The following is a 48,215-nucleotide window of genomic DNA, read 5'->3' on the forward strand; positions in this document are numbered from 1 at the left end:
AGCGAGGAGCGCTCTTTTAATAATTCCAAAACAACCTTGGTCTTGAACTTCGATGTGAATTTTCTTCTTGTTGTCATAACAGTAAATTTAAGGATTATTTTTTAACTTAACTTACTGTCCCATTTTTTGGGGTATCCTCACTACCTCATCTCTGAAGTGATCCAGATTTTCTTCCAATTTAATCGCATACTCTAAGGTAGTCTTCATTAATTCTTGTTGGGCGGAAATCTGCTCTTTTAATCGGTCTAATTCTTTATTCATGTCTGCCAGCTTACCCTCATACTCTTTTCTTAGCCTTTCCTTTTCCAGTCGGGCCTTTTTTAATTCTTCCTTGAAAATCAAAAATGATTCCGGTGGAGTCTTCATAATCTCGTACTTTAAACTTGGGAGCATTCCCTTTCTCTCTACACTTTGTCTAACCCAATTGTTTTCTGAATTTTACATGCCTTTAATTGCAGACATACCGCCGTCTGGATGTAGGATTTGACCTGTCATCCAAGCGGAACCATCGCTAAGCAGGAAGTAAGCTGCTGAGGCTACATCTTCTGCCGTACCGTATCTGCCCATGGGGTGACGCTTATTTGAGGCTTCTTTTTTATCCTCTGATCCTAGTAGCTGTGCGGCCAGGGGTGTGTCCGTCAGCGAGGGAGCTACTGCATTTACGCGAATCTGGTTGGGTGCCCATTCTGCTGCTAAAGAGCGGGTAAGTCCCTCCACAGCTCCTTTCGCGGCCGCAATGCTCGCATGAAAGCCTAGTCCTACTTGCACCGCCACGGTGCTAAACAGCACGACAGAAGCCCCTTTGGCTGCTTTCAGTGGCTTCATACAGGCTTGCAGTACCTTTACAGCGCCGAGTGTATTGATTTCGAAATCTTTTTGAAAGTCTTCTACTTTAAATCTGTGGAAAGGCTTTAAATTAATGCTTCCGGGGCAGTACACGAGTCCATGCACCACATCTGGAAGGCCTTCTATGCTGGTGAACGCTTCGGTTACATCTAATTTACTGGTGCCATCACCACTGCGAGAGTAACTGAACACTTTTGCGCCAGCTGCTTCTAACTGTTTTTTAAGGGCTTCTCCTATGCCCGTATTTCCGCCAATTATGACGATATTCCTGTCTTTCATATACGTATTTCCTTTACTATAGTTAATCTTTTGCTGCGCAAAATGTTTTGGTATTATCGGGTTAATGTGTGGTAATATGCGCTGTGTATACTTGTTTAATGAGGTGATTCTCTGTTGTGAATAAAAAAATAATCCCGCTCACATGCGCAAGCGGGATTAAAACCTACCGGGAAAGGTAGTGGTAGATAAATAGTTGGTTCATTTATTTTCCTAGCGTGATATACTTCATAAATTCTGCACGCTTTTCTTCCTGCTCGAACTGTCCACTATAGAAGGACGTGACAGTCGCACTATTCACATCTTTAATGCCTCTAGAGCTTACGCACATGTGGTGTGCATCGATGACCACGGCGATATCCTCTGTTCCTAACATTTCTTTCAGCTCATTACCGATTTGCATCGTGAGACGCTCTTGGACTTGAGGACGCTTCGCAAAGTACTGTACGATTCGATTGATTTTAGAGAGGCCGATCACTTTACCATTGGAGATGTAGGCGACATGTGCTTTTCCGTAGATGGGCACAAAATGATGTTCACAGTTCGAAAAAAACGTGATATCCTTCTCCACTAGCATTTCGCTGTAGCGATACTTGTTCTCGAAAAGTTTAATGTCCGGTTTATTTTTCGGATCAAGGCCCGAAAATACTTCTTGGATATACATCTTAGCTACCCGCTGCGGAGTGCCTCTGAGGCTATCATCACTTAAGTCGAGTCCTAATATGTGCATGATTTCTTTAAAATGTTTGGCGATGAGTTCCATTTTCAACTCATCATCCATTTCAAAGGCATCTGCTCTAAGAGGTGTCTCTGTCGACGTGCCGATGTGCTCATCGCCAATCTCATCGATGTCTTGCATCGGCTTACTTCCCGTCGTATTCAACATAGTTTCTCTCTGTTTCATATAATCGAATCATTAAGTCGTACTTAGAATCTAATTTCTCTTTTAGAATATTCCATATAACCACAGCCATGTTCTCGGCCGTAGGGTTAAGGTTTTTAAATTCATCGGTATCTAAATTTAAATTTTTATGGTCGAATTTGTCGATAACGTGCTCTTTTATCAGGTCGCTGAGGACCTTCATGTCACATACATAACCGGTTTCTGGATCGATTTCTCCTGTCACTTTTACATGTAGATCATAGTTATGACCGTGGTAATATTCGTTATTGCATTTGCCAAAAGTGGCCTCATTTTTTTCCTTGCTCCAATTTGGATTGTTCAGCTTGTGTGCAGCATTAAAATGCTCTTTTCTAAAAACGGATACTTTCATAGGTTACTTAACAGCGGGAGAGTATGTTTGTTTAATTATGGAGATGTATTGTTAAACAAAATAACACATAGGGTTGGTTCACTGGATACTTACCTTACGAGAATTTTTTAAGCGGACAAGATAATCTTCGTTCTCTCGGGGGACATGCTCGCAGGGTTCTTATCGACATACGCGATGCATTTGCTTCTTTTTTAAATTATTCAGGAGAGAAACGTATTTTCTTTGAACATAAGTTCATGTTTTCTTGTAATTTTGGAAAATTGAACATCAACTTGCTTTTGCTTGCTTCCAATGCCGCTACGTAATCATCTATTTGGGTTGTTTTTGTTTCCGCTTGTTTTGTTGAACTATTCGCCAAAAACGCTATACGACCAGGCGGACGTGGCCAGCGTTTTGCCTACTTCTACAGATGAAAGTGAGGTGTTTTGGGAAGCTTTCTTAGAGACAAATCCAGGAGAGGAGCTTCCGAGACAAGAGGTGCTGACCCTCGCTTTAAATGGGGGAATGCGGATAGCAGCGGAAAGGGAGGAAGTGTTCGAAACCTTAACCGTAGTCGATTTTTCGAAGCCGTCCGATGAAAAGCGGCTGTGGGTATTCGACATGCAGACTAAAGCGCTTATTTTTCATTCCTTCGTTGCGCATGGGCGTCATACGGGCGAGCGATATGCGCGTCATTTTTCGAATCAACTAAATTCCTATAAGAGTAGTCTTGGTTTTTATAAGACGGCAGAGACCTATCAGGGAAAGCATGGTTATTCTCTTCGCCTGGACGGATTAGAGCCAGGGATAAATGATGCGGCGCGGGAGCGGGCAGTGGTGATGCACGGGGCAGCTTATGCGGAAGAGGATTTTATTCGAGCACATGGTCGTTTAGGCCGCAGCCTGGGCTGTCCGGCGATTCCACGCGCGCTGGCCACTCCACTTTTGAGTTATATTCGAGAGAATGGCCTACTTTTCATCTATGCGGAGGAACCTACCTACTTCGCACAGTCCGAATTGTTCTCGGCTTCTTAGGCACAGTTAATCCTCTTTGCGTAAACGCTCAGCGCCAGAGACAATATGTAAATCGCGCTGAGGGAATGGGATTTCGACCCCTTCTTCTTGAAACCGTTTGAAAATTTTATAGTAAAGTTCAGACTTTAATACTTTCGGTTTATTCGTAAAGTCCGTCGTCCAAACGCGCATGTTAAAGTTGAGGCTACTGTCATCAAATTCATCAAATAAAATGTCGGGAGCGGGATCTTCTATCACGCCGGGATGTTCACGAGCGATTTCCATGAGGATTTTCCGGATATGCTCGGGGTCTTCCTTGTAAGAGACGCCTACAGGGAAATTAAAGCGTACCATGCGATCGTTATGGGACCAATTGATAACTTCAGAATCGATAAAATAGCTATTGGGAACGATGACGGAAATATTATCATTCGTGGTGATGGTGGTGGAGCGTGCTGAAATTTTGACGACATCACCGGTGACATTGGCAACTTCGATTCTATCCCCCACTTTTATGGGGCGCTCAAAAAGGATGATAAGGCCCGAGATAAAATTATTGGTAATGTTTTGTAAACCAAAACCGATACCGACACCGAGGGCACCTGCTAAAATGCCAAAGGCGCTGAGGTCGATGCCATTTGTCTGCATGATCGAGAAAAAGCCGGCTGTGAGGATAATGTATTTTAGGATGGTGCCGATAGACTGACGTGTTCCCGGCTCGATTTGATAGCGAGGAAGAATGCGCCGAACAACTGTTTTCTTTATCCATTCGGCCACAAGAAGTAAGACGAAGACAGAAAAGACTAGGGTGAGTAAAAGTCCTACCGTCAAATAGGAATCTTCTGTCATGTAAAAGAGTTTAAACTCCATGAGTTGGCGCAGCCAATCGAAAACAACCATAGCGAAAGATTTTAAGTATACAGGTAAGAGGTAAACGAAATTTTGCTTGTTATTTGTTTACTTCTTTTGCGAATTGAACCGAATATAAGCCCATTTTTGCTTTTGGCAGCCATTTTGTACCGAAATAAATGATTAATTTTGTTTTATGAGTAAGCAGAAAGAAGAGTTAGAGCATCGCTTAAAGCTCCGTAATATTAAATTAGCTGATTACGATGACATCCGCGACATCATGGTGTCTATCTACAAGGAGCCGGGCGGTGCCTGGACCCGTGAGGAGCTGAAAAATCAGCTCAAGGCTTTCCCTGAGGGTCAAATCTGTATAGAGGACAATGGGAAGGTGGTCGCGGCGGCGCTGAGTTTAATCGTGGACTATGCGCGTTTCGGGGACAACCATACTTACGACCAGATCACTGGCTATGGTAAGTTCGATACCCATGATGATGAGGGAGATACGCTTTATGGCACGGATGTGTTTGTACATAAAGACTACCGCGGCATGCGGTTAGGACGTCGTCTGTATGACGCACGAAAGGAGCTCTGCGAAAACCTAAATCTTCGTTCCATAATCGCGGGTGGTAGGATTCCTGGCTACTCGAATTATGCAGATCAGATGTCTCCTCGGAAGTACATCGATCAGGTAAAGAGTAAAGAGATTTTCGACCCCGTACTTTCTTTCCAGCTGGCTAATGAATTTCACGTGCGTAAGGTTATTACGCGCTACATGCCGGAGGATAAAGATTCTCGAGCTTATGCCACGCTGTTAGAGTGGATTAATATCTACTACGAGAAGGAAGAAAAGCTTATCGGAAATAAAAAAACCATCGTTCGCCTCGGGTTGGTGCAGTGGAAAATGCGGCGCTTTAATACCGTCGATGACCTGATGCAGCAGGTGGAGTTTTTTGTGGATACGGTATCGGGTTACAAGTCAGACTTCTGCCTCCTCCCTGAGTTTTTTAATGCGCCCCTTTTAGCGGAGTTTAACGATATGGATGCCTCGGAGGCTATCCGTAATTTGGCAGATTACACAGATGAGATCGTCACCCGTATGCGGGATCTGGCACTTTCCTATAATGTCAATATCGTGGCGGGAAGTATGCCAGAGTACGATGGTAAGAAGTTGCGAAATGTGAGCTATCTGTGCCGGAGAGATGGGACGGTGGACAAGCAGTACAAGTTGCATATCACTCCGGATGAACAGGCCTACTGGGGACTTCAGGGAGGTTCTGGTATCCGTGTTTTCGATACAGATGCCGGCAGAATCGGGATATTGATTTGTTACGATGTAGAGTTTCCTGAGCTGGGACGTATTTTAGCCGAGCAGGAGATGGATATTTTGTTTGTGCCCTTCTGGACGGACACGAAAAACGCCTTTTTACGTGTCAGCATTTGCGCGAAAGCGCGCGCCATCGAAAACGAATGTTATGTAGCCATTACAGGCTCGGTGGGCAATCTGCCCAAGGTGGAGAATATGGACATTCAGCATTCGCAGTCGGCCATTTTCTCGCCATCTGATTTTTCTTTTCCGCACGATGCGGTGGTGGCACAAGCGTCTGAAAATGCGGAGACGACGATCGTGGCCGATGTGGACCTGGACCTACTTACGAAGCAGCGGAAAGCGGGCTCCGTGCGAAATTTAGAACAAAGAAGATTAGATTTATATTCCGTTCAGTGGAAGAAAAGAAAATAATATGCGCGATTACTTCGATGGCCTGACGGCCGAAATCCATGCGAAAGCCGCTGGAATTAAATTGCTGGTGACGGATGTGGATGGCGTGCTGACCGATGGGGGCATCATTTACGATAATGCGGGCATGGAGTATAAGCGCTTCCATGTACGGGATGGGCTCATCGTGTCGCATCTGCGTAAAAATGACATCATGGTAGGGGCTATTACGGGCCGAAACTCCAAGGTGGTGCGCGATCGCTGCGATGTGCTGCACTTTGATTTTCACTATCATGGGGTGCGGGATAAAGCGAAAAAGCTCATGGAGATTCTTGAGACCTTAGAGATTCGCCTAGATGAGGTGGCTTTTATCGGGGATGATATCATAGACCTTCCTATTCTTACCCGTGTAGGGCTGAGTGCTTGTCCTCAGGACGCGCCTCCTTACATCCAGGATGCCGTAGATTATGTGTCCCCTTTGGCCGGGGGCCAAGGAGCATTCCGCCAGTTTGCCGATTGTATTCTGAAAGCACAGGGGCTCCTGCAGGATATCGTAGAAAATTTTAAGCCGCAAGAAGGGCCTGATTTAGAGGATGAGGATTAAAGGCAAGTCCTGGCAAAGCGTCATTATGCTCAGTCGCCATGAGTTAGGTCTCATTTAGAGAATCCGAAAAAAAAGACCTGTAGCCCTTATGTTGCAGGTCTTTTTTTAGGAGAGCCCCTCTAAGAGGAGCCCCCTGCCGCTGTTCTCTTACTGCGCAAAGCAGCGGCCAGCTCTGCATCTCGCGTGTAAATGTCTTCCCGCCACTGCAAGCGCCCCCCTTCATCTGTCCATGCGGTTAAATAGAGTAAGACCACTGGGATAGGACGTTTTAGGCGGACATTTTCTTCTGTTTTTCGCTTCATAGATGCCGCGATGCGTTCTGGCGTCCAGCCCTGTTCTTCTAAGAGGATGGCGGCCAGACGTTCCGGTTCTCGGATGCGGATGCATCCACTACTCAGCGCGCGGTTATCGCGGCCAAACTGCTCTCGCGAGGGCGTGTCATGGATATAGACATTGTAGCGGTTTGGAAACATGAACTTCACGGCCCCCAAGCTATTTTGAGGCCCAGGATCCTGGCGAATCATGTAGGGGAAGCCCCGTGCGGTGATGGACTGCCAGTTGATGGTCGTCGGGTTCACTTCTTTGCCGTCGAAGGTGAGGACCCGCATCTGCTTACTTTTTAGATAGTTGATGTCCTTTTTTACCGCGGGGAGCACATCGTTAGCGAGGATGGTAGGGGGCACGGTCCAGGTTGGGCTAAAGACGAGGTAGCTCATTTCAGCGTTAAAAACGGGCGTTTTACGGTAATTTTTTCCCACGATGGCCTCTGTAGAAAAAAGGGTGTCGCGGTTCTGGATCAAGTCCATCCGGAAATTCGCGATATTCACTACGACGACGGTTTCTTCTTTTAGGGTATCGGGTAGCCAGCGCAGTCTTTCCATATTGACAGCCAATTTCTGCATCTGCTGTTCGGGTGCTTCATTTATTCCGGCCAGGGTGCCATTTCCTAAAATACCGTCTTGGTTCAGGCCCAGTCGCTGCTGCAGGCGTCGTACCCCGAGTAGCAGTGTGCTATCGTAGGTGGTGCCAGCTTCCCGACTGATTAGAAATTCTTCTTTCGTTAAATCTCCAAAGAGCAGCATGCGCTGACGCACATCGGGGAGGAGAGCGTGGGTTTCATTTGGGCGAATGCCCCTGCTTACTTGCAGGCGTGACCATCGAAGCGTATCTGCCCCATAGCGAAGCTGGTCGAGCTGTTTCATCTGCCGCCGCATGCGGGGATAGCTGCTAAAACCTGGGCTGAGCGCCGCTAAGTTGCTGCGGATTTTTTTCGTTTCCACTATTTGCAGCACTTTTTCTAAGACTTCGATTTGTCTTGACTTTCTGCGGATATCGTAATCTGCACGTAGACTTTCAGGGTCCACCTTACCGTAGTACAGGTGCGTCATGGCTCCCATTAGCGCATCGGTAAGGAGTAGTTCCACATAGGCGATCGCGGTCATGGAGGGGCTGTCATGGCGGTAGCGGCGCTGCCAGTCGCGAATCAAGTCCCCGTGGTAGTCTTCGGGCATCAAGCCATCGTAACGCAGCTGCCGGAGCTCATAGGCCAGCTCATAGCCTAGGCAGTTCATCCCGGTGCTATCCGTCCAGAGGGGCTGAAACTGCCGATCCGCATAGAGCTGTTTGACCTGGCCGATGCTATAGAGGCGGGCCCTATCCGGGCCAAAGAAATTACCGTCGCTCCCCAAGTCGAGTAATTGGGTCAGCTCGAAGGCTAGGGTTTCTTCTGTAGCTTGCGCCTGCAGCTGTGCTGTGCCTGCCAGTCCGAGACTGAGGAGCAGTGCGCAGAGAATGGCGCGTATCGGGTGACGAAGCAGATGGGGTTTCATGGGCGTCAATCGGATGATAAAGTTCTAAGATACATAAAATTTGGCGCATGTAATAAAGTGTAGGTACTTTTGGCTTCGGCCAACTTATTCTCATGAAGGGGCTGAGTTCTTTCGATTTTTTCTATTTTTGCAAGCGTTATTCAAGCAGAATCATAAAAACAGCATGGCGGAATATAATTTTCAGGAAATCGAGAAAAAGTGGCAAGCATACTGGGAGGAACATCAGGTTTTTAAGGCCGAGGTAGATCCGAGTCGACCGAAGTTTTATACCTTGGACATGTTTCCGTATCCTTCTGGTGCCGGGCTTCATGTGGGGCACCCGCTAGGGTACATCGCCTCGGATATTATCGCGCGCTACAAGCGCCTTCAGGGATATAATGTCTTGCATCCGATGGGTTATGATTCCTTTGGCCTTCCAGCCGAACAGTACGCCATCCAGACGGGGCAACATCCAGCGGTCACCACGGAAGAAAATATCGCTCGTTATACCGAGCAGCTGAAGCAGATCGGGCTGGCCTATGACTGGGAAAAGGAAGTACGTACTTCGGATCCATCCTACTACCGCTGGACGCAGTGGATTTTTATGCAATTATTCTCCAGCTTTTATGACCCGGAAGCGGATAAGGCCCGTCCGATAGCAGAGCTGGAGGCCATTTTATCCGAAAGAGGGAATGTAGGTCTTAGGGCTGTCTGCGATGAAGATACGCCAGAAATAACTGCTACGGACTGGCAGCAGATGGGAGAAGAGGAGCAGCAGCGCTTTTTGTTGAAATACCGCATGACGTATTTGGCGGAGACGACGGTCAACTGGTGTGCGGCGCTAGGGACGGTGCTATCGAACGATGAGGTGAAGGATGGTTTTTCGGAGCGTGGGGGGCACCCGGTGGAGCGGAAGAAGATGATGCAGTGGAGCATGCGGATTTCAGCTTATGCGGAGCGCCTGTTGCAGGGGCTTGAGGAGCTAGCATGGGTGGAGCCGATTAAAGAGATGCAGCGTAACTGGATCGGCAAGTCGAAGGGTGCGGAGATGGTCTTTCAGGTGGAAGGTGCGGCGCTGCAGATAAAGGTATTTACCACGCGGGTGGACACGATCTATGGGGTGACCTATTTGGCGCTAGCGCCGGAGCACGAGTACGTGGAGCAGCTCGTTACTGAGGAGCAGCGTGCAGAGGTGGAGGCCTATGTGGCTCAGGCTAAGAATCGATCTGAGCGTGAGCGTATGGCAGATGTGAAGACGATTTCAGGAGCCTTTACGGGAGCCTATGCGATAAATCCTTTTAATGAAGAACGCATTCCGGTGTGGGTAGCGGACTATGTGTTGGCGGGTTATGGTACGGGTGCGGTGATGGCTGTTCCGGCGCATGATGAGCGGGATTATAATTTTGCGCGTCATTTTGGCCTCGAGATCCGACAGGTGATCGAGGGGAGCATGGAAGCGGGTAGCTTTCCGGGTAAGGGAGGCATTATCATGAATTCAGGCTTTTTATCGGGGCTTCCGATGCAGGAGGCTATGGACCAGGCGATCGCATTTTTAGAGGAGAAGGGTATCGGGCGTGGTAAGATTCAGTACCGGATGCGCGATGCCATTTTTACGCGGCAGCGCTACTGGGGTGAGCCGCTACCGGTGTATTTTAAGGGTGATTTACCCTACCTTTTACCAGAGGAGGCACTTCCTGTGGTGCTACCTGAGGTGGATAAATATTTGCCTACCGAGACGGGTGAGCCGCCTTTGGGCAGGGCCCAAAACTGGGTGTACGAAACTGAGGAGGGTGCTTTTCCACTTGAAAAAAGCACGATGCCAGGCTGGGCGGGATCCAGTTGGTATTTTTTCCGTTACATGGATGCGAAAAATGAGGAGGCTTTCGTGTCGCCCGAGGCTGCGGCCTACTGGGGGGCGGTGGATTTGTATATAGGAGGTGCCGAGCATGCCACCGGACACCTTTTATACAGTCGTTTTTGGACGAAGTTTCTGTATGATAGGGGACTGGTTCCGATTCAGGAGCCCTTCCAGAAGATGATTAACCAGGGTATGATCCAGGGACGCTCGAATTTCGTGTACCGCGTGAAGGGGCAAAATACTTTCGTGAGTTATGGCTTGCGGGAGCAGTATGACACTGCTGCCATGCACGTAGACGTAAGCTTGGTGCATCAGGATGTCCTGGATGTGGAGCGTTTTAAAGCTTGGCGGCCAGACTTAAAGGAGGCTACATTTATATTAGAGGATGGACAGTACCGCTGTGGGGCTGAAGTCGAAAAAATGTCGAAGTCGAAGTACAATGTGGTCAACCCAGATCAGATTATCCAGCGTTATGGGGCGGATACACTTCGCTTGTATGAGATGTTTTTAGGACCTTTGGAGCAGTTTAAGCCTTGGAATACCAATGGTATCGATGGGGTAGCCAAGTTTTTAAAGAAGCTATGGCGTCTGTATCACCCGAACGGTACTTTTTTAGTCTCCGATGAGGCCCCGACGCGGCAAGAGTTGAAAACCTTACATAAGACGATCAAAAAGACGCAGGAGGATTTAGAGTCGTATTCCTTTAATACCAGCGTCTCCAGTTTTATGATTTGCGTAAATGAGTTGACAGCGTTAAAGTGCAACAAACGAGCGATTTTAACACCACTTGCACTGACGATAGCTCCTTACGCACCGCATATTGCGGAGGAGTTATGGTCTTTATTAGGGCATTCAGGTAGTATTCAGGAGGCACGTTTTCCGGCTTATGATGAACAGTTTTTACAGGAGGATGCGCATGAATATCCGATTTCCTTTAATGGGAAGATGCGTGTGAAACTTTCTTTGTCTCTCGGTCTAACGAAGACAGAAATCGAGGAGGCAGTTCTTGCCGATGAGGCTGTGCAGCGTGTGTTAGAAGGCAAAGCTCCGAAGAAGGTGATCGTAGTTCCTGGTAAAATAGTGAATTTAGTAGTCTGATAGTTTAGCCTGTTTGTCTTAGGGCTTCGCCCCAAAGGACTTACGCGGACAGTTAGTCCCTTTTACGAAGCGCAAGAGAGGCATTTTATGCCTCTCTTTTTTTAAGTATGGGTCTAAAATAGTCTCAATGGGATACGGGAGTGAAATTAAACGTTTAAGTTGCAAGGCGATAAAGTGATAATTTATTTAAAAATAATTACATTAAAAGCCATTTGCAAATTTTCATTTATGCTAAAGCGTTGTTTGTTGTGTTTCTCGTGCGTTTTTTTTGTTGCGTCAGATTAGGGAAAGAAGCGGTGTGCTGATAGGGGTTGGTGAGTAGTATTTTTCCTTTTGTTTTTTGCTCGTTATTTTAACTAATCAAATCAGCATACTAATTAACCGTTAATTCTTATGAGTAAAGTATTGAAACTCGCGGAATCCAAAATCAGTCGTAAATGCCTGGAGTGTGGTACGGCTTTTCAGGGCAGGTCGGATAAAAAGTTTTGTGATGACAGCTGCCGAAATATGTATAACAATCGCCGTAAGGTTACTACGGATAAGGAGCTACAGGTAGTGCTTCGGATCATCCGAAAGAACCGAAAAATTTTAAAAAAGTGGCATGAGTTGAAAGGGGAAGACAAATTTGTCATTCCGCGCGATACTTTGCTTTTAGATGGTTTTAATTTTAATTATTTTACTAGTGTAGAGGAGTCGACCTCATCAGAAACCTCACTTGTTTATTATAATGTGGATTATGCATACTGGATGGTAGGGGAGAAGACTGTCAAGGTTTTCTTCTCAAAAAAAGTGAAGGCAGAACATGCTGCTTGATGCAGATAAAAAATGAGTATTTAAAAAGAACGAGTCATGGTCATGAGCTCGTTTTTTTTTGCCCAATGTTGATCCACATGGTAGTCGGTGAAAGCTTAGGTTCAATGACTATGGGAATTTTTGTTTTGCCCTTTCCTTTGGTTGGTCATGTGTAGTGATCGGCCTTCTTAGATTAGTACTAATCGTGTAGATTCGTTTATTTTTCAAAAAGAGGTTTTTTTTTCGCCTAATCGTCTCTTATACGCACGAGTACGGAAATTAGCTTCGTATGGCTAAAAATGCAGTTCGTGTATAGGGAATTGTATTTTAGTGGAGTAAAGCAATTAAGTCCAGAATAAATCACATTAGTGCTCGGTTGTTCAAAATTTTATTTTGTTTTGATTTTTTAAAATATCATTTATATTTGTTGTAACCAGATTTACACACTATGAAAACATTAGCACTTTTACCTAAAAATGGTTGTCTCCACTGTGGGAGTGAGTTAAAGGGTCGATCAGATAAGAAGTTTTGCGATTATCATTGCCGAAATTCTTACAATAATAGACGTCAGTCTCCAGATGATTGTCTGTTTAAATCATATGTTAAATTACTAAAAAATAACAGAATTATTTTAAAGTCACTTATGCAGTCCTATCAGCCGGGGCAGCTGTTTGAAACCAGTCGAGAAGCGCTTTTGAGAAAAGGCTTCAGTTTCGATGTGATAACAGGTTATCAGCCTTGCGCGGAAGGTGGGCGTGATGCAGTTTTTCGGATAGCTGAGTTTAGTTATCAGTTGAGGTCATTTAAGGTAGTGGTCATGCGTGAAGGTATTCATGACGCCACAGCCGCCTAAAAAAAGCAATGTTTGATTGATTAGTTTCCGGGCCTTGAAAGTTTCAAGGTTCGGTTTTTACTCTCTTTTCAGATTCGAATCGTGATCCTTAGCGTTTTAAAGTGGATCCGGATTTACCCTTGGATTCTAATGTCTAGAAATATGATTAATGAAGATGTAGTTACCCGTAATATTTTACATAATCTTGAAAAAAACAGGAAAATTTTAAAGAAAGTGTTTAAAAAATTATCAAAAAGCACTAATTTTGACCATGTGAGCTTACGAAAGGATGAGCTCCGAGCACTAGGTTTTCACCTGTCTTTCTATACACATATGTTGCGTCGACAGCAGACGAAATTTTATTTTTGCTTTGATTATGCTTTTCATTTTGAAGGGCCGTATGCACATGTCATGCGTGTCGATGTTACAGCGTTCCGTAAGCAGGTAGCCTAAGAATACAAGTAGTACCAATTTAGTTTATAAATGAAAAGAGTTTTCATCAAGGACAAGCTGTATATCATTCGGCAGTTTGATCAGGAGAATGATGTGGAGAAAAATAATGAGCCATCATCAGTGGGAGAAATGCAAGAGACGTATCATGTGTCGATGGAATCGCCTTCGGTAGAGGAGATAAAAAAAGCCCTCTTGTACAATAGGCAAGTATTACTTCTTATTCTGGGTGTACATCAAGATGGTCCTATTTTTCTCTCTCGAATTTTTTTAGACACGCATAATTTTCGATGGGATTTGTTAACAGGTTCTTCCGAAGAGGTGAACAGGGTAGTGTTTCACTGTTTCGAGTTTAGGTACAGCTTAGAGCGGGATGATATCGTTAAAATCTGGCGAATAGATAAAGAAAGCGTATAAAATAGTCGCGTAGTGGATACTGTTAAGCAGAATTGTTTTACTTTGTAGTATGCAAAGGTTTTTTCTGTATGCTGCTGCAGGTTTGGTGAACAGTGTAGGTGCTTACAGTTTTCTCAGTGCCTTTTTGGAGGTTTACAAAGAGGGGCGCCTACCAGAGCTGAGTTTTTCCGGAGATCAAATTCCGGTCTACTTGTACGCTGTTGGTGTATTCAAGGCGATGACCCTTTTTTTCGGGACTTATTTTAGTGGAGTGCTGCTTACTTATTTATGGGCGGTTTGGCGGAAAAAGGGGCAGCTGGTTTTCTATTCGCTTTTAGCTGGGTTAGGTGGATTTTTGCTTTTTCTCATTCTTTCTGCTATAAAAGTGGGAATAACAGAAAACATTTCATTAAGCTACTTGCATGCTTTACCTTTGTTGTGAACAGAATGTAAACAGTATGGAAGTATCTCTTAATGTGGTAGTAGGTATCACCTATGAATTAAAAGTCAGTAAAGTCGAGGAAGATATAGAATCCGTTCCTTTTAGTGTGGAAGTTCGGGACGAAGAAGATCCATTTTATTTCGTGTTTGGAAACAGTGGACTTCCAGAGAAGTTCGAAGAGATGCTCGCGGGTCAAAAAGAAGGGGAATCTTTCCAGTTTACTTTATCCGTGGATGAAGCGTATGGACAAGCTGAGGATGATATGATCATGACTTTTCCTAAGTCTCAGTTTTCTTCACAGCAGGGTTTTTCTAATGACATGCTACAAGAAGGAAATTTTCTTCCACTGATGGACGAAAATGGCTACCCGATGCAAGCGAAAGTGCTGAAAGATTTGGGTGAAGAGATTCTTCTGGATTTTAATCATCCCCTTGTTGGTTTCGACCTCCATTTTGATGGGAATATCCTTAAGCTGCGTGAAGCTACAGAAGAAGAGGTAGATACGGGTATTGTGGAAGGACACGAAGATTAAACGAAGATGTCTTTTCAAGCGATTGTTCGCTGATCTCTACTTACCATGAGTAGTAAAGGTACGCTATGCTGGTTTTTAGGCATGGTGTACCTTTTTATTTTAGATTCGAGGACAAGGAAAAATCTAAATAGGGCATGATGAGGTGTATCCATTCGGGTTCGATGATCTTTATTTTTTCCAGATCCTGTACGTGCTGGTATGGACCGTGCTGGGAGCGATAAGCGACAAGCACTTTAGCCAGTCCATAGGAAATATACGGGTGGTTTGCCAGCTCACCTGCTTCTAGGGTATTGATGTGGATTTTTTTTAGGGTTGTTTCCTCGTAGAAAAAATATTCTTGAATTTTTTCTACCAGTGCCTCATCTACGCCAAATACATCTGTTAGCTGCGTAAAATCTTGCAAGCCACCTAGCTGCTCCAGGAAGATAGCGATACGAGCAGCTGTTTTTTGTCCGATACCCGGTACAATCTGTAAATTAATGGAATCAGCTTCAAGAATAGAGAGTTGCTTCAGCCATTTCTTTTTCGAGGGGACCGAATCAGCGGGTAACCACATCTGTTCCTTCGGTACCCGTCGAAATCCGAGTGTCTCTAGGCTATCTAAAAGCTCTTCATAGGCCACAAGTTCTTGTTGAAGTTTTCGTGCTTGTGCCCATTTAATGCCTTGAGGTGCAAGATTTAGAAGGATAAGAAAGGGAACTATCAGCAGGATTCCGCGTGTTTCTCTTCTAGTAAAGCTAAAGTAATTTTGAAAGAATTTAAATAAGGTGTTTTGCATGCCGAATAAGAAAAAATGAAAATCCAAAAAGTTTCATAGAGCGTATCTATCAATGTTAAAAATAATCGATTGGATTCTATTCTCCAAACGAAGTAGCTTTGTTGTGAGGTTTTAAGTGTTTAACTATTTAGACATGTTTTAAATTACCCTACACAACCTCTCGGCTTTCCTTTAAAAGCCTTTTAGCGTTAACTTTGCACTGAAAATAAACCGTAATGCAGACCAAGTTTAGAGCCATAAGTCTTTCTCATAAGAGTGCCCCCGTAGAAATTAGGGAGATCATAGCCTTAGATGAGAAAGCCATTAATGCCCTGTTACTGAAATTAAAGGAGTTTTTTAGCATTACCGATACCCTTATTCTTTCAACGTGTAACCGTACAGAGGTATATTATGCACATGATATCGATATCAGTACGGAGATTATCAAACTCATCGGATTAGAGAAAGGACTACCTCACATCATCGACTATCTCGAATATTTTCAGTTATTCCATGATGATCGAGATGCGGTGCAGCATCTTTTCCGTGTTGCCATGGGGCTAGAAGCGCAGGTAGTAGGGGATATGCAGATTTCGAATCAGGTGAAACGAGCCTATCAAGCGTCTGCGGACTTAGATATGGCGGGCCCTCTGCTCCACCGTCTCATGCATGCTGTGTTTTTCACCAACAAACGGGTTGTACAGGAAACGGCATTTCGTGATGGAGCTGCCTCCATGTCCTATGCTGCGGTGGAACTCATCGAAGAGCTAACGCAAAACACCTATCAGCCGCGTATTCTACTTATCGGAGTAGGCGAGATCGGAGAAGATGTAGCCAAAAACATGGTGCATATTCCAGAGGCGCAGGTAACCATAACGAACAGAACCTTCGAAAAAGCACAAGCACTAGCCACAGGCTTAGGCTACTCTGTTATTCCTTTTGAAGAGGTGAAAGAAGCAATGGCTGCAGCTGATGTAGTCGTCTCTAGTATTTCCAGAGAAACTCCCTTTATCACGAAGGAGCTCGTAAAGTCTTTTGATATTCCTAGCTATAAGCTTTTTGTGGATCTCTCCGTTCCAAGAAGCGTGGAGACTAGCGTGGAGGATATCCCTGGTGTCGTGCTTTATAATGTCGATAACATTCGTTCGAAAACAACAGAAAACCTAGAAAAGCGAATTGCCTCGATTCCACGCGTGGAGCAAATTATTGCTGAATCCATAACAGAGTTTTTTGATTGGAAAAAAGAGATGCTTGTTTCTCCTACCATCAATAAGTTTAAGTCAGCATTAGAAACCATTCGGCAGGAGGAACTTAGCAGATTCGTAAAACAGCTAAGCGATAAGGAAAGAGCTATCGTAGAAAAAGTCACCAAGAGCATGATGCAGAAAATTTTAAAGGTTCCCGTGGTACAACTAAAGGCAGCCTGCAAGCGTGACGAGGCAGACACTTTGATTTCCACACTTTCGGACCTCTTTGATCTCGAAAGGGTTCTAGAGGAGAAGCAACATTAACTTATGTGCAGCGATAAAGCATCTGAGATGGCCCTAGGGTCATCTCTTTTTTTTATTGAAAATTGTTTGTAGATTTCAGTAGTAGTTAAATTTTAAGCATTTAGGTGATGAGACGAAACGACTTGGCGTACCTGGCCGCTTATTCACTACCATTAGCGGGGTTCTTCGCCGCATATGTTCAGGGCATTTTCGCGTTTTCTGCTTTTTTTCTGGCCTTTGGGATCATTCCTATACTCGATGCCGTCTGGCCGCGTCCGAATGTTATACGCCCCGATACGACGGATGGCGTCAATCGCGTACGCGCCCCCTATTTCGATCTATTGCTGTACTTATGTCCCTTGCTTTCCCTGCTGCTCGTCGTCTATGTGCAGTGGCAAATACGCGTGCAGGAGCCAGCAGCATGGGAATGGGTAGGGCTTCTATTAAGCACAGGAACCGTTTTAGGTGCTATTGGCATCAATGTAGCACATGAGCTCGGACATCGAAAGGAACCTCTGCCGAGATTTTTAGCGAAATTAGGCCTTTTGCCAGCACTCTACCAACATTTTTACATCGAGCATAATCAGGGCCATCATCGCCATGTTTCTACTCCGCTAGACCCTGCTACCGCTAGGTTCGGGGAGCCGCTTTATGCGTTTTGGATCCGGTCCGTAGGAGGACAATATAGAAGTGCCTGGCGAATAGAGAGGAAAAAGTTGCAAAGTCGAGGTCTTCCTCTCTTTTCCGTGCATAATGAATATTTGAGATTTATGCTGTTTCAGTTGCTCTATCTAGGTCTGTACACTTACTTTTTTGGTGTGGACGGGCTGCTCTTTGCGGTTTTAGCTGCGGTGGTAGCCTTTCTACTTTTAGAAACGATTAACTATATCGAGCATTATGGGCTGGAACGAAGGAAAAATGAAAGTGGCCGGTATGAGCGGGTGCAGCCGCATCACTCCTGGAATAGCCACCATCGTATCGGGCGTGCCGTACTTTTCGAACTGACCTTACATAGTGATCATCATCATTTAGCTTCCAAAAAATATCAGATGCTGGAGCATCGAGAAAGTGCCCCACAGCTTCCGTATGGCTATCCTGCCAGCATGTTGCTGGCGTTAGTGCCACCTCTATGGTTTACGCATATGAACCCTAGGGTAAAAGACTGGAGGCAGAAGTATCTGCACGAAGAGGCTTAGCAGAGAATATTTTTGGTTTCTTTGGCCCGCGAGGGCCAAACACATAAGCACTTCAACCTTCTTTCTTTCTTTATCGCTTCAGTTTACGGAAACATGTGCAGCGACCCTACGTTTTCTTTTAGAACAAGAATAAAAACCCAATATGTTACAAATAGACCCTACTCAGGTTAGCACGGCCGAATTACACGGTTACTTACTCGGAGCAGTAGCTCCCCGACCCATTGCATTCGCAAGCACCATCGATAAGGAAGGGCAGGTTAACCTTTCTCCCTTCTCTTTTTTTAATGTTTTCGGCTCAAATCCTCCTATTCTCGTTTTTTCTCCCGCCCGAAGGGTGCGCGATAATACGACCAAACATAGTCTGGATAATGTGCAGGAGGTGCCGGAGGTGACGATAAATATCGTCAATTTTGCCACGGTGGAGCAGATGAGTCTAGCAAGTACGGAGTACGCAAAAGGGGTCAATGAATTTGTAAAAGCGGGTTTAACCCCAGCTCCCTCCCTGAAGGTAAAGCCTCCTCGTGTGCAGGAGGCTCCAGCTTCCTTCGAATGTAAGGTAATCGATATTTTGCCCTATGGAGATCAAGGAGGAAGCGGCACATTAGTCGTTTGCCAAGTGGTGATGGCGCATATAGATGAAGCTATTCTAGGGGATGACGGGCAGATAGATCCCTTTAAACTAGATGCTGTATCTCGGATGGGGGGCAACTGGTACTGCAGAGCGAATGGAGCTGCTCTTTTCGAGATTCCAAAACCACTGCGTAATAAAGGAGTTGGCGTGGATGCACTTCCGGAAACTATCCGACGTTCGCATGTCCTCAGCGGGAATAATCTCGCCCGCCTCGGGAATGTGGAGGCGTTACCGACCCGAGAAGCTTTAGAAACGTTTCGAAGTGCAGCGTTTTTTCAGAAATTTATGGAACAGGCACAGCATCTTGATGCAGATGCACTGGTCGCTTATCGCCATACATGTGCAAAAGAACGATTAGAAGCGAATGCTCCCGTCGAAGAGGCTTTTGCGCTTTTGAATTTAGCTTTAGACCCGAAAACAGTAGACTAGATTTATTCTGTGTAATTACCTCGTACAAAAGCAGAGTAAAAAAAACACCACCTGGAAGTAAATTCAGGTGGTGTTTGGTTGAGTAGGAAGCGCAGGACGCCCATTTCTTGCTCCGTCTTATGCGCGGGAATAGGGTAGCGAAAACCTCCCAAACCTTTCGGGGAATGTCGATCTCATGTTTAGCGTACTTCCAAGTCATAGGGCATGCGTGCCATGACACCTTGCTTGGCTTCGATCTGATGGAGCTGCTTGAAGATTCCGTAGTATTGTCCCGTCAGCCATTTAATTCGGGTCTCTGTGACACCTTCTGTCAAGCCACTTATCAATAATTCGATGAATGATTTTTGTTCTGGATAGTATAGGACACGATAATCATCTTCTAATTCTGCTTTGGCAGCAGCTATTTCTATGGCGGTATCAATATCCCCGAGGACATCTACCAAGCCTACTTCTAGCGCTTTTTTACCACTCCAAACCCTACCGGAAGCTACTGCTGCCACTTCCTCCTTCGTCATTCCTCTACCTTCGGCTACACGACTAAGGAAAATGTCATATCCTTCTTCTACGGAGTTTTGGATGATTTCCTTTTCCATAGCACTCATTTTGCGCGTTGGGCTACCTAAATCCGAAAATTGACCTGTTTTTACCACATCGAAGCGTAATCCCATCTTATCTGTAAGCAGTTCTTCAGCATTAAAAAGAAGTCCGAAAATCCCGATAGAGCCTGTAATCGTATTTGGCTGTGCCACGATCGTATCAGCGGGAGCCGCCATATAATAGCCCCCTGAGGCAGCCACTCCCCCCATGGACACGATGAGTGGTTTCTTCTTTTTTAGCTCACTGAGCTCTCTCCACATAACATCGGATGCCAGTGCAGAACCTCCCGGAGAGTTGATGCGCAGCACCACGGCTTTTATATCATCGTCTTTTTTAAGCTTGCGGAATTCCTTCACAAAACGCTCCGAGCTAATGCTACCCTCTTGAGAGCCACTTACTATATCTCCTTCCGCCACGATGACAGCTACTCTATTTTTAGACGTTCTCTTAGCAGGTTTAAAAAGCTTTTGCATGTTGGTGATATTCACCGTTGGAATTCCATCTTCTTCCTCTAGACCTAGGCGCTCACGGATATCGTCCAGCACCTGATCTTCATAAAGCAGAGCGTCGACGAGCCCGTAGGTGACTGCATCCTTAGCATTTCGGATGAGGAGTTCATCGCTGATTTTCTTAAGCTCTGCCAGCTCGATTCCGCGTGCTTCGCTGATGCTGCTCAGCATCGTTTCATGCAGGTCGGTTAGGAAAGCTTCTGTTTGCAATCTATTCTCTGGGGACATCTCCTTTAAAAAGAAAGGTTCTACAGCCGATTTAAAGTCACCCACGCGAAAAATCTCTGGTTTTACACCTATTTTTTCGAATAAACCCGTTAAAAAGACGATTTCAGACGCCAGACCACCGAAGTCCAAAGCGCCAATAGGATTCACATAGACGGCATCCGCCACACTAGATAGCATATAGCCACCCTGTCCATATAATTCACTGTAGGCGACGATAAACTTGCCACTCTCTTTAAAGTCGATGAGGGCATCTTGAAGTTCCAGTAATGTGGCTTGTGATGCACCTACAGCGCCTGTTTTTAAGTAAATACCTTTTACCTTATCTTCCTCTTTGGCTGCAGCTATGGCCTCCTTAATGGTGCGTACGCCTACACCCCCAGGGGCTCCGAAAGGGCCTAAAAAGCTCAAGTCAATGTCATCATTCGGAGCTAGCTCCACGACACTTCTGTTTTCTAAATTGAGAACAAAAACTGTGTTTTCTTTCAGTTTCACTTCGTCATCCCCTGATGCAGCGATCGCGATAATCCCTGCAAGAATAAAAAAACTCAGGATGGAAAAGACTAAAAGGCCGACGATAACGGCCAAAACATTTCCTAGAAATTTCATAGATGTACATTTATTTGGCTTAAAAATAAGCATTAAATACGAGACTTATTCCGCAGATACCTATATTAAATGATTAAATTTGTTTATGGAAGAAGTTGTTCTCTTACTCGGTGGAAATTTAGGCGACCGCATGAGGTACTTAACCCGAGCCCATCAAGCACTTACGGCCTTCTTCGGTCATGCCCCCCTCAGGAGTTCTGCCATCTACGAAACCGCGGCATGGGGTGGGGCCTCTACAGGAGCGTATTTAAACCAAGCGCTGGTCTATAAAAGTAACTGGGCACCTGAGCAGGTCCTGGATGCACTTCAGGAGATCGAGGAGCAGCTGGAGCGAACCCGAGAGCTACGCTGGGGTGATCGGACCATGGATATCGATATTCTTTTATTTGGGCAGCGTATACTGGACACGGAACGTCTCCAGATACCTCACCCACGGATAGCGGAGCGCCGGTTTGTGCTGTATCCGCTGCGCGATCTTTTTCCCACCAGCCTACTTCCGGGCCGGACAGCTACTGCGGAGGATTTGCTTCGGGTCTGTCCAGATACCTGTGCGGTGAAAAAATATAGCCCAGAGCAGGCATCCTCTTTTTCGCCCAAGTAAGTTTTCTTTGCGCTAGCGCAATGAAAAAAACCAGCCTCCTCCGTAGAGGAAACTGGTTTCAGCAGGGCTACAGGGCAGCCCAAAGGAGACCCTTGCAGGCAGCTCACGCTGTATTAGGCTACGCCAGAGGTGTTCGCCTGCCGATCGATTTTTTTCACCAGTCCCTGGAGCACATTTCCTGGGCCACACTCTGTGAAGGAAGTAGCGCCATCGGCGATCATCTGCTGTACTGACTGCGTCCAGCGGACGGGGCCGGTCAGCTGTGCCTTTAAATTTTCTTTGATCACAGCGATGTCGGTGGTGCCTCGGGCGCTTACATTCTGATAAATCGGACAGGAAGGTGTATGAAAGGTTGTTTTTTCGATGGCGCGCTCTAACTTTTCCTGAGCAGGAGCCATCAGCGGGGAGTGAAAGGCACCCCCCACGGGTAGGGGAAGGGCTCTTTTGGCACCAGCGGCTTTCAGTGCTTCGCAAGCGGCAGCCACAGCTTCATTGGTTCCGGAAATAACTAGCTGACCTGGGCAGTTGTAGTTGGCAGCTACGACGATTCCGTCCACCTGCGCACAAATTTCTTCTACTTTCGCGTCCTCCAGGCCTAAGATCGCAGCCATACCGGAGGGGTTAATCTCGCAGGCTTCCTGCATGGCCAGGGCCCGCTGGTAGACTAAGGAAAGCGCATCTTCGAAGCGCAAGGCACCAGCAGCTGTCAGTGCGGAGAATTCTCCGAGTGAGTGACCGGCTACCATTTCAGGTTGAAATGCGGGTAGCGTCAGTGCGGCGGCCACACTGTGTAGGAAAACGGCTGGCTGCGTGACTTTAGTTTGCTTTAAGGCTTCTGCTGTTCCCTCGAACATGGTAGCCGTAAGTGCAAAGCCGAGTAGCTCATCTGCTTGTTTAAATAGCGTGCGCACGCTTTCATGTGCTTCGTAGAGTTCCTTGCCCATGCCTGGGAACTGGGCGCCCTGGCCGGGGAAAATGTATGCTTTCATAGGGAATCGGTATTTAGAGCATCAAATATATAAAAAAAAGGCCATTGCTGGCCTTTTCAAATGTGAGGTCTTGTATGCTTAGGAGTAGAAGTCCACTACACCAGTAGCGATGTCGTACATACCGCCGACGATTTTAATGCTACCAGCGGCCTCAGCGTTCGCGATGATTTCAGAGCGATTTCTGATCTCTTCTATCATGACGCGCACATTTTCTCCAGCTACTGCGTCTGCATCCTCAGGATTGCTTCTGCCGATCGCGGGCTTAATTTTTTCTAATAGTGTCGTAATGTTGCCATCTTTTACATCCTGGCAAGCAGCACCCACAGCACCACACTTCGTGTGACCGAGGACGACTACTAGCTTAGAGCCTGCATACTTCACGGCATACTCCATGCTGCCTAAGATGTCATCATTTACTACATTACCAGCTACACGGGCGCTAAAGATGTCTCCAATACCAAGGTCGAACACAAGTTCCGAGCTCGTACGGGAATCGATACAACTTAATACTACAGCAAAAGGGTACTGGCCACCCACTGTGTCCTGAACTTGCTCTAAAAGGTTTCTGTTCGCCTTTAGGTTCTGTACAAAGCGTGCATTACCGTCTTTTAGAAGCTGTAATGCAGCATCAGGGCTCAGCGCCTTCTGCGTTTCTAAAGTTTGTGCTTTCATTAAAATGTAAGTTAAGGTTGACAACTTACTCTACGCACTTAGTGGACTTTATGTTACCTAAAAATGAGAAAAAACATGCTTAATCTAAGAATTTAGCGCGTTCCTCTTCTGAAGGGAAGCGGCAAAGCTCTCGTTTCCCGAACCATTTATAGCGGTTTCTGGCGATCCAGTCGTATATCGGGTCACGAATAAAGGCAGGGATCACGATTAGGCCATAGGCCAAAGGCCACAAGCCAGAAAGCTTTCTACTAATTTCTAAGGCGGCCCGGCTACGGTAGTAGATTTTATCCTGGTGGATGTAGATAAGCGAGTCTAAATAGTCTTCCTTCACTTGGAAATCTGCTAGGACCTCTTTTCCGGCCTCACTTTGCAAAGCGCCCACTTTAAAAAAATCACCACGATCTTTTCGGATAATAAAGTCGACGGCGCTGTTACACAAGTTACAGACGCCATCGAACAACACGATATGATAGTTTTCTTTAAGCGCCATCCATTATCGTATAATTTGTACCGTTCCACGCAGCTGCTGCTGTTGGAGACTAGGGTCTAATGCGTCGAAACGGACGTTAGCGCTGTAGAAATAGGTACCGGCGGGCAATTCATTTCCGTTTCTGTCACGCCCATCCCAGCGGATGAAGATGTCATTTTCAGGTGCTGTTAGGCTGTTATATCGGAAAACCTCTACCCCCCATCTGTTGACGATAAAAATCTCCACAGACTCTACGAAGCGTGGACAGCGTACGAAGGGATTATCGAAAGCCATAAAGGTTTCGTTCGTACCATCGCCATTAGGCGTAAAGACATTTGGTAGCTCATAATTCGGGCAGTTATCCACGCAGACGGTATTACTCGGTGCACTTTCATTTCCGGAACGATCGATTGCTGTTATGAAATAGCATCCTTTAAAGGTCATAAGTTCCCGGATGGTGCCATTACGCTCGAAGGCTCCGAAGTCTCTTACCACATCGAAGGTCCCTTCAGCACCTGTTTCGCTAAAATAGAGTCGGAAAGCATTTAACTCATCATCACAAACACCTCCGAAATCAGGCTCCCAGCTTAAATTATGTTCGAAGTTAGCAAAGCCACAGGGCCTGTCGGCCAAAAAGTCCGCGCAGTCTGGTCCTGTAAAGGTAAGCGTAGGTGGACAGGGGAGTCGGTCATCATCTGGACGAGCACAGACGACCTGTGAGCGGTTTACAAGTGGTCGCGGCACCAAGTCGACATCATAGGCTCCTCTGGTTTCTACGAAATAACAATACTCCGTTTCGCGACTAAGCGGAACTCCATTAAATGAACCATCGTCTAGGAAAGTAAAGCTGCCTGTCACCGGGTTAATTTCCGCGATAAGTTCGAAAGTGTCTACGTCTTCTTGTTCCGGATCGGTACGGTTTCGGAAAACAAGGTGCGTGAACTCTGAAATCCTGTTGTTCCATGGAACCTCAAAGTTCCAGTTGAGCTCAATCGCCTCATTGATAATGATAGGAGATAAACGCACCGAACTGGCCGTGCTCGAGCTATCGATAAGGGTATTCCCTTGCCGTAGGAGCACGCGGTAGTTATAGACCAGATTTTCGGTATTTATACCGGTATCTGTAAAGACTGTATCGGAGGTAGTAATCAGGGAGGTTCGGTTCGTGTTACCCGTGAAGTTATTACTTCGGATAAGTTCATAGGTGAAAGGACCAGGGAATTCTACCGGATCGATATCATAGGGTGGTGTCCAGCGTACGAGAATTTCTCCATTTTCCGTATCGGTAGCCTCTACAGTTACATTCGTGATAAGCGGCACATCCACATCTACGGTGATGCAAAATTCATTCGACACGATACTATTTCCAAAGCGCGGTGCAGGATAGGTGCTGACGAGTCGGTAGCAGTAGGTGTTTCCTGGGTCTAGCCCTTGGCCAAAGTTATCGTCTAGGAAGCTTGTTTGGCCCACGGCCACGGAACCTACTAGCTCAAATCCCTCTCGAATACCCGTTTCACAAGAATCCGGCTCGAAGGGGTCACTGTTTAGGCGGCGCCAAACCTGCATACGTTCGGCACTATTTACACAAGCGTAAGGTTCCCAGTTGACAGTTACAGATCGGTTTTGATTCTGTTCGATATCTTCGATTACGGGAGGAGGTCCGATAACGCGTATATTTATGGTTTGGATGTCGACGAGGGCAGGCCCGGAGCGCGGCTGGTCGGTAATACGCACACGTACCTGATACGGCGCCTCGCGCACGTGTGCGCAGACAGTTTGCCATTCAAAATTCACCACACCCGGGCTGCCCTGAAAGACGTCTCGAGGGGTAAAAGTAGCAGGGGAGGTGTTGATTTCTAAAGGATCACCGAAAAGCTCGATGCGAATAGGATCTCCATCGGGATCCATACCTTGGATAATTTCTTCGATTCTCGTTCCTGCTACGACGCATAGATCAGGGGGGAGAATCAATTCGGGCCGTTGATTATCTGTGTTTTCGATAATAATCTGCATGTCGCGCACGACATAGCCTATTTGGACCCACTCTCCTGCGAGTCTTCTAAATTCTTTTATTTTAAAGGCCACGTTATATTGCCCCGCCAAGCCGGGCGCATCCCAGATTAAGTCTCCGGTGATAGGGTCGATCTCCAGGAATGGGGGAGTAGAACCATCTTCTCGAGCAAAGCTAAATTCGTTTGAGGCGGGGCTTCGGAAATTGTTTACCGGACGCTGAAATGCTTGGCGAGGTACCGTCAGCTCGTAGGCGAGTGAGTCACCATCGGGATCGAAGGCGCCTGGATTATGGATGTAGCGAATGCCGACCCCTCCATTATCTACGGGTGGAATCGTCAGTACAGGAGAACTATTTACGCCGATAAACGGGTCGATGACGATTTGGGTCTCGATGTAAAAGGGTGTTTCTACCGAGTTATCCATGTTCAGGGTGCGATCGTTTCGGTTAAATTCGCGGAAACGAATCGTGTACGTGCCGGGTCCCTGGAAGGTGTGTGTGATGACAAAAGTGTTTTTTGCCACTTGGTTGCCGAGAGGCTGTGTGACGTTAAAATCGGCTTCGGTGTTTAGACGTTCTACACGTCCATCTCCGAAGTCAATATCCCCGGGTCCGAAGACCACTTGAGAGCGTGTGTCGGTATAACCTACCACTGTGATGCGAAAGGTTAGCGCCTGAGGTGAAACACGCTCAGCGGTTATTTCTCCTGCTCTGATGTGGGTGGCATTTACCGCTTGGTGGAAAAGCAGAAAGAGGCTTAAAACTCCTAAAAACCGATAAAGCGCTTGCATGATTTGGGGCATGGATACAAAGGTGGACAAATAAAGAACTAATATGCTGAATTATTTTTTCCTATGAAACAACTAAACAGAGATAATGGTTATTTAGGCGTAAATCAATTCTGAAACGAAGAAACCTTCTTGTCTATTTAGAATCTTTTAAAATAGTTTCAATCGTTTGCAGATTGATTGTTTACTAACTATTCCGAACGTAAATTTGGCCGAAAAGTATACCAAATTAATACAAAATCGTTTTCACTAAAATAAAATTCCTTTATGAGTTGGGTATCTAAGACCTTAAACAGCACACTGGGCCGAAAATTATTAATGGCGCTCACGGGGTTATTCCTCGTTTTATTTCTTGTAGTGCACCTTGCGGGAAATTTGCAGTTACTTTTACCTGATGGTGGCAAATCCTTTAATTTGTACGCTGAGACGATGGCGAACAATCCGTTAATTCGGGTAGTTTCTATATTAAATTTCGTCTTTATCGCAGCGCACGTGGTTTATTCTGCCATCTTAACGAAGCAAAACAAATCCGCCCGTCCTGTGGGGTATGCTGTAGTTAACGGTGCTTCTAACAGCCCCTGGGCTTCACGTAACATGGGGCTTTTAGGGACGATTTTGCTTCTTTTCATTCTCGTTCACTTAAGAGGTTTCTGGTATGAAGTGAAGTTCGGAGAGGTGCCTATGGTAACGTATGAAGAGACAGGGACGATAAAAGATGTTTATGCCATCGTGGCGGCATCTTACGAGAATGTAGGTTATGCATTATTCTATGTGGTTTGTATGGGCTTCCTAGCCTTTCATTTATCACATGGCTTTTCTTCTGCATTTCAGACACTTGGACTGAATCATGTGAAGTATTCTCCCGTTATTAAAAAGGTGGGAATGGTTATTACTGTCTTGATTCCAGTGCTTTTCGCTGCGATCCCAGTGGTGATGTATATCCAAAGTTTATCGTGATTAATTAAAGAGTAATAAATCCATTAGTGATATGATGCTAGATGCTAAAATACCGAGTGGCCCATTAGCGGAAAAATGGACCAAGCATAAATTTAATAGTAAGTTGGTTAATCCGGCCAACAAGAGGAAATACGATGTAATCGTAGTGGGGACAGGGCTTGCTGGTGCTTCCGCGGCTGCTTCGTTAGCTGAGTTAGGGTATAATGTGAAGGCGTTTTGCTTTCAGGATAGTCCGAGAAGAGCGCACTCTATCGCGGCACAAGGAGGGATAAACGCTGCCAAAAACTATCAAAACGATGGGGACTCTATCTTCCGTTTGTTTTATGATACGATTAAGGGGGGTGATTACCGTGCAAGAGAGGCAAACGTATACCGTTTAGCAGAAGTCTCTGTCAATATTATCGACCAGTGTGTAGCGCAAGGGGTTCCTTTCGCACGTGAATATGGAGGCCTTTTGGCTAACCGCTCATTTGGTGGTGCACAGGTGTCACGTACATTTTATGCGCGTGGTCAAACTGGGCAGCAGTTACTTTTAGGTGCTTACTCTGCTCTTAGCCGTCAAGTAGCGAATGGTAAAGTGAAACTTTATCCAAGAACGGAAATGCTTGACGTCGTAAAAGTGGATGGAAAGGCGCGTGGAATTATTACTCGTAATTTGATTACGGGCGCCATCGAATCTCATTCTGCGCATGCCGTTCTATTATGTACCGGTGGATACGGTAACGTTTTCTTCCTGTCCACGAATGCGATGGGATCGAATGTGACTGCTGCTTGGAGAGCGCATAGAAAAGGGGCTTTCATGGCCAATCCATGCTACACGCAGATTCACCCAACATGTATCCCTGTTTCAGGGGATCATCAGTCCAAGCTGACACTAATGTCTGAGTCCTTACGTAATGACGGCCGTGTATGGGTGCCTGCGACAGTAGAAATCGCTGAGAAATTACGTAAAGGAGAGATCTCTCCAAATGATATTAAAGAAGAAGATCGCGACTACTATTTAGAGCGCAAGTACCCTTCTTTTGGTAACCTAGTACCACGCGATGTGGCCTCACGTAATGCGAAATATGTGTGCGATGAAGGACGCGGTGTGAATGAAACCGGAGAAGCAGTTTTCTTAGATTTTCGTGATGCCATTCTCCGTGATGGAGAAGATACCATTCGCGCGAAGTATGGAAACCTCTTTGATATGTATCAACAGATCACTGGAGACAATCCTTACAAGCTACCGATGATGATTTATCCTGCCGTTCACTACACAATGGGTGGATTATGGGTAGATTATAATTTGATGACAACCATCCCTGGGCTGTATGCGCTAGGCGAGGCGAACTTCTCGGATCATGGAGCGAACAGATTAGGTGCATCAGCATTGATGCAGGGCTTAGCAGATGGCTATTTCGTCATTCCGTATACTATCGGTGATTATTTAGCTTCTACTCCTTATGACAAAGTACCTACAGATCATGAAGCTTTTAAAACGGCAGAGAAAGAGGTTACTGAGCGCTTAAATACGCTACTGTCCATTAAAGGATCCAAGACCGTCGATTATTTCCATAAGAAATTAGGTAAAATCATGTGGGATTACTGTGGAATGGCGCGTACCGAGGAAGGTCTCAAGAAGGCAAAGAAAATGATTCAGGATCTGCGCGCAGACTTCTGGAAAGATGTGAAAGTGATCGGTACGAATGAAGAGTTGAATCAGTCTCTTGAGAAAGCGAACCGCGTAGCAGATTTTTTAGAGCTAGGAGAACTGATGATCGACGATGCTTTAAATCGTAATGAATCTTGTGGTGGACACTTCCGCGAGGAGTATCAGACTCCGGAAGGAGAAGCACTTCGCGATGACGAAAATTTCGCTTATGTGGCAGCATGGGAGTATACAGCCGATAATGCTCCTGAAAAGCTACATAAAGAAGCACTCGTCTTCGAAAATGTGAAGCTAACGCAAAGAAGTTACAAGTAATTAACCAGCCTTACACCAATGAACTTAACATTAAAAATATGGAGACAGTCGGGGCCTTCCTCGAATGGATCCTTTAAAGACTATAAAATCGGAGGCATCTCAGCAGATATGTCCTTCCTAGAAATGCTCGATGTGTTAAACGAAGAGCTTTCCGAAAAGGGTGAAGACCCTGTACATTTCGACCATGATTGCCGTGAAGGTATCTGTGGGATGTGTTCTCTTCATATAAATGGGAAGCCGCATGGTCCCCAGCAGACGACTACCTGCCAGCTGCATATGCGTTCCTTTAAAGATGGTGATACCATCACCATAGAGCCATGGAGAGCGAAGGCTTTCCCAGTTATGAAGGACCTCGTGGTGGATCGCTCTGCCTTCGACCGCATCATTCAAGCGGGTGGTTACGTGTCTGTGAATACAGGTGGCGTTCCTGACGCGAATGAAATTCCTATTCCTAAGAAGTTAGCAGATGAGGCCTTCGATGCAGCAACCTGTATCGGTTGTGGTGCCTGCGTGGCGGCTTGCAAAAATGCTTCTGCCATGCTCTTTACTTCTGCTAAAATCTCCCAGCTGGCACTGCTGCCTCAGGGTCAAGTGGAGCGTAAGGAACGTGCAGAAAAGATGATCGCACAGATGGATGCGGAGGGATTTGGCGCATGTACCAATACGGGTGCTTGTTCCGCAGAATGTCCTAAAGGCATTAGCCTCACGAACATCGCCAGAATGAACCGTGAATACTTCTCCGCCGTAGTGAGCAGTAATAACGTTTAACTGTCTTTTCTAATAGAAAAAAAGAGCCCTCGTGGCTCTTTTTTTTTGTCCTTCCACCAAACCCTCCTTTCGGCACACCCGAAAAAGGATTAACCGTTTTAAAACGCTATGCATTGGATTGACTTAAGTATTTTTATTTTCTATATGTGCGCCATGCTCGGCGTAGGTGTATATTTCCTTCGAGCCAATAAAAATCAGGACGATTATTACGTCGGTGGTCGTCAAATCGGCCCATGGCATATTGGGCTCTCAGTCGTGGCTACCGATGTCGGTGGCGGGTTCTCCGTTGGACTCGGCGGCTTGGGGTTTGTGATGGGCCTTTCTGGTAGCTGGATGCTTTTTACAGGTCTCTTAGGCGCTTGGTTAGCTGCTGTCGTCCTGATCCCCCGTGTAAAGGCAGACCCCGCTTTCGAAAAGTTTTATACTTTCCCCCAGATTTTCGACTATCTATTCTCTCGCCCCGTCGCCATCGTGGCAGCGTGCATCTGCATGATCGGCTACTTAGGCTTCACCTCTTCACAGCTTTTAGCCGGAGCTAAGTTAGCTTCCGGAACTTTCGAAGAGATAAGCCTGAACCAAGCGCTGCTGCTCATGGGCATCATCGCTGTGGTCTATACCGTGATAGGCGGACTAAAAGCCGTTATTTATACCGATACTGTGCAGTGGATTATTCTGCTCGCAGGTTTTATCGGTATCGGACTGCCCGTGTCCTATTTTCATGTTGGCGGCTGGGAAGCCATTCGCGAAACACTTCCCGACGCTTACTTTTCTCTAACAAATCTGCGTTGGCAGGACCTGGCCAACTGGGGCATCACGATTATTCCGATTTGGTTCATCGGAATGACACTGTACCAACGGATTTTCGCATCCCGAGACGTGAAGAGCGCCAAGAAGGCCTGGTTTATCGCCGGCTTTTTCGAGTGGCCGATCATGGCCTTTATGGGGGTAGCCCTCGGCCTGCTGGCCAAAGTTGCCTACGAACAGGGCCTCTTGATTTTTGATGTCGCAGACATCGATCCCGAAATGGGACTTCCCATGCTGCTTCGTACCGTCTTGCCACCAGGTATCCTAGGCCTGATGATGGCCGCCTATTTTTCTGCGGTACTGTCCACAGCGGATTCCTGCCTGATGGCCGCCTCTGGTAACCTAAGCACTGATCTTTTTGGTCCTTACCTCAATAAGTTTTCCGCGCGCAAACAGCTGTTCATTGGCATGGCCTTTACACTCACACTAGGGACTATTGCCCTCTTAGTGGCTGTACGCGCCACAAATGTACTGGATCTGATGCTGTACTCCTATGCCTTTATGGTGTCCGGTCTGCTGGTGCCGATTCTCGCAGGGCTATATACTCCCTATCGCAGTAATGCCGCTGCTATCGCTGCCATGCTGTCAGGGGGCACCTGTACAGCGACCTTAGCTTATTTGGATTTAAAGCTCCCTTTGGAGTTGGATCCAAACTTTTTTGGTTTATTAACCTCTTTAGCAACGTTTTTGCTTGTTTACAAGCTCGATCAAGAAAAACCTAAACCAAAACACGTATGAAAATAGAGACACTTACTACCCGAGATAACGCAACATTCATTCAAAAAAAGGAGGTGGCTGACTTCCTTTTTGTGCACCTCGATCAGTATGGAGATGCACATGCTGACATTATGAAATGTCTCGACTACGCGCTCGATCAGGCAAAAGACAAAGGGGGTTTTGTAGTCATGGCGCGTGAGCAAGAGCAAATCGTAGGTGCTGTGATCATGAATAAAACAGGTATGTCCGGGTATATCCCTGAAAATATCCTCGTTTATATCGCTGTAGACGCTTCACAGCGTGGAAAAGGGGTGGGTAAAAAACTGATGGAAACTGCCTTAGAAATGGCGCAGGGAGATGTGGCCCTGCACGTAGAGCCCGATAACCCGGCCCGTAAACTTTACGAAAAGCTTGGTTTCACAAACAAATACCTCGAAATGAGGCTTAAAAAATAATATGGCATATCTCAACTTAAAACGAAGTAAACTCGAGGCGAATTTTAATTACTTAAAAGAGCGTTTCCAGAAAGAAGGAATCGCTTGGGGCGTGGTATCCAAACTGCTCTGTGGAAATCGCTGCTACCTCCAAGAGCTGGTGCGACTAGGAGTAGATGAAGTGCATGACTCCCGCATCAGTAACTTGGTGAAGCTAAAAGAAATCAACCCAGACATCCAAACCGTCTACATCAAGCCCCCCTCCAAAAGGAATATCTCCAAAATGGTCAAGTATGCTGATGTCAGTCTGAATAGCGAGCTAAATACCATCCGCTGGATCAGCGAGGAAGCTCAGAAACAAGGGAAGCAGCATAAAATCATCATCATGGTGGAAACGGGTGACCTTAGAGAAGGCGTAATGGGAGATCATCTGGTGGACTTTTATGCTTCTATTTTCGAGCTCCCAAATATCGAGGTGATTGGTCTGGGGACCAATTTAAATTGCCTAAATGGCGTAATGCCTTCCGCAGACAAGCTTATCCAGCTGTCTCTTTACAAACAAATCATCGAATTGAAATTCAATAAATCCATCCCCTGGGTTTCTGCAGGCACCTCGGTGACGATACCCCTTTTGCTGCACCAGCAGCTCCCAAAAGGTGTCAATCACTTTCGTATCGGCGAAACGCTTTTCTTCGGGGTAGACCTCTTCGAAGAAAAAACCATCGAGGGAATGCATGATGATGTCTTTGAGCTGTACGCTGAAATCATCGAGATGCAAGAAAAACCTTTGCTGCCGACGGGTACCTTAGCCGCGAACCCACAAGGTGAGGTCATAGAAATAGACGAAAGCTTGTATGGAAAATCTTCTTTCCGCGCGATCCTAGACATCGGTCTCCTAGATGTGGATCCTAAGTACCTGATACCGGAGGATGGTAATTTCGAAATCTTGGGCGCGAGCTCGGACATGCTCATCCTGAACTTAGGCGAGAACCCGAAAGGGTATCAAGTAGGAGACGCTATTAAGTTTGGTCTCAAATACATGGGCGCACTAAGTATCATGAACTCCTCCTATGTAGATAAAAAAATCAGTGCATAAGGAAAGGACAATAGGGATAAGCTTCTAAGGACGCAGCCGACGTGAAATTCGGCTGCGTTTTTTAATTTTGGCTGTCAGCGGCTATTCCTTTCTCTATTTCTTCACTTATACTCACTTTTACTGGTTTCATCTCCTCAAAAGCCCCGTCATGTTCCTTTTAAACACTGGCTAAAAAAATGAATTTAGCACAACTACTTATTTTTGGCATGCTTTTTTCTCCTTAATCAGAAACTAAACCAGATGAAATATGAAAAAAGTAACCATTTTAACAGTAATTGCGCTATTTTTTGGAGCCGTATTTTCTGTGCAGGCCCAAGAGAGTAGAACGGGTATCGGTGTTCGTGGTGGCGCGAACTTTTTTACCTTCGGAGGATCAGATGCCTCGAATGCAGACTATGATAACCGCGTGGGATTTCATGCCGGTGCCTACGCGACCTTAGGGCTGGGGCAAGCATTCGCTATCGAGCCAGGGGTTTTTTATTCCATTAAAGGGACCCAAAACGACGATTTGATAAATTCTCGCGCCGTCTTAGGCTATGTCGATGTGCCCGTTTTAGCACGTCTTTACCTAGGAAACGCATTTAATGTTTTCGCAGGTCCTCAGGTGTCTTATCTGGTCAATTCCAGATTCGAAGGAGATCTCTTCGGTAGTTCCGTGGGCTTTGACACAGATGCCATTCGCGATACTGATTTTGGGCTCGTCTTCGGCGTAGGTTTTAACATGCCGCGCGGGTTTAATCTGCAGGCCTCCTACGACTATGGCACCACACCGGTGTTTAGAAACAGCGAAGCAAATGTCTACAACAGAGGATTTAAATTGTCTCTCGGGCTAACTCTCTAAAGCATCCTATTTTTCTATCTACACGGGATTTATTTTTTCCACCGCTTTCGGGCGGTGGTTTTTTTTTGGCCCCTGGCCAAAGGGTATTTAGTGGCTCAACACGTAGCAGCCCTAACAATACGTGCCAGAGGTCTTTGGCTAGGGAAGGGGATTTCGATGATTGGAATGCGCAAGCTATGGCCCCTTATAGGAGGAATTTTTTCCGGGCGCTTGCTTCGGTTAGCACCACGTATAGGAAAAGGGGTAGGTTTACCCTTTCCTTCTTAAGGTTCTTTTTTCGGGCGGGCGGGGCTAGTTAAGCGACTTGGATTCGATTCCAAAAAGGACTTCCATCCCGAGGCGGTTCCGCGTGTCTGCAAGCGTCCTGAGTGAAAGTGATGGCAGATGGCTACGGCCAAAGCATCCGTGGCATCCAGCAGCCCTTTATCTTCCTTTATGTGTAGCAGCATACGCACCAGCGCGGCCACCTGTTCTTTGGAGGCATTTCCATTTCCCGTAACCGACATCTTCACTTTTTTCGGGGAATATTCTGATATCGGGATGTCGCGGGCCAGCGCCGCAGCCATGGCGACACCCTGGGCGCGGCCCAACTTCAGCATGGACTGCACATTTTCTCCAAAAAAGGGGGCTTCTAAGGCCACATGGTCCGGTAAAAATTCCGTGATCAAGCCGGTGATACGCTCGAAAATTTTTTTCAACTTCAACTCATGGCTACCATACTTTTTCAGGTGGATGACCCCATACTGAAGCAGCTCATAGGCATTACCGCGCACGACGATAAGCCCATAGCCCATGATATTCGTGCCAGGATCTATGCCTAAAATAATTTGCTCGCGCGTATTTTCTTTTTTCATGCCGCTGCAAGATACTCCAATTTCTACTGAAATAAAACGAGACACCCGGCACTCTCGCCCGATTAGATGAGCTCAGCTCCTTTCCAGCAGTGCGCTTACAGAACAATGCCGTACTATATGGGGTTAAATTTTCGAAACTCTCAATTTCTTTTTAATTTCACATAAATTTGTGTCCCAAGTAATGACAGACCAAGAATATGAGCTTATGGATGAGCTGTATTTCGTGCAGCATTTCGATGCCCTACGCCAAGCTTTAAAGTGGGAAGAAGCGCAACTTCAGGAACAGCTCATCGCGCTGCATAAAAGAGGTTGGCTGAAATGCTTGAAAACCCCGGATGAGGAACTCTTCGATGAAAGCGCGTATGCAGACCTCCGCAACTGGTATTTCTTGGCGACCAAACAGGGTTTGAAAGCCCTTCATGCACTTTAATCCGATACTTTGATCTCAGAATCTTTAAAATATCAGCGCAAGGAGCTGGAACTTAAATCCCTCCTGGAAATCACGCAGGCCATTAATGAGAATAAAACGGCCGAGGTGCTGCTACATATTTTCAAATTTACCTGCCTGGTCCATTTAAATATCCGGAGCCTAGTGCTTTACGGGAAGGAGGCGTCCGGCTTTTCCAAGCTTATTAGCCACGGCTTAAGCGGAACTGTGCCCAGCCGACTCGCTGAAAAGCAGATCAGCCATGATCGGGAGCAGGGGCAGTTGAATATCGAAGTAGGAGCCGAGCAGTCCTTTGAGGAATTAGAGCTGTTCGTGCCGGTGTACCATAAGCAGGAGCTTCTCGCGATCCTCCTTTTAAAGCGCAAAGATGCGCATGCGCCCATAGATCTTGATTTCACGAAGGCACTGACGAATATCCTGGTGGTAGCCTTAGAAAATAAGCGTTTTGCGAAGCGGCAGCTGGAGCAGGAGCGCCTGCGCAAAGAAGTGGAGATCGCCTCTTCCGTGCAGCGCATGCTCTTACCTGAGGTGCTGCCCTACACAGAAACGCTCCGCGCCATGGTCACCTATTACCCGCATTCCACGGTAGGGGGCGACTATTATGACCTGATCTGGCCAGAGCCGCAGACCGTTTACTTTTGCGTGGCAGATGTTTCGGGAAAGGGGATGCCGGCCGCCCTGCTGATGAGTAATTTTCAGGCCGCACTCCGCACCCTCTTACGCAGTTTTACGGACATGCGTCAGATCGTCGAGCAGTTAAATGCCACCGCTTTCGACAGCACGAAAGGAGAGCGCTTTATCACCTTTTTTCTGGGTCGCTTTTCTTTCCAGAGTCGAGAGCTGACGTTCGTAAATGCAGGCCATAATCCGCCTCTTTTAAGTATTCCAAGTACAGAAACCTGTGAAGAGTTAAGTGCTGGAACCACCATTTTAGGAGCCTTCGACACCCTGCCTTTCCTAGAGATCGGCACACGTGTGGTACCGGAATCGTTTCACTTGCACCTGTATACCGATGGCCTTACGGAAGTCCTGAGCCCTGCCGAGGAAGAATTCGGAGAAGCCCGCTTCCATGCCTTCGTCCGTGAGATGTGTCGACTCGAACCGAAAGACTTCCACACGCAGTTTTTAGAAGTACTGGACAGCTTTTCCGCAGGCACCCCGCGTCGAGATGACCTCACCCTCTTAAGTGTAGAGCTGCCGGCATGAAACTCCCGCATCGTATGCCCGCTCTCTTGCGCCCACTCCTGCCGGGACTTTGCCGAAGGCCCCTTCCTGAGCCAGCGGTAAAGGCCACGGGACCCCATCCTCTTTACCTCACCTTCGATGATGGCCCTGTACCAGGGGTGACGGATTATGTGCTCGAGCTACTAGCCAAGTCCTCCGCTCAGGCTACTTTTTTCGCTGTGGGAGATAATGTGCGCAAACATCCCGAGCTGGCCCGCGAAGTCGTCGCTGCCGGGCATGGGCTGGAAAACCATACCTTCCATCACCTGAAGGCTTGGAGCAGCCCGAAGGACAGCTACCTGGCGGACATTCAGCAGACGAAAGCGCTGATTTTCCATGAAACAGGCTACTCCTGCCGTTTTTTTCGCCCACCCTACGGGCAAATCCCCCTGCGCAGCCTCCCTGCTATCCGCCAAGCGTACACCCTCGTTTTTTGGGATGTGCTCAGCGGAGATATCGATCCGAGACGGAGGGACGACGAAGTGCTTACTGCCTGTGTGCAGTACATGCGTCCGGGCAGCATTCTACTCTTTCATGACCAAGAAAAAACCCGCGCGCGCCTGCGTCAGGTCCTTCCCGATCTGCTCAGCAGGATCAGCGACGCCGGCTATCACCTGTTACGCCTATGATGGTCTATCTGTGTACTTTGCTGCTGGCCCTGGTGCTGCTCCAGTATCTGTGGCTCCTGTTTCGCTTGCAGGTTTTTTTTCGTGTCCAAGTCCGTGATCCGGCTGAGGCCGATCTACCTCCTATCAGCGTCTTGCTCCCTGCACGTAATGAGGAACAGGTGCTGCCAGCCTGCCTGCAGGCACTGGACCGCCTGGATTACCCAAGCGATAAACTCCACATCCTTTTGGGAAATGATAATTCGACCGATGGCACAGCAGGGATTCTGGAGGCCTGGGCAGCGGGGCGGCCCCACGTGCAGGTGCTTCATCTTCCACCCTACACGGCTGAGGGCGCTTTCCAAAACGGGAAGGCAGCAGCGCTCGCTACGATGGCCCAGCAGGCGAAGGGGGAGCTCTACCTTTTCACAGATGCCGACTGTCAGGTTCCCCCAACTTGGGCACGGCATATGGCTTTAGGCTTGCGCCAAAGCGCGGCGGGCTACCTCACCGGAGTCACCCGCGTGCTGCCGAAGGGGCTTTGGGCCAGGCTACAGGGAGTCGATTGGTGGCTTACCCTTGGATTTATGAAGGTGCTCGATGATCTTTCCATTTCGGTAACCAGTATGGGAAATAATATGGCCATCACAGCAGAAGCGTATAAGCGGGTAGGCGGTTTTAAGCAAGTCAAGTTTGCCCTCACCGAGGATTTCGCCATAGCAGCAGCCATTCGGGAGGCAGGTTTCAAGGGTCGCCATGAGGTGCAACCAGAAGTCTGCATCACCACAGCGCCCAAGCCCGGGTTTTTCTCCCTTTTGCGCCAGCGCAAGCGGTGGATGTCTGGCGCCGTGGGACTTCCGCTCTACTGGTTAGCCTTATTAGGCCTCCAGGTGCTGTATTATCCTGCCTGGCTGTGCATGCTCTTTTTTCAGCCGGCCTTAGCCCTGGGCATAGGGGGAGCTAAAGTACTGCTCCAAAGCCTTTTTCTGCATTCCTTTGCCCGGAGGGCGGGCACATGGCTCCCTGTCCGAGACCTTATTTTATTTGAAATTTATTACGCCCTATTCTCTTGGGCCACGATAGTTTATTATTTTTACCCAAGTAAAATCGCTTGGAAGGGTCGCCATTATGCCCATCCGAAGCGCTAAACCCATCCAATAGAAAGCCATTCATGTTCACTGACACACACGCCCATCTGTATAGCAGTAAGTTTTCAAAGGAGGAAATGCCGGCACTTATGGAAGAAATTCAGGCGGCAGGCGTCCAGCATATTTACATGCCGAATGTAGATTTAGAGACCATAGAACCCATGCTGGAGCTCGCCGTGCAGTATCCGAAACGCTGTCATCCGATGATCGGCCTGCATCCCTGCGATGTGAAGAAGACCTTCGAAAAGGACCTGTACCGCATGGAGGACTGGCTGAAGCAAGAAAAGTTCGTGGGCATCGGAGAGACAGGCATCGACCTCTACTGGGATAAGAGCACCTATACGTGGCAGTGTGAGGCCCTAAAGGTGCAGGCGGCCTGGGCGGCCGAACAGCAGCTGCCATTGATCTTGCACTGTCGTGAGTCCATCGATGAGACCCTAGACCTGCTGGAAGCGCTGGATGTAAAGGGATTATTTGGTATCTTTCACTGTTTTACCGGAAATGTGGAGCAGGCGAGCCGCATGAAGGCGCTGGGCTTTAAGCTGGGCATCGGCGGTGTGGTCACCTATAAAAATGGGGGCCTGGATCAGGTGCTGCCCAAGCTGGAGCTGAGCGATTTTGTGCTGGAAACGGACGCCCCTTATCTGGCGCCTGTTCCGCATCGCGGAAAACGGAATAGCCCGGCCTATCTGCCTTTCATCGCCCAGAAGTTAGCGGCGCTGATGGAGGTGGAGGAGGAAGCGCTGTTCGCGCAATTAGAACGTAATGTATCCGAAGTTTTTAGCAGTCATGGCGCATGAATTATAAAATAGTACGACTGAATACCACCGCTAAGCGAGAAATTTCTTCTTCCATCCTGATCATCTATACAGGAGGGACGCTGGGCATGGCCTATGATGAGACGGGGAGCTTGGTGCCCTTTAATTTCGGGCAGATCCTCGAAAAAATCCCGACACTTACCTCTATGAATATCGCCATCACGGTGATCTCCTTTCCCGAGCCGATCGATTCCTCGAATGTCAACATGCAGCACTGGATCGATATGGCCTATATTATCTATGAGAATTACGACAGCTACGATGGCTTTGTAGTCCTGCACGGCACGGATACCATGGCCTACTCCGCCTCTATGCTGAGTTATATGTTGACAGGCCTTTCCAAACCCGTGATTTTCACAGGGGCGCAGCTGCCCATATCGGCGATGCGCTCGGATGCACGGGAAAACCTTATGTCAGCGATCGAAATCGCCACGGCCAAAGCGAATGGGAAGCCGATCGTGCCCGAGGTATGCATCTTTTTTAATCACATGCTCTTGAGAGGAAACCGGGCTAAAAAGGTGCAAAGTGTGCACTTCGATGCCTTCGAGTCAGAAAACTATCCGGCACTGGCGGAGTCGGGCATCGTGATCGACTATAACTACGCCTCCATACGCCCTTTCGTGGAGGGGAAAAAGTTGCGCTATTCCAACAAGCTAGACAACCGTGTGCTGGTGCTCAAGTTATTTCCCGGCATCACGGCAAATGTCTTGGAAAGCTGTTTTGCCACTCCTGATTTACGGGGCGTGGTTTTGGAGACCTATGGCTCGGGAAACAGCCCCAGCGAGGCCTGGTTTATCGAAGTTCTGGAAAAGGCAGTGAAAAAGGGTTTGATTATCTTTAATGTCAGCCAGTGTAATGGGGGGCGCGTGATTCAGGGCCGCTATGAAACCAGTAAGGACCTAAAGCGGGTGGGCGTACTCAGTGGAGGAGATATCACCACGGAAGCGGCCATCACCAAAATGATGTACCTGCTTGCGAATGAGTCCAGCACGATCGAAATTAAGCGCAAGCTCATCACCCCACTTGCCGGCGAAATGTCCCTGACCAGCGTGAGTTGAAACGAGAGCAGGTGGGAGTGCCACTTGTTTATAGAGTGGAAAAGCGGGAATGAGTCTACCCTACTTCATGTAGTTCCCGCTTTTCGATCATTTCGCTGGCCGCATTTAGTAAAATTAGTGCCACCATACAAAGCCATACCCCCATTCCCAGGAAGCCGTAAACTGCCTGATTCGAGATGATATAGAGAAAAAAGGCGATTCCAAAGGCAGGCATGAGGCCGAAGGAAAACAGGGCCAGCGTGATTCCTGACTTGATGAATTTTCTGTCCCAACTTTCTTTGACGCCGATCTGTGTGATTAAGCTGATACTCAGAACAGAAAGGTAGAGCGCGACCATGGCGAGCGGCACGTAAAGCAGCAGAAAGAAGCTAAGGTCAGCGATAAACACTGCGCCGACAGCCATCAAGCCACCCACGAGCAAGCACTGCAACACATCTATTTTCAGTAAATTCCACATTTTCGCATTCCAGGTGGCGGGCATCAGGTAGAAATAATGTTTTTTCAGGTCCCCGACATTGGTTTTTCCCAGTCCCCCAAGGCCATAAATGGCGTAAATCGCGAAAATATAGAAATACAGGATCTGGTGATCCCAATCTAGAAAGCGACTTCCCAGGGCGATGATCCAGCTGATGGCCACGATGCCGAAGCTATACAGGCCGAAGTAGGGGTGGTAGTCGGTACGGATATTGCCCACATAGTTTCGCCAGTAGATCGCTTGCGCCCCGGTCCCAAAAAGGGGCACATCGACCTTTTTTTTGGCCGCCAAGGCCCCAGCGCTTTCACTTTGCGCCTGCCGCGTCTTCACTTTTTCCTGCGTCTCTTCATTCGCTTTCGTGGTTTCCAGCACGTCTTCGTAGTAGTCCCCCGCGAAGTGAATCACCAGACGCACCAGCCCGATGAAGGAGAGGGTGTAGACGGCCAGGAAGGCGGCGCTGCGCCAAAGGTTCTGTTCGAACAGGTAGCTGATCAGTCCTCGGCTCCAACCGATAAAGGGGAAAAATTCAAAGTAAGGAGAGCCCAGCCAGCTAAACATACCGATATAAAAGGTTTCCGCCAGCAGTCCGGGGATGCCTACCGCTAGTGCGAGGAGTAAGATCACGCCCCAGAGCACCTGTCGGATCCGGTCCGGGCGCTGATAGCGGGTATTCAGCGTATAAATGAGGAACTTAATGGGGGAAAGGATGAAAATAAGAAGCGTTACACCGATTAAAATATGGAGGACATCGAGAGCGCCGAGGTCCAGCATGCCGATGAGCTGACCTGAGCTGTAGACCGTAAATAAGGCCGCGATCCCTAGGGTAGGGATCAGGGAACGGATCATATAATAGATCAGGAGCTGGGGTGGGCGCGTGGGCGCCACAAAGAGGAAGTTGACATCGGCCATTTTAAAAAAGCTGACATTTTTCTTGGTGGCGGCATAGCATTGCCAGATGACAAGCACCAGGGCGAGAAAAGTCAGTAGGCCGTAAATGGAAAAGTCGTCTAATTTAGCGGAGAGGCCTGCATTGCGAAACTCCTCCTGCATTTCTAGAATTTCGTCTTTTGACTTATCGGCATTACTTTTTTTACCCATGTTTAGCAGGAAAAATAAGTAAAGCACAAAAAAGCTATAAGGCAGCAGGCGTAAAGGGTTTTTTAGGATCAGGAGGATGTTGTTTTTCAATACCCATAGATCTTTTTTTAATAAAAGGATTAACTCACGCATCTTTGGTCAATTCTAAAAAGAGGTCTTCTAAGGAGGAAAGAGCATCACCGGAATACTGTTCACGGAGGCTGGCCACAGTGTCGTTATGCACCACTTTGCCTGCTTTCATGATCATGACGCGATCGGCGATATGCTCTACCGAGTCGATCAAGTGGGTACTGACAAGAATGGTTTTGCCTTTTTCTTTAAGCTGCTTGAAAATAAGTTTCGTCTGGCGGATGGCCTTCGGGTCAAGTCCGATCATCGGTTCATCGAAGAAAAGTACCTGGGGATCATGCAGAAGTGCGCAGCAGATCGATACTTTTTGGCGCATGCCCTTGGAGAGATCACGGCCTAGTTTGTCACGCTTGTCGAGCAGGTCATAGGCTTCAAGGAGTTCATCGGCATAACCCTGCCAATCTTGAAGGCTGTAGGCTTGGGCGATAAATTTCAAGTGATCGTCGATGGTGAGCAGATCGTATACATTAGGTGTTTCGGGGATATAGGCAAAAAGCCTTTTCGCCTCCAGAGAAAGGTGATCATGGCCTCCGATTAAGATTTCGCCCGCATCCTTTCGAAGGAGGCCGACGATACACTTGATCGTCGTACTTTTCCCAGCTCCATTGGGGCCGAGTAGGCCCACCACCTCTCCACCCTCTAAGCGAGCGTCGAGCTGATCTACGGCGAGCTGCTTTTGAAAGCGTTTGACTAAACCTTTTACTTCTAGCATGATTTCAATAGAAAAATTTTTAGGAATAGCCCAAAATAGCATAGAAAAGCGCATTTAATCAAGTAGATTTTTCATTTTTCTTTCGAAATTTTGAAGTAGCTTGAGGTATTTCTTTCGGATCTTTCCGCGGAGTTCTTCCTGCACATCTTCGGGGTAGATAGCTGTGGCTTTGATTCTGCTGATGACCATGTCGAGCCAGCCCTGCCCATCGTCGATGAGATCATCGTGGAAGGCCTCCACAGTAAGATCTCTGCTGCCAGAAAATAAGCCGCGTCCCTGCGCGAGGTAGTAGCGGCTCATGCAGGCTAATGCTGCTTCATGGGTTTCCTCGAAGCAAACCACCAGATCTGAAGGCTGCTTGAGGTTTCCTTTCTCATCCTCCCGTACCAGTTCTTCCAGCTCTTGCAGGTGTCCGATAAAAGCGAGGAAGTACTCGTCGAGGGTATGTTTTGTAGTTGTTTTCATAGACAGCAAATCGTACGTTATAGGTCTCTTTACGCAAAAGCTTTTCATAGGGTTATCCGCGCTGAGGGGAATTTTAGAAACGCAAAAGGCATGAACGGGAAAGGTTCATGCCTTTTGGGAAGCGGGTCTCCTGGCTACTTCGTTTCAGTAGGGATTTTCTGCACAATCGCGCCTCATGAGGCTTCGCGGGAGGAGGGCTAGCGAATGGTATAGGACTGCAGAAAGCGCTGCCCGTTTGCCGTGACACCTTCTAGTCGTAGGCGTCCGCTGTACTCCTCGAGGAACTTGCCCACCTCTTTCGGGTTGCTGGCGGGTTGATCGTTAATACGTGTCAGTACAAAACCATTATTTAAACCCAAGTCGCGCAGGTATCCACGCGTCATGCTGCTGATTTTCACGCCATAGTCTACATTTAGACGATCTCTTTCGATGGCATTTACAGCTTCTAAGCGCGCGCCGAGGAGAGCGCTACTGTAATATGCCCGCTGGATGACGCCCGTACCTCCTTCCAGATTTTGCAGCTGGAGGCGTACCTCCTTCGCTTCCCCTTTGCGCAGGAAGCGCACCATGACCTGATCTCCGGGGTAGAAATAGGAGAGCTGCTCTTCGAAGCTGCCTTTTCCACCGATACGTACGCCGTCGATGGAAAGGATCACATCATCTTTTTGTATGCCGGCCTTCTCTGCTGCGCCATTTCGGAGCACATGGGTGACGATGACTCCGTCCAGCGTGTTTAGGCGCATATCTTCAGCCAGTTCGGGCGTAATTTCCACCACATCCACACCGGGAAGGGCCTTCTGCACCTCTCCAAACTCGATCAGGTCATTTGCGATTTTCGTGGCGATATCCACGGGGACGGCGAATCCATATCCGGTATAGCTGCCAGTTCGCGAGAGGATGGCGGTATTAATGCCGACGAGTTCGCCTTGGCTGTTGACCAGTGCACCCCCTGAGTTTCCGGGATTAATCGGGGCATCGGTTTGAATAAAGGACTCTAAAGGAAATTCACCGCCCAGGATATTAATCTGGCGTTCCTTTGCCGAGACGATGCCTGCGGTGACAGTGGAGGTCAGGTTAAAGGGGTTGCCTACGGCCAATACCCACTCGCCGATTTTCAAGTCGCGCGAGCTACCTTTTGGGATGGCGGGCAGGTCGGTGGCCTCGATTTTTAGGACGGCGATGTCGGTATTTTTATCGGTGCCGATGAGTTTCGCCGGGTAGGTACGCTTCTCATGCACCACCTCGATGGTTTCGGCCCTTTCGATCACGTGATTGTTCGTGATGATGTATCCGTCTTCGCTCATGATGACACCAGAGCCGGTGCTGACGCGCTGTGTGGGGCCATTTCCGAAGAAGTAGTCGAAGATGCTGTAGCGTCGGGAGTCGGTTCCGGAGAAGTTTTTGATGAAGACCACGGAGGACTTGCTGCGCTCGGAGGCTTCCACGAAGGATATGGGCGCCGCGGCCGGGGCGGCTTTGGGTGCTGAGGCTGGCGCCAAAGTCTCCTCTTCCCAAAATGTCTGATAGGAGCTGGCATCTGCCCAGTTGCGTTCCTTTTGGCCGACAGGCCCAGTGTATACATCCTTTCGGAGGTAGGTGTCATAGAAAAAAGCGCCCATGATCCCTGCAAAAAAGGCTACGGACGAGAACAAGAGGAACTGGATTGAGTTTTTCATAGCGTAAAGATCTTATCGTTACGAAGCGAAAATACGGCCAACAGGTTTCAGGAGAAAGGGATAAATGCTTAAAAAATCTAAAATTCCGCATGAAAGTCCGGTATACCGTGTAATTTTGCCGATAACGGGATAAACCGTTTTAATTTTACTCATGTCAAAAATCAAGCATATCGCCCTCTTAGGCGCCACGGGGAGTATCGGAACACAGACCTTAGAAGTGATCGCTGCACATCCGGAATTATTTAAAGCGGAGGTGCTGACGGCACATCGAAATGCGGAGCTGCTGATTCAGCAGGCGCGGACTTTTCTGCCCAATGTGGTGGTGATCGGGGAGGAGGCCCTCTACGCGCAGGTGCAGGAGGCGCTGGCGGATCTGCCGATCAAAGTGTATACCGGAGAAAAGGCGCTTTGCGAGGTGGTGCAGATGGAGCAGATCGATGTGGTGCTTACGGCGCTGGTTGGTTATGCGGGTCTACAGCCGACGCTGCATGCTATACGCGCGGGGAAACCGATCGCGCTGGCCAATAAGGAGACGCTAGTGGTCGCTGGAGAGCTGGTGACGGCGCTAGCGGAGCAACATCGTGTGCCGATTTTGCCGGTGGACTCAGAGCACTCGGCTATTTTTCAGTGTCTGGTAGGAGAATTTCATAATCCGATAGAAAAAATTATCCTCACGGCTTCGGGGGGTCCTTTTCGCGGGATGGGGCGGGCGCAGCTGGAGACCGTTACGCGAGCGCAGGCGCTGAAGCATCCCAACTGGGAAATGGGGGCTAAGATAACCATCGATTCTGCGTCGATGATGAATAAGGGCTTGGAGGTGATCGAAGCGAAGTGGCTCTTTGGTTTAGCCGCCGAGCAGATCGAGGTGATCGTGCATCCGCAGTCGATCATTCATTCTATCGTTCAGTTTGAGGATAGCTCGATGAAGGCACAGATGGGACTCCCGGATATGCGTGTGCCGATTCAGTTTGCACTCAGCTATCCGGATCGCTTACAGGCTACATTTCCGCGCTTTAATTTCTTAAATTATCCTGCATTAACTTTCGAGCAGCCGGATTTAGAGACCTTTCGGAACTTAAAATTGGCCTTTTGGGCTTTAGAGCAGGGGGGGAATGCACCCTGCGTGTTAAATGCAGCAAACGAGGTGGTAGTAGAGGCTTTTCTGAAGGAAAAGATTGGTTTTCTGGCGATGTCTGACGTGATTGAGGACTGTTTGGCGCGGGTACCTTATCAGGCTCATGCCAGTTTGGAGCAGTTGATCGCCTCAGATGAAGAGGCACGTGCGGTGAGCACAGAATTAATTCAAAAATTAGTAAACAAGTAGTATGGATACATTAATAATGGTCGCGCAGCTGCTCTTGGGGCTCTCCATCTTAGTGGGGCTGCATGAGCTGGGACATTTGCTCACTGCTAAAATGTTTGGCATGCGCGTGGAGAAATTTTCTATCGGCTTCCCTCCGAAGCTTTTTGGTTTTCAGTGGGGGGAGACGGAGTATTCGATCGGGGCGGTGCCGCTGGGAGGTTTTGTGAAAATCTCAGGCATGGTCGATGAGTCGATGGATACGGAGCAACTTGCCTCGGAGCCTAAGGAATATGAATTTCGAGCCAAGCCGGCCTGGCAGCGCTTGATCGTGATGCTGGGAGGCATCATCGTAAATGTGGTGACGGGGATCGTGATCTTTGTGGTACTGGTGTACCAAAATGGAGAGACGTATTTTTCTCGCGACCAGGTGCTGGAGCATGGAATCGTAGCGTATGAAATCGGCCAAGAAATCGGTTTTCAAGATGGGGATCGGGTGTTGGATATCAATGGCCTGCCCTACGAGAGTGTAAATGAGCTGAGCTCCGGCGGAGCGCTTTTAAGTAGTGGTGGATTCTACACAGTAGAGCGTAATGGGGAGACGATGCGTATCGACATACCCCGAGGTTTTATTAATCGCTTCTCGAATGAAGAGGCGATGGCCAATTTTATTAACATCCGCTATCCTTTCGAAGTGAGCCAAACGCAGCCGGGCAGTGCAGCGGATGAGATGGGGCTGCAGGAAGGGGATCGTATCGTAGCTGTTAATGGGCGCGAGATTGCTTATTTTAATGAATTACAAGAAAAACTGGCCACTATAAAGGGTGAGGAAGCTACTTTTTCCATTTTGCGCGGAGCGGAAAAAATGGAAAAGACAGCTCAAGTTTCTGAGGAGGGGATGATTGGGATCGCGATTAATCCACTTATAGACCCTGTGCGTCGCAAGTATGGCATCGGGGAGTCGGTGGCGAAAGGGACAGAGCGAGCCTTTAGCGTGGTTATCATTAATGCAAGGGCCCTTGGCAAGATGTTTACGGGGGAAGTGTCTACGAAAAATGTAAGTGGGCCGATCGGGATGGCTAAAATTTATGGCAATCAATGGGATTGGGTGAAGTTTTGGAGTATCACCGGATTGATATCGATGATTCTAGCTTTTATGAACTTGCTTCCGATTCCGGCCTTAGATGGAGGGCATGTGATGTTTTTGCTCTACGAAATGATTTCTGGTCGTGCGCCTTCTGATGCTTTCTTAGAGAATGCACAGAAAGTGGGGATGGTCCTGCTGTTGGCTATTATGGTGTTTGCGATAGGAAATGATATTTTGAAGATCTTTACGGGAGGCTGATAGTTTCCCGTTTGAAGTGTGTGAAAAAAGCCCGACAGAAAGACTGCCGGGTTTTTTTTAGGCTTTGTCTTTGAGGATAATCTATGCGATAGTGTAGGCACTGAATTGTAAAGGAGCTGTAAGCTGAGGAAAAATACATCTCCCATATCTTTTCTTTAGCGAGTGTGAGGGCTGGTGCCAGCGGGCTTTTGTCCTGGGGCATCAGAAAGTTTGTTGCCCACCCTGCTGCAGCATCACTGTAAGATGCGGCTTGGGGAGAGGGGTAAACTATTTCCGGAAACTTTTCTCCTTTGTTTTCAGTTACTTGAATCGCGGCTGGGAATTTCTTTGGGCTGAGCCCTTGCAAAACGGGAAAAAAGTGTCACCTTTGCAATCCCAAACGGGGGAAGCGGTTGAAAGAAACGGCGCCTTGACAGGCAAGAAAAAGGCGGATAGAAGCGCTTGCGGGTAGTTTTAGGAGTGTAGCGATACACGGTAGAATAACCTTTCAAGCCACTTTTTACCAGCAGCCGAAACTGAAAATTATTTTTTCATTTTTCA

The 48,215-nt window shown here is 47.5% G+C and carries 45 protein-coding genes; 28 read left to right on the forward strand and 17 right to left on the reverse strand.

Features of this window, described 5'->3' with window-relative positions; genetic code table 11:
* Positions 1-111: 111 nt before the first annotated feature.
* From ACXIT9_RS14185 to ACXIT9_RS14200, 4 genes are all read right to left on the reverse strand, one after another.
* The gene (locus ACXIT9_RS14185) at positions 112-366 is read right to left on the reverse strand and encodes a hypothetical protein (RefSeq protein WP_458056903.1); all 255 of its coding nucleotides are present in this window, start codon (positions 364-366) and stop codon (positions 112-114) included.
* Positions 367-438: 72 nt separating this feature from the next.
* A complete protein-coding gene (locus ACXIT9_RS14190; RefSeq protein ID WP_458056904.1) occupies positions 439-1,125 on the reverse strand; it encodes an SDR family NAD(P)-dependent oxidoreductase in 687 nt (228 codons plus the stop codon).
* Between the two features lie 202 nt (positions 1,126-1,327).
* The gene (gene folE / locus ACXIT9_RS14195; RefSeq protein WP_458056905.1) at positions 1,328-2,026 is read right to left on the reverse strand and encodes a GTP cyclohydrolase I FolE; all 699 of its coding nucleotides are present in this window, start codon (positions 2,024-2,026) and stop codon (positions 1,328-1,330) included.
* On the reverse strand, positions 1,986-2,396 hold the full coding sequence (locus ACXIT9_RS14200) for a 6-pyruvoyl trahydropterin synthase family protein (protein ID WP_458056906.1): 411 nt from the start codon (positions 2,394-2,396) through the stop codon (positions 1,986-1,988). The genes folE and ACXIT9_RS14200 overlap by 41 nt, the downstream gene beginning before the upstream one ends.
* 291 nt (positions 2,397-2,687) lie before the next feature.
* On the opposite strand from ACXIT9_RS14200, the gene ACXIT9_RS14205 reads away from it, so the two are divergent.
* The gene (locus ACXIT9_RS14205; RefSeq protein ID WP_458056907.1) at positions 2,688-3,410 is read left to right on the forward strand and encodes a murein L,D-transpeptidase catalytic domain family protein; all 723 of its coding nucleotides are present in this window, start codon (positions 2,688-2,690) and stop codon (positions 3,408-3,410) included.
* Positions 3,411-3,416: 6 nt separating this feature from the next.
* On the opposite strand, the gene ACXIT9_RS14210 is transcribed toward ACXIT9_RS14205, so the two are convergent.
* A complete protein-coding gene (locus tag ACXIT9_RS14210) occupies positions 3,417-4,289 on the reverse strand; it encodes a mechanosensitive ion channel family protein (RefSeq protein ID WP_458056908.1) in 873 nt (290 codons plus the stop codon).
* Between the two features lie 145 nt (positions 4,290-4,434).
* Here ACXIT9_RS14210 and ACXIT9_RS14215 point away from each other — a divergent pair, with 145 nt between their 5' ends.
* Both ACXIT9_RS14215 and ACXIT9_RS14220 read left to right on the forward strand, forming a co-directional pair.
* A complete protein-coding gene (locus ACXIT9_RS14215) occupies positions 4,435-5,976 on the forward strand; it encodes a GNAT family N-acetyltransferase (RefSeq protein ID WP_458056909.1) in 1,542 nt (513 codons plus the stop codon).
* Position 5,977: 1 nt separating this feature from the next.
* Entirely contained in the window at positions 5,978-6,556 is a 579-nt protein-coding gene (locus ACXIT9_RS14220) for a KdsC family phosphatase (protein ID WP_458056910.1), read from the forward strand.
* A gap of 119 nt (positions 6,557-6,675) precedes the next feature.
* Here ACXIT9_RS14220 and ACXIT9_RS14225 read toward each other — a convergent pair whose 3' ends face one another.
* Positions 6,676-8,385, reverse strand: coding sequence for a L,D-transpeptidase family protein (locus ACXIT9_RS14225; protein WP_458056911.1), 1,710 nt, complete (start codon positions 8,383-8,385; stop codon positions 6,676-6,678).
* Positions 8,386-8,548: 163 nt separating this feature from the next.
* On the opposite strand from ACXIT9_RS14225, the gene leuS reads away from it, so the two are divergent.
* From leuS to ACXIT9_RS14255, 6 genes are all read left to right on the forward strand, one after another.
* Positions 8,549-11,320 (forward strand): leucine--tRNA ligase, encoded by a 2,772-nt coding sequence (leuS, locus tag ACXIT9_RS14230; RefSeq protein WP_458056912.1) that lies wholly within the window; start codon positions 8,549-8,551, stop codon positions 11,318-11,320.
* Positions 11,321-11,713: 393 nt separating this feature from the next.
* Positions 11,714-12,133 carry a hypothetical protein gene (locus ACXIT9_RS14235; protein ID WP_458056913.1) on the forward strand — a complete coding sequence of 140 codons (420 nt, stop codon included), beginning with the start codon at positions 11,714-11,716 and terminating at the stop codon, positions 12,131-12,133.
* A 622-nt stretch (positions 12,134-12,755) separates the two neighbouring features.
* Positions 12,756-12,965, forward strand: a complete 210-nt coding sequence (locus ACXIT9_RS14240; protein WP_458056914.1) for a hypothetical protein — start codon at positions 12,756-12,758, stop codon at positions 12,963-12,965.
* 462 nt (positions 12,966-13,427) lie between these two features.
* Positions 13,428-13,811 (forward strand): hypothetical protein, encoded by a 384-nt coding sequence (locus ACXIT9_RS14245; protein WP_458056915.1) that lies wholly within the window; start codon positions 13,428-13,430, stop codon positions 13,809-13,811.
* Positions 13,812-13,860: 49 nt separating this feature from the next.
* Complete coding sequence (locus ACXIT9_RS14250; RefSeq protein ID WP_458056916.1) at positions 13,861-14,232, forward strand: hypothetical protein; 372 nt, start codon at positions 13,861-13,863, stop codon at positions 14,230-14,232.
* A gap of 16 nt (positions 14,233-14,248) precedes the next feature.
* Positions 14,249-14,764, forward strand: coding sequence for an FKBP-type peptidyl-prolyl cis-trans isomerase (locus ACXIT9_RS14255; protein ID WP_458056917.1), 516 nt, complete (start codon positions 14,249-14,251; stop codon positions 14,762-14,764).
* Between the two features lie 94 nt (positions 14,765-14,858).
* Here the strand turns inward: ACXIT9_RS14255 and ACXIT9_RS14260 are convergent, their stop codons facing one another.
* Complete coding sequence (locus tag ACXIT9_RS14260) at positions 14,859-15,542, reverse strand: ComEA family DNA-binding protein (protein ID WP_458056918.1); 684 nt, start codon at positions 15,540-15,542, stop codon at positions 14,859-14,861.
* Between the two features lie 215 nt (positions 15,543-15,757).
* On the opposite strand from ACXIT9_RS14260, the gene hemA reads away from it, so the two are divergent.
* The 3 genes from hemA to ACXIT9_RS14275 all read left to right on the forward strand — a co-directional run bounded on the left by hemA (position 15,758) and on the right by ACXIT9_RS14275 (position 19,267).
* Positions 15,758-17,032 (forward strand): glutamyl-tRNA reductase, encoded by a 1,275-nt coding sequence (gene hemA / locus ACXIT9_RS14265; protein WP_458056919.1) that lies wholly within the window; start codon positions 15,758-15,760, stop codon positions 17,030-17,032.
* A gap of 107 nt (positions 17,033-17,139) precedes the next feature.
* Positions 17,140-18,207, forward strand: coding sequence for an alkane 1-monooxygenase (locus tag ACXIT9_RS14270; protein WP_458056920.1), 1,068 nt, complete (start codon positions 17,140-17,142; stop codon positions 18,205-18,207).
* Between the two features lie 142 nt (positions 18,208-18,349).
* Positions 18,350-19,267 carry a flavin reductase family protein gene (locus ACXIT9_RS14275; protein WP_458056921.1) on the forward strand — a complete coding sequence of 306 codons (918 nt, stop codon included), beginning with the start codon at positions 18,350-18,352 and terminating at the stop codon, positions 19,265-19,267.
* Positions 19,268-19,446: 179 nt separating this feature from the next.
* On the opposite strand, the gene sppA is transcribed toward ACXIT9_RS14275, so the two are convergent.
* A complete protein-coding gene (gene sppA / locus ACXIT9_RS14280; RefSeq protein WP_458056922.1) occupies positions 19,447-21,207 on the reverse strand; it encodes a signal peptide peptidase SppA in 1,761 nt (586 codons plus the stop codon).
* A gap of 85 nt (positions 21,208-21,292) precedes the next feature.
* Here sppA and folK point away from each other — a divergent pair, with 85 nt between their 5' ends.
* Positions 21,293-21,808 (forward strand): 2-amino-4-hydroxy-6-hydroxymethyldihydropteridine diphosphokinase, encoded by a 516-nt coding sequence (gene folK, locus ACXIT9_RS14285; protein ID WP_458056923.1) that lies wholly within the window; start codon positions 21,293-21,295, stop codon positions 21,806-21,808.
* Between the two features lie 113 nt (positions 21,809-21,921).
* On the opposite strand, the gene fabD is transcribed toward folK, so the two are convergent.
* The 4 genes from fabD to ACXIT9_RS14305 all read right to left on the reverse strand — a co-directional run bounded on the left by fabD (position 21,922) and on the right by ACXIT9_RS14305 (position 26,740).
* On the reverse strand, positions 21,922-22,797 hold the full coding sequence (gene fabD, locus ACXIT9_RS14290; RefSeq protein WP_458056924.1) for an ACP S-malonyltransferase: 876 nt from the start codon (positions 22,795-22,797) through the stop codon (positions 21,922-21,924).
* A gap of 78 nt (positions 22,798-22,875) precedes the next feature.
* Positions 22,876-23,469 (reverse strand): carbonic anhydrase family protein, encoded by a 594-nt coding sequence (locus ACXIT9_RS14295; RefSeq protein WP_458056925.1) that lies wholly within the window; start codon positions 23,467-23,469, stop codon positions 22,876-22,878.
* A 79-nt stretch (positions 23,470-23,548) separates the two neighbouring features.
* Positions 23,549-23,959 (reverse strand): thiol-disulfide oxidoreductase DCC family protein, encoded by a 411-nt coding sequence (locus ACXIT9_RS14300; protein WP_458056926.1) that lies wholly within the window; start codon positions 23,957-23,959, stop codon positions 23,549-23,551.
* A gap of 3 nt (positions 23,960-23,962) precedes the next feature.
* Positions 23,963-26,740: a T9SS type B sorting domain-containing protein gene (locus ACXIT9_RS14305; RefSeq protein WP_458056927.1), complete on the reverse strand. Its 2,778-nt coding sequence runs from the start codon at positions 26,738-26,740 to the stop codon at positions 23,963-23,965.
* 264 nt (positions 26,741-27,004) lie between these two features.
* Here ACXIT9_RS14305 and ACXIT9_RS14310 point away from each other — a divergent pair, with 264 nt between their 5' ends.
* From ACXIT9_RS14310 to ACXIT9_RS14340, 7 genes are all read left to right on the forward strand, one after another.
* Positions 27,005-27,694, forward strand: a complete 690-nt coding sequence (locus ACXIT9_RS14310) for a succinate dehydrogenase cytochrome b subunit (protein ID WP_458056928.1) — start codon at positions 27,005-27,007, stop codon at positions 27,692-27,694.
* A gap of 31 nt (positions 27,695-27,725) precedes the next feature.
* Positions 27,726-29,660: a fumarate reductase/succinate dehydrogenase flavoprotein subunit gene (locus tag ACXIT9_RS14315; RefSeq protein WP_458056929.1), complete on the forward strand. Its 1,935-nt coding sequence runs from the start codon at positions 27,726-27,728 to the stop codon at positions 29,658-29,660.
* Between the two features lie 18 nt (positions 29,661-29,678).
* Complete coding sequence (locus tag ACXIT9_RS14320; protein WP_458056930.1) at positions 29,679-30,428, forward strand: succinate dehydrogenase/fumarate reductase iron-sulfur subunit; 750 nt, start codon at positions 29,679-29,681, stop codon at positions 30,426-30,428.
* A gap of 108 nt (positions 30,429-30,536) precedes the next feature.
* Complete coding sequence (locus ACXIT9_RS14325; protein ID WP_458056931.1) at positions 30,537-31,970, forward strand: sodium:solute symporter family protein; 1,434 nt, start codon at positions 30,537-30,539, stop codon at positions 31,968-31,970.
* Positions 31,967-32,404: a GNAT family N-acetyltransferase gene (locus ACXIT9_RS14330; RefSeq protein WP_458056932.1), complete on the forward strand. Its 438-nt coding sequence runs from the start codon at positions 31,967-31,969 to the stop codon at positions 32,402-32,404. The genes ACXIT9_RS14325 and ACXIT9_RS14330 overlap by 4 nt, the downstream gene beginning before the upstream one ends.
* 1 nt (position 32,405) lies before the next feature.
* The gene (locus ACXIT9_RS14335; protein ID WP_458056933.1) at positions 32,406-33,479 is read left to right on the forward strand and encodes an alanine racemase; all 1,074 of its coding nucleotides are present in this window, start codon (positions 32,406-32,408) and stop codon (positions 33,477-33,479) included.
* Between the two features lie 247 nt (positions 33,480-33,726).
* Positions 33,727-34,320 carry a porin family protein gene (locus ACXIT9_RS14340; RefSeq protein ID WP_458056934.1) on the forward strand — a complete coding sequence of 198 codons (594 nt, stop codon included), beginning with the start codon at positions 33,727-33,729 and terminating at the stop codon, positions 34,318-34,320.
* Positions 34,321-34,583: 263 nt separating this feature from the next.
* Here ACXIT9_RS14340 and ruvC read toward each other — a convergent pair whose 3' ends face one another.
* On the reverse strand, positions 34,584-35,174 hold the full coding sequence (gene ruvC / locus ACXIT9_RS14345) for a crossover junction endodeoxyribonuclease RuvC (protein WP_458056935.1): 591 nt from the start codon (positions 35,172-35,174) through the stop codon (positions 34,584-34,586).
* A gap of 181 nt (positions 35,175-35,355) precedes the next feature.
* On the opposite strand from ruvC, the gene ACXIT9_RS14350 reads away from it, so the two are divergent.
* Genes ACXIT9_RS14350 through ACXIT9_RS14375 form a run of 6 tightly spaced genes read left to right on the forward strand, consistent with a single transcriptional unit; the run spans position 35,356 to position 40,475 of the window.
* Positions 35,356-35,604 carry a hypothetical protein gene (locus tag ACXIT9_RS14350; protein WP_458056936.1) on the forward strand — a complete coding sequence of 83 codons (249 nt, stop codon included), beginning with the start codon at positions 35,356-35,358 and terminating at the stop codon, positions 35,602-35,604.
* Between the two features lie 9 nt (positions 35,605-35,613).
* Complete coding sequence (locus ACXIT9_RS14355) at positions 35,614-36,828, forward strand: PP2C family protein-serine/threonine phosphatase (protein ID WP_458056937.1); 1,215 nt, start codon at positions 35,614-35,616, stop codon at positions 36,826-36,828.
* Positions 36,825-37,475, forward strand: coding sequence for a polysaccharide deacetylase family protein (locus tag ACXIT9_RS14360; protein ID WP_458056938.1), 651 nt, complete (start codon positions 36,825-36,827; stop codon positions 37,473-37,475). The genes ACXIT9_RS14355 and ACXIT9_RS14360 overlap by 4 nt, the downstream gene beginning before the upstream one ends.
* The gene (locus ACXIT9_RS14365; protein WP_458056939.1) at positions 37,472-38,599 is read left to right on the forward strand and encodes a glycosyltransferase; all 1,128 of its coding nucleotides are present in this window, start codon (positions 37,472-37,474) and stop codon (positions 38,597-38,599) included. The genes ACXIT9_RS14360 and ACXIT9_RS14365 overlap by 4 nt, the downstream gene beginning before the upstream one ends.
* A gap of 23 nt (positions 38,600-38,622) precedes the next feature.
* On the forward strand, positions 38,623-39,399 hold the full coding sequence (locus ACXIT9_RS14370; protein WP_458056940.1) for a TatD family hydrolase: 777 nt from the start codon (positions 38,623-38,625) through the stop codon (positions 39,397-39,399).
* A complete protein-coding gene (locus tag ACXIT9_RS14375) occupies positions 39,396-40,475 on the forward strand; it encodes an asparaginase (RefSeq protein ID WP_458056941.1) in 1,080 nt (359 codons plus the stop codon). Before ACXIT9_RS14370 ends, ACXIT9_RS14375 begins: the two co-directional genes overlap by 4 nt.
* A 55-nt stretch (positions 40,476-40,530) precedes the next feature.
* On the opposite strand, the gene ACXIT9_RS14380 is transcribed toward ACXIT9_RS14375, so the two are convergent.
* From ACXIT9_RS14380 to ACXIT9_RS14395, 4 genes are all read right to left on the reverse strand, one after another.
* Positions 40,531-42,180, reverse strand: coding sequence for a putative ABC exporter domain-containing protein (locus ACXIT9_RS14380; protein WP_458056942.1), 1,650 nt, complete (start codon positions 42,178-42,180; stop codon positions 40,531-40,533).
* A complete protein-coding gene (locus ACXIT9_RS14385; RefSeq protein WP_458056943.1) occupies positions 42,173-42,889 on the reverse strand; it encodes an ABC transporter ATP-binding protein in 717 nt (238 codons plus the stop codon). Before ACXIT9_RS14385 ends, ACXIT9_RS14380 begins: the two co-directional genes overlap by 8 nt.
* A 54-nt stretch (positions 42,890-42,943) precedes the next feature.
* Positions 42,944-43,354 carry a nucleotidyltransferase substrate binding protein gene (locus tag ACXIT9_RS14390; protein ID WP_458056944.1) on the reverse strand — a complete coding sequence of 137 codons (411 nt, stop codon included), beginning with the start codon at positions 43,352-43,354 and terminating at the stop codon, positions 42,944-42,946.
* Positions 43,355-43,551: 197 nt separating this feature from the next.
* Positions 43,552-45,030, reverse strand: a complete 1,479-nt coding sequence (locus ACXIT9_RS14395) for a S1C family serine protease (RefSeq protein WP_458056945.1) — start codon at positions 45,028-45,030, stop codon at positions 43,552-43,554.
* A 151-nt stretch (positions 45,031-45,181) separates the two neighbouring features.
* On the opposite strand from ACXIT9_RS14395, the gene ACXIT9_RS14400 reads away from it, so the two are divergent.
* A complete protein-coding gene (locus ACXIT9_RS14400; RefSeq protein WP_458056946.1) occupies positions 45,182-46,354 on the forward strand; it encodes a 1-deoxy-D-xylulose-5-phosphate reductoisomerase in 1,173 nt (390 codons plus the stop codon).
* 1 nt (position 46,355) lies between these two features.
* Complete coding sequence (gene rseP / locus ACXIT9_RS14405; RefSeq protein WP_458056947.1) at positions 46,356-47,675, forward strand: RIP metalloprotease RseP; 1,320 nt, start codon at positions 46,356-46,358, stop codon at positions 47,673-47,675.
* The last annotated feature ends 540 nt before the right edge of the window (positions 47,676-48,215 follow it).

Source organism: Nitritalea sp., from assembly GCF_054166705.1.

Excerpts from the sequence above, each read along its gene's own strand:
- ACXIT9_RS14210 (WP_458056908.1), bottom strand. The coding sequence starts at position 4,289 with ATGGTTGTTTTCGATTGGCTGCGCCAACTCATGGAGTTTAAACTCTTT.
- ACXIT9_RS14310 (WP_458056928.1), top strand. The coding sequence starts at position 27,005 with ATGAGTTGGGTATCTAAGACCTTAAACAGCACACTGGGCCGAAAATTA.
- folE (WP_458056905.1), bottom strand. The coding sequence starts at position 2,026 with ATGAAACAGAGAGAAACTATGTTGAATACGACGGGAAGTAAGCCGATG.
- ACXIT9_RS14190 (WP_458056904.1), bottom strand. The coding sequence starts at position 1,125 with ATGAAAGACAGGAATATCGTCATAATTGGCGGAAATACGGGCATAGGA.
- ACXIT9_RS14375 (WP_458056941.1), top strand. The coding sequence starts at position 39,396 with ATGAATTATAAAATAGTACGACTGAATACCACCGCTAAGCGAGAAATT.
- ACXIT9_RS14255 (WP_458056917.1), top strand. The coding sequence starts at position 14,249 with ATGGAAGTATCTCTTAATGTGGTAGTAGGTATCACCTATGAATTAAAA.
- ACXIT9_RS14365 (WP_458056939.1), top strand. The coding sequence starts at position 37,472 with ATGATGGTCTATCTGTGTACTTTGCTGCTGGCCCTGGTGCTGCTCCAG.
- ACXIT9_RS14225 (WP_458056911.1), bottom strand. The coding sequence starts at position 8,385 with ATGAAACCCCATCTGCTTCGTCACCCGATACGCGCCATTCTCTGCGCA.
- folK (WP_458056923.1), top strand. The coding sequence starts at position 21,293 with ATGGAAGAAGTTGTTCTCTTACTCGGTGGAAATTTAGGCGACCGCATG.
- ACXIT9_RS14215 (WP_458056909.1), top strand. The coding sequence starts at position 4,435 with ATGAGTAAGCAGAAAGAAGAGTTAGAGCATCGCTTAAAGCTCCGTAAT.
- ACXIT9_RS14185 (WP_458056903.1), bottom strand. The coding sequence starts at position 366 with ATGAAGACTCCACCGGAATCATTTTTGATTTTCAAGGAAGAATTAAAA.
- ACXIT9_RS14275 (WP_458056921.1), top strand. The coding sequence starts at position 18,350 with ATGTTACAAATAGACCCTACTCAGGTTAGCACGGCCGAATTACACGGT.
- ACXIT9_RS14205 (WP_458056907.1), top strand. The coding sequence starts at position 2,688 with ATGCCGCTACGTAATCATCTATTTGGGTTGTTTTTGTTTCCGCTTGTT.
- ACXIT9_RS14330 (WP_458056932.1), top strand. The coding sequence starts at position 31,967 with ATGAAAATAGAGACACTTACTACCCGAGATAACGCAACATTCATTCAA.
- ACXIT9_RS14300 (WP_458056926.1), bottom strand. The coding sequence starts at position 23,959 with ATGGCGCTTAAAGAAAACTATCATATCGTGTTGTTCGATGGCGTCTGT.
- ACXIT9_RS14200 (WP_458056906.1), bottom strand. The coding sequence starts at position 2,396 with ATGAAAGTATCCGTTTTTAGAAAAGAGCATTTTAATGCTGCACACAAG.
- ACXIT9_RS14235 (WP_458056913.1), top strand. The coding sequence starts at position 11,714 with ATGAGTAAAGTATTGAAACTCGCGGAATCCAAAATCAGTCGTAAATGC.
- ACXIT9_RS14250 (WP_458056916.1), top strand. The coding sequence starts at position 13,861 with ATGCAAAGGTTTTTTCTGTATGCTGCTGCAGGTTTGGTGAACAGTGTA.
- ACXIT9_RS14245 (WP_458056915.1), top strand. The coding sequence starts at position 13,428 with ATGAAAAGAGTTTTCATCAAGGACAAGCTGTATATCATTCGGCAGTTT.
- ACXIT9_RS14380 (WP_458056942.1), bottom strand. The coding sequence starts at position 42,180 with ATGCGTGAGTTAATCCTTTTATTAAAAAAAGATCTATGGGTATTGAAA.
- ruvC (WP_458056935.1), bottom strand. The coding sequence starts at position 35,174 with ATGAAAAAAGAAAATACGCGCGAGCAAATTATTTTAGGCATAGATCCT.
- ACXIT9_RS14315 (WP_458056929.1), top strand. The coding sequence starts at position 27,726 with ATGATGCTAGATGCTAAAATACCGAGTGGCCCATTAGCGGAAAAATGG.
- ACXIT9_RS14320 (WP_458056930.1), top strand. The coding sequence starts at position 29,679 with ATGAACTTAACATTAAAAATATGGAGACAGTCGGGGCCTTCCTCGAAT.
- ACXIT9_RS14360 (WP_458056938.1), top strand. The coding sequence starts at position 36,825 with ATGAAACTCCCGCATCGTATGCCCGCTCTCTTGCGCCCACTCCTGCCG.
- ACXIT9_RS14340 (WP_458056934.1), top strand. The coding sequence starts at position 33,727 with ATGAAAAAAGTAACCATTTTAACAGTAATTGCGCTATTTTTTGGAGCC.
- ACXIT9_RS14270 (WP_458056920.1), top strand. The coding sequence starts at position 17,140 with ATGAGACGAAACGACTTGGCGTACCTGGCCGCTTATTCACTACCATTA.
- ACXIT9_RS14370 (WP_458056940.1), top strand. The coding sequence starts at position 38,623 with ATGTTCACTGACACACACGCCCATCTGTATAGCAGTAAGTTTTCAAAG.
- ACXIT9_RS14295 (WP_458056925.1), bottom strand. The coding sequence starts at position 23,469 with ATGAAAGCACAAACTTTAGAAACGCAGAAGGCGCTGAGCCCTGATGCT.
- ACXIT9_RS14305 (WP_458056927.1), bottom strand. The coding sequence starts at position 26,740 with ATGCAAGCGCTTTATCGGTTTTTAGGAGTTTTAAGCCTCTTTCTGCTT.
- hemA (WP_458056919.1), top strand. The coding sequence starts at position 15,758 with ATGCAGACCAAGTTTAGAGCCATAAGTCTTTCTCATAAGAGTGCCCCC.
- ACXIT9_RS14325 (WP_458056931.1), top strand. The coding sequence starts at position 30,537 with ATGCATTGGATTGACTTAAGTATTTTTATTTTCTATATGTGCGCCATG.
- ACXIT9_RS14400 (WP_458056946.1), top strand. The coding sequence starts at position 45,182 with ATGTCAAAAATCAAGCATATCGCCCTCTTAGGCGCCACGGGGAGTATC.
- ACXIT9_RS14260 (WP_458056918.1), bottom strand. The coding sequence starts at position 15,542 with ATGCAAAACACCTTATTTAAATTCTTTCAAAATTACTTTAGCTTTACT.
- leuS (WP_458056912.1), top strand. The coding sequence starts at position 8,549 with ATGGCGGAATATAATTTTCAGGAAATCGAGAAAAAGTGGCAAGCATAC.
- ACXIT9_RS14220 (WP_458056910.1), top strand. The coding sequence starts at position 5,978 with ATGCGCGATTACTTCGATGGCCTGACGGCCGAAATCCATGCGAAAGCC.
- ACXIT9_RS14385 (WP_458056943.1), bottom strand. The coding sequence starts at position 42,889 with ATGCTAGAAGTAAAAGGTTTAGTCAAACGCTTTCAAAAGCAGCTCGCC.
- ACXIT9_RS14390 (WP_458056944.1), bottom strand. The coding sequence starts at position 43,354 with ATGAAAACAACTACAAAACATACCCTCGACGAGTACTTCCTCGCTTTT.
- ACXIT9_RS14350 (WP_458056936.1), top strand. The coding sequence starts at position 35,356 with ATGACAGACCAAGAATATGAGCTTATGGATGAGCTGTATTTCGTGCAG.
- fabD (WP_458056924.1), bottom strand. The coding sequence starts at position 22,797 with ATGAAAGCATACATTTTCCCCGGCCAGGGCGCCCAGTTCCCAGGCATG.
- ACXIT9_RS14395 (WP_458056945.1), bottom strand. The coding sequence starts at position 45,030 with ATGAAAAACTCAATCCAGTTCCTCTTGTTCTCGTCCGTAGCCTTTTTT.
- sppA (WP_458056922.1), bottom strand. The coding sequence starts at position 21,207 with ATGAAATTTCTAGGAAATGTTTTGGCCGTTATCGTCGGCCTTTTAGTC.
- ACXIT9_RS14335 (WP_458056933.1), top strand. The coding sequence starts at position 32,406 with ATGGCATATCTCAACTTAAAACGAAGTAAACTCGAGGCGAATTTTAAT.
- rseP (WP_458056947.1), top strand. The coding sequence starts at position 46,356 with ATGGATACATTAATAATGGTCGCGCAGCTGCTCTTGGGGCTCTCCATC.
- ACXIT9_RS14240 (WP_458056914.1), top strand. The coding sequence starts at position 12,756 with ATGCAGTCCTATCAGCCGGGGCAGCTGTTTGAAACCAGTCGAGAAGCG.